This window comes from Pedobacter ghigonis (genome assembly GCF_903166585.1).
In the GTDB taxonomy this organism is placed as follows: domain Bacteria; phylum Bacteroidota; class Bacteroidia; order Sphingobacteriales; family Sphingobacteriaceae; genus Pedobacter; species Pedobacter ghigonis.
Genome location: NZ_CAESCM010000019.1, coordinates 56,630 through 103,612, shown reverse-complemented (window position 1 = coordinate 103,612; position 46,983 = coordinate 56,630). Strand labels below are relative to the sequence as shown.

The window sequence follows — 46,983 nt, the reverse complement described above, 5'->3', positions numbered from 1 at the left end:
ATAAAACAGCAAAAAGACGAATCTCAATGGAACTAGATGACATGGTTACCATTCAGATAGTTATCGCCTGTGGGGGTAATCCAGATCTGGTCTTTAGAGGGCCGTAAGGTTTCGAACACTCCTAATTTGCAATCCAGACCTGGCCTATAATTTTTAACCCACTTAAATAAATTAAGAAATGTTTATTAAACAATCGGGATTACAAATCCGGACTAACCGTAAGCTAGCAGTTAAACTAAAAATTAAAACTGCTTAGGTTTTTTATTTTGGCTGGCCAGTTCAACCAGTTCTGCAATTCTTTTTTGCCTGGTTTCGGGTCGTTTGGCAAAAGTAATCCATTGTAGCATGGCCTTACGTACCGATTTACTTAAGCCCATAAAAAACGTTTTTGAGCCTGCTGTATCTTCCAGCGCTGTTGCTAAATCGGCAGGTATAACGAGTTCTTCCACTTCATCTAAAATGGTCCATGAGCCGTTTTCTTTTGCACGATTGATACATTCGAGCCCGGCCTGCGTCATTAAGCCTGCAGCAGCTAACTGCTCAACCTTGGCCTTGTTAATTTTCGACCAACCACTATTTGGTTTTCGCCTGCTAAAAAATTGCGTAAAACTTTCTTCGTCAATTGTTTTTCTAATGCTGTCAATCCAGCCAAAGCAAAGCGCTTCTTCTACAGCATCACTCCAGGATAGGGTTGGTTTGTTGGCTTTGGTCTTATAGCAAACCAGCCAAACCGATTGTTTGGTGTCATGGTTTTTCAACAGCCATTCGCGCCAGGCTGCGCGGCCCGTAGGACAAAAAGTTTCAGTTGTTTTCTCAGCCATAGGAGTTTAAGCATTGGGTTTTAGGGTGCAAAAATTAAAGGTGCTCCAATTCAAATTGAAGGTTCTTTTTGGCCTGGTGTTCAAATTTATGGTAGAAATAATCTGTTTTGTAGATTCGTTCCATCATCAGGAAGTGCTGTAAAACTTTTTCGCGTCCAGATTTATAAATCAGGTCTGGGTAGACGGCGTATTCTTTTCTTATATTTTGATAATAAATTGTGTAATCTTCCAAAGCCTGGCCTAAAATAGAGAGATCTGCATCAGTAAAATAATTTGTATCACTATCATGGTCACTGAGATGGTTTTTTGTTGCTAATATTTGGCTCTTACAGATTATAATGAACTGATCAGGGACTGAAAGCTGTTTCATCCTTATCTCAGCAAGTTCTGCACTTTTTTCTTCGTTATCGCCTTTTTGCGCATCATAAATAATGTCGTGATAATACAGGGTAAATAAGATGGGGTCCCAATTCGCGATTTTATCTTTTATTTCAAGAAGTTGTTTTAATAAGCTTTGAAGGTGAGTGAGGGTATGGTAATGTCTTTGCTTAGCTGTATATTTCTGCTCAATCTCCGCCCATAACTCAGTTATTAAGCGATCATCGTTGGTATACTTGCTTATCAGGTCGATAAAAGTTGTTTTAAGCATAACTTTTTATTACACAATATAACAGTACATTTTTAGTCGCCGAAATTGTAGGCAAGAATTAAATTAAAACTTCCGGAAGAAGGATTACAACAAATCTTTAATGATTTTTTCGATCGATAAGCCTTCAGCTTCTGCGCGATAATTACGTACGATGCGGTGGCGAAGAATGGGTTCGGCAACAGCTTTAACGTCTTCAATGTCGGGCGAGTATTTACCTGTTACTGCGGCATGGCATTTGGCACCTAATACCAGAAACTGCGAAGCCCGTGGGCCAGCACCCCAGCTGATGTATTTATTTACTGCTTCGGTTGCAAATTCGGTATTCGGACGTGTTTTAGCTGCCAGTTTAACAGCATATTCTAAAACATTATCAGTAACCGGAATATCGCGGATTAATTTTTGGAAATACTGGATATCATCGGCATGGATGATTTTTTGCAACTGTACGGTTTTGTTGCTGGTGGTATTTTTTACAATGTTTAACTCATCTGCAAAAGCAGGATAGTTTAACTGGATATTGAACATGAAACGGTCTAACTGCGCTTCGGGAAGGGGATAAGTTCCTTCCTGTTCAATGGGGTTTTGCGTAGCCAAAACGAAAAACGGTTTGGGTAAGCTATGGGTTTGGCCTGCTGCGGTAACCGATTTTTCCTGCATCGCTTCTAATAGAGCGGCCTGCGTTTTTGGCGGTGTACGGTTAATTTCATCGGCCAGGATAATATTAGAAAAGACAGGCCCTTTTATAAATTTAAAGTGCCTGTCTTCGCCTAAAATCTCTGCGCCAATAATGTCGCTTGGCATTAAATCGGGGGTAAACTGGATGCGGTTAAAACCGAGGTCTAATACCGACGCTACAGTTTGAACGAGTAAAGTTTTGGCTAATCCGGGTACACCAACCAACAGGCAGTGCCCGTTGCTAAAAATGGCGATTAAAACAGATTTTATGATGTCATCCTGTCCAACAACTACTTTGCTTATTTCGGCTTTAATGTTATTGAAAGATTGATGAAGCGCATCAACAGCTTCTACTTCGTTCTTGTACTGCATTGGTGTTATTTTGCGGCTGTGGTTTTAGTCCAGATTTTTAATTCATCGCAGGTATTGAATTCGTCGTCTATTTTAATGTAAGTACTTTCGCGACGTTTCTCAAACCATTCGCTTAAAGTACGATTAATTTTATCACTTTGTGCAGCATCTCTGATTTTCGAGAAATCCTGTACCATGTTGGCTTTGTGTGGTGGTATTTTAGCTTTCAGGTATAAGATACGGTAACCTTGTTTTCCATCAGGTGCAGTAAACAAATCAGGCTTAGAAATACCGCCAACTTTCATTGAATCGATTACTAAAAATACCGCCGGATCTAATTTATCAACCGGAATTAAGGTGCTTCTTGCCTGAACATTTTCTGCATTAAGCATCATACCACCATTATATTTGGTTTCTTTGTTATCTGAGTAAAGGTTTGCAGCAGCGGCAAAACTTAGTTTTTTGCCAATGATGTTGTTGTAGATACTATCGGCATGTAATTTTAAACGGGTTAAACTTTCTGGTGTGGTTTTAGGCATAATTAAGATGTGCCTAACGTGTACCTGCTCACCTCTGCGTTCTAATACCTGTAAAAAGTGGAAACCATATTCAGTTTCGAATACAGGTGAAATTTCGCCAGCTTTTAGTTTAAACGCCCAGGCGGTAAACTCTTTTACCATGGTGTTTCTGTCGATAAAGCCATAATCACCACCATCAGAGGCCGAACCCGGATCTTCTGAATAGGTTTTAGCCAATACGCCCATATCCTCGCCACTCTTAACCCTTAACCTTAACGCTTCAATTTTATCACGGAACTTTTGTTTTTCGGCGCGGGTTAACTGTGGGTTTAACACCACCTCACCAACTTCAACTTCAGTGTTAAATTCAGGAATGCTATCGCCCAGCGATTTGAAGTATTTTTCAACCTCCATTGGGGTAACGTTAATGTTCTCGGTAATTTTTTGTTGCATTTTTTGTGCAATCAGCTCGTCTTTCACCGACGGACGGATCTCATCTTTGTACTGAAGTACCGATTTGTTCAAAAACTGCTCTAAACGCTCTTGTCCCCCGGCACGTTGCATGCTGTAACGCATACGCTTGTTTACCTCATCATCAACAGCACCATCTTCAACCATTACCGAATCGATTTCGGCTTGTTGTTTCAGTAGCTTTTGGGTTAGGGTTTGTTGCAAAATTTTACATTTAATGGCTTCATTGGGAGGATTTCCCTGGTAAAGGTATTGGGTGTATTGTTGATTTAAATCTGATAGCAGGATAATATTACCTCCTACAACAGCAGCAACTTTATCTACCGTGTGCTTTTGTGCATAACTGTTTAGAAACAGGCCCATTAAAGCGGTTGCTACTAAAAAAACTTTTTTCATTCTATTGTTTATATTTTGCAAATTTAATACTTATTGGTTACTAAAAAAACGGCTTTATTATAGCTTGGCCAGCTTTTTTAGCTCACTTTCGTTAATTTTAGTCTGGTATTTTTGTTTAAGGCCATTCAGCCATTTTTCTTCCAGACTTTGCTGGTAGTCGGCAATTACATCGCCTCTAACCTCGCTCAGTGGTTTATTGTAATTTTGTTTGTTTTTACTGTAAAACTCGTTTATTGCCTGCTCATCTTCCTGTGCCTTGTTCCAGATTTTTTGCTCAGAAACATTAAACATCAAAACACCTTCGCGGTATTCGTTCAATAAAAAATCATGGTCCTTGCTGCTGGTACCCGGTTTTTTATGGGTAGTTAGGGCTTCTTCATAATTTTTGATCTCTTCCTGGTAGCCAGGGGTTTTATCCAGCCCCATTTCGCGGGCATCTAAAACCTTCAGTTTAAAATTTATATAAAGGTTTAAATAGGCCTGTAAAGTATCGTACGAAATACTGATATTTCCGTTGTGGCTTTTTTTGTATGCCCAGGTAAACTCTTTGGTACTTATTGGTTTGCCGTTAACTACAGCCACGTTTTGTGCAAACGAAATGCTATAAATAAAGCTAAAAACAAATAGGCAAAAAGCTTTTCTCACGTAGAGCAGTCTATAAATTTTAAGGGATAAAAGTAACAATTAGCGTCGCTATTATAAGATATTTAACTAATTTTAACAGAAATTATTATCCGGCAAAAATACGAATGGAAAACCAGCTTACCAACAATGCGAATGCTTTACGCTTATTTTTTACCGATGAGGTTTTTCTGGTAAAAGATGAAAGTGTGGAAATTCAGCGTTTACGTAATACTGAGCCAGTTTTTGTGGCGGAAAAGGTCGTAGCTGAAGCAGAAAAAGAATCTGTTATAAAGACAGAAGTAACGCAAATTCCGGGTATTAAAGCGCCTGAAATGCCAAAAGTTTATCCTCAGGCTCCTGAAATTACGCATGTTGCGGCTGAGCCAGCACCCGAAAAAACCTTTAAGTTTTTAGGTGGAAATAAAAAATCGGTACTGATTCTGGTTAATGATGAAAGTAATGATGTGAGCACCGAACAGGGCCGCGAATTACTCCGCAAAATTGTTAAAGCTGTAGATCTGGGTACACCCGATTTTGCCATCCTGAATTATTCCAAATACCAGGGCACGGGCTTTGCCGAACTCTACCAGTTTTTTAAGCCGGTTACGATGCTTTCGTTTGGGGTAGAAATTGCGCATTTGAAATTAGATCTGGTTTGGCAGAACGAGATTATTACCCATGGTACAACCCGTATTATTTTTGCTCCTAACCTGCATCATTTAGATAGCGATTTAACCGCAAAGAAATTGCTTTGGGGCAACCTGCAGAAAATTAAATAGAGGCTTAGTATTGTTGAATCACGTAATTTCGGAATCAAGCATTTAGTATCAGGTACTTATAGTGTTTAGTGCCAGATATCGAGATGTGAGATTTTAAATTTAGCAACGGATCTTTAAGCCTTACACCCTTAACCTTTTACCTCCTTTAAAATGAAAAAACTTGTTTTCGCAACGAACAATCAACATAAAACCGAAGAAATCCGCCTTGCCCTGGCAGGCAGGTACGAGGTGCTAAACCTGGAAGATATTGGCTGCTTAACCGACATTCCGGAAACTGCCGATACTTTTGAAGGTAATGCCACTTTAAAAAGCAGTTATGTGGTTGAACATTTTAACCTGGATTGTTTTGCTGATGACAGCGGTCTGGAAGTAGAAGCACTTAACAACGAGCCCGGCGTGTATTCTGCCAGGTATTCAGGGAGCCGTGATAGTTTAGAAAATATACAGCTTGTTTTAAAGAAACTTGAGGGAAAGGAAAATAGAAATGCCAGGTTTAAAACGGTCATTTCCTTAATGCAGGGTGGAAAGAACCATATTTTTGAAGGCATAATTGAAGGCACCATCAGAACGGAATTATCAGGTTCGAAAGGCTTTGGTTACGATCCTATATTTCAGCCGAATGGTTATGACATTACTTTTGCTGAAATGGATATGGCCGAAAAGAATAAAATTAGCCACAGGGCCATTGCACTGAAAAAGATGATGGCTTTTTTGAAAGGGGAGTTATAGGTTCTTGCTAGTTTTAATAAAGGAAGCGTCATTTCGAGCGCAGTATAACGTAGTCGAGAAATCTATTTACGCATATTTATTATAGATTTCTCCATTCCGCTACGCTTCAGTCGAAATGACGGTTACACTTTTAGAAGTTACTTGCAGCCTTTTTTACCTGCGTGGTATCTTTTTTTACCTGGGTCGAGTCCTTTTTAGGTAAAATAGGCTTAATTCCAAAATTAGCTGTATCTGCAGGTTTAGTTGCCTGTAGTTTTTTGTCCAGGTTTAGGCTATCTTTTACAACTGTTGTTTTTGGTTGCGCTACAATTGGCGTTTTTGTGGTTTTACCTGCAACAGTTACGCCTTTGGTATTTACAGGTGCTTTACCCGGAGGAGTTTTGCCTGTTGCTTTCGGTTTAATTTTAGCTTTTGGTTTCCCTGCCGAACCTACGGCATCTTTTTTCGATTTAGGTCTTTCGGTTGGCTTCCATGAAAAGCCTTTTAAAACATGGTCTTTTGCAATCTCATTTTCGGGGTTTAATGCGCCCTCAACACCTTTAATGTAAACAATGTCTTCGATGGCGTTTTCTTTACTTTTAAAAATGAATTTGATCCGGCTACTCAGGGTCTGGTTCATTTCTTTGTAAACCTTCGTGCTATCGTCTTGTGTATAATAAATGCTTTCGGCATTACCATCCACGTAAAGGGTTTTAAGTTTGCCATCATGAAAGAAGCCGGTCATCAGTCTGCCTTTTATCTGGTTAAACCTTAGCGAATCTTTAGGTGTATTTACCAGAAAAGCATTTCTGAAAGCTTTTAAGTTGTTTAACTTTTTATTCTTAAACTGTACATAAATCGTATCGCCCACCTGCTGCGAACCTTCTGACCAGATGATCGGGTTGCTGTAGCAACGCAGGGTAGAATCGGCACTGGTGTAAAAAAGACTGTCGGTTTTAGCCTGAATATTGGTTTTATAAACCTTTACGCCATGATAAGCTTTAATAATACGGGCTTGTACGGTATCGGCAGGGTTAAACTTAGCGGTATCGTTCTTCAAGGCACCAGGTTTTAAATTGCCTATGGCTTTGGTTAGACTATCTTTAACGCCAGGCTTTAGTGCTTTTTTACTCAGGCTGTCTATCTGGCCTTTGGTAGTATTTTTAACCAGCGCATCGGCCTTGGCTGTTATCTTTTTCTGAATGCTATCTGTTTTAATTGCAGGCAGTTTTTTGATTATCGAATCTGCCTTGGCCTTTAAAATATTGTTCTTTTTCAGGCTATCGGTTAGAAGGGTTGGTAAGGCTTTCCCTGCCGAATCGACTTTGGATTTTAAGCTATCAATGTTTTTATCTTTCAGCAGTTCTGTAGCATTAGTGGTATCTATGTCGCCTTTGCCTTTCTTTTTCTTGTCTGCTTTGTTATTCCTTAAATTACGTTTACTGCGGTCTTCTTTTTGTGCTGGTTCACTTTCGGGTTTATACTTGGCTTCGCCAGTACCTTTTTTTGCAGCCCCTTCTTCATCATCTTCTCCAACCTGGTTATCGGCTTTGATGGAAATTTTGGGGATTAATTTTAGCGTTTTTTGCAATACCATCTGTGTTTCGAGGGTATCGGCACCCATCCACAAACTATCGGGGCGCTTTTTATTTTTCACCATGATCGAATCTTCCGTCCCAATGCCCAGATAAGCGTTTCGGGTAACGAGGGTTCTTTGATCGACTTTGTAGTAGTAACCCAAATCGCCAAACATTTTCATTTTATCCTTGGTGTCAGAAAAAACAATGTTTTTAACGGCTTTACCAATTCCTTTTTTGCCGTAATAATACAAGCTGTCACCTTTTAAAGAACGGGTGCCCTGGGTGTAAAGGTTATTCTTTCCAAAAAAGGCATCTTCGGTCATGGTATTATAAGCGCCGTTTTCGGTATAAAGATTATCATCTTTTCCTTTAATGTTAGTTGGGCCATAAAAATAAGTCCACTTTGTTTTGGTATTGTAGCGTAGTGTATCTGACGTGATTTTAACCTGCGGAGTAGTAGCCACAACGTCATATCTAAAATAAGCATCGTTGCCTTCTTGGCTGTAACCTTCGCTAAAATAATAACCATTTTTGCTGGTTACGGTAACGTCCTTGTTTACGATTTTACCTCCACTAGTATAGGTTCCTATTTTGCTTTGCGTATTGTAATCTAAAATATTGGTGGTTAAGATCGAAGTAGGATCGATCATTTTTACATTTCCGGTTAAATGCGCATGTTTTTTATTTCCATCGTACTCCAGCTGATCGGAATAAATATCGGTAGGAAGCTGGTTGATGTGCACATTTTTGTATGCCTCAAAATAGTTACGCTCACTATAAAAAACAGCACTATCGCAGCTTAATGTAGCATTATCTTGCTGAAAAACAGGGTTGCGAAGATAAGTAACATTGTTTTTCCTGTCGCCGGTTACTTTTGTAAAGGAGACGATTTTAATTTTCGACGCAGGTTGCTGACCGAATAAAAATAACGGACTAATTAAAAGGAATAAAAAGACAAATAGTTTATGCACACTACAAAGTTAGTTTTTTGTTCCGAACGTTCGGAATACCAGTTAAAATTAAATATTTTTGGTGGATGTTACCCTTACAGCAATTTCGCGATTTTATTGAACAGCACCAGCTGTTTACCGGGGGTAACCGCATTCTTTTGGCGGTAAGCGGCGGTAAGGATTCTGTACTGATGTTACATTTGTTTAAGGCAATAGGCGTAGATATTGGTGTAGCACACTGTAACTTTAATTTAAGGGCCGATGAGGCGCAGCGCGATGAGCATTTTGTAGCGCTTCTGGCCGGTAATTTAGGGTTACCTTTCTATGTAACGCATTTTGAGACTAAAAAATATGCTGCCCAGCATAAAATTTCGACACAAATGGCTGCGCGCGACTTGCGTTATAACTGGTTTGAAGAAATAAGGAGCCAAGAAGGTTACGATTATGTTGCTTTAGCCCAGCACCAAAACGATGCAGTTGAAACGGTATTGATTAATCTGATACGCGGCACCGGAATTAGCGGCCTGCACGGTATTTTGCCTAAACGCGATAAACTAATCAGGCCATTATTGTTTTTAAACCGCCAGCAGGTTAATGAAATTGTAGAAAACAACAACATTGCCTTTGTTGAAGACAGTTCGAACCTAAGTACAAATTATACCCGTAATAAATTGCGGTTACAGGTGGTGCCGCATTTGCGGGAAATAAATCCACAACTGGAAAAAACCTTTGCCGAAAACATGGAGCGCTTTGCTGAAATTGAAGCTTTTTTAAACCTGGAGGTTCAGAAGTTGCGTGAAACGGTTTTAGAAAGGCGGGCTGATGGAATTTACATCGCTTTGAACGAGATTGCAAAGTTAAATCCACAGAAACTATTGTTGTACGAACTGTTAAAGCCTTTTGGTTTTGGCGAAAATGTAGTGCAGGAAATCCTAGATAGTCTGGAAGCATTAAGCGGAACACATTTTTTTAGCGCCAGCCACCAGGCCATTATCAACAGGAATGATCTGGTTATCGTAGAAAAAGACGTTAAGGTTTTAGCAAACCAGTTTATTCATCCCGATACTGCCAGCATTGAGTTTGCGAATAATGAAATTACCATGGCTTTTAGTGCTGAGGTGAAATTTGATGTGGATGCGAACAAGGCTTTTGTAAATGCCGATAAACTGATTTACCCTTTGGTATTGAGGAAGTGGCAGAATGGCGATAAATTTATCCCGTTGGGGATGCGCAACCCTAAAAAAGTTAGCGATTATTTTATTGATGAAAAGGTGCCCTTGCATTTAAAAAATACAACGCCGATATTGGTAAATGGAAACGGAGAAATTGTTTGGATTGTGGGTATGCGACAGGATAACCGATATAAATTAACCACCACAACCAAAAAAGTTGCTATATTCGAACTCAAAATAAAATAAGTGGAAAGCAAATACGCCTATATCGAAAAACAATACATTGGCCGTGATTATGTACGCATTTTCATCAGGCTTATTATGGCTGCTTTCTGTTTTGCTGCCTATGTTTACGAGCGCGACCGCGACAACACTCAAGATCTGTTTCTGGTAGTGGGTTTCGGGATTATTGGCGTTTCGATGCTTTTACTTTTTTTAATCCAGTACAAAATTATTGTCGACAATGGCAGCCTGATTTTAGACGGCCTGTGGACAACCAAACGCGTAAAAATCGATTTGAAAAGCATTGTAGATGTGCGTAAAGCTGTTTACAGCCGCTATTTTTTTAACAATCCGGTTTATAACCTGCATACCAAAGGTACCATTCGTTTTTACTCATCGGGTAAAGATGCAGTTGTATTAACAGATCGCGACGGGCTGGAATATTTTATTGGTACACAAAGGCCTAACGAACTTTTATTGGTGATAAAAGAGGAAATGCGTAACCTTAAGTAGCGCTGTTCTTCAGTCTGAAGTAGTTTTTTAATACAATTTTTGCTTTTTAGCCCTGATTGAAGCGGCAGCCCCTGAGGAACGAAGGGCTATAGCGTAAAGCAGGAACTACCTTTGAAAAAAGCTGCTGGTTCTGCGCTTCTAAATAAAAATACACGCTGTTATGTATTCAATTGCGAAAGAGAAAACAACACAGAAATGTCACTATTTTTATTGCAATAAACCGACACGCATTATAGCGTAAAATCGGCTACATTTGCGGTAACAACAATACATTTACGATGAAGATAGGAATTGTTTGCTACCCCACTTTTGGCGGTAGTGGAGTAGTTGCAACAGAACTTGGTAAAGCGCTTGCTAACGAGGGGCATCAGGTTCACTTTATTACTTATAGTCAGCCGGCCAGGCTCGATTTCTTTTCAGCTAATTTATTTTATCACGAGGTGTCGGTAAGGGATTACCCGCTTTTTGATTATGCCCCATACGAATCAGCACTCGCCAGTAAACTGGTAGATGTGGTGCGTTTCGAACAATTGGATGTATTACACGTTCACTATGCTATTCCGCACGCATCGGCAGCTTTTATGGCCAAACAGATTTTGGCTAGCTACGGCATCCAGATTCCGGTAGTAACCACTTTACATGGTACCGATATTACACTGGTAGGTAAGGATCCGACTTATAAGCCTGTGGTAACTTTTTCGATTAACCAAAGCGATGGTGTAACTACCGTTTCTGACGATTTGAGAAAAGATACTTACAATCATTTCGAGATTACGAAGGACATTAAGGTAATACCCAATTTTATCGATTTCAGCCGTTTTAGCTTGCAGGCCAAAGATCACTTCAAGAAAGCGATTGCTCCCAATAACGAACGTATTTTAATTCACACTTCCAATTTCCGTAAGGTGAAGCGTACGGGCGATGTAATTCGCATTTTTGAAAAAGTACAGGCTGTAATTCCATCCAAACTGTTAATGGTTGGCGATGGACCGGAGCGTGTTTACAATGAACAGCTTTGCAGATCATTGAATATTTGCGAAAATGTAAGGTTTTTAGGTAAGCAGGATGCAGTTGAGGAAATTTTATCAGTTTCAGATCTTTTCCTAATGCCTTCAGAATCGGAAAGTTTTGGTTTAGCGGCATTAGAGGCTATGGCCTGTAAAGTGCCGGTAATTACTACCAATGCCGGTGGTTTGCCAGAGTTAAATGTAGATGGCTTTTGTGGCTACATGAGCAATGTTGGCGATGTAGAAGACATGGCTGCCCATGCAATAGAAATTTTAAAGGATGATGAAACCCTTAAGCGTTTTAAAGAAAATGCGTTTACACGTGCACAGGATTTTGATCTTAAAAAAATTCTGCCATCATACATCAGTTTTTATAAAGAAGTAATTGAATCATCTTTGCAGGCCAAATATTAATTTATTTGAATTGCAGGAACTGTTAAAAGCCATCTGATTTATTTCAGGTGGCTTTTTATTTAAGAATGATGCCCTGTTTGAGGCTATTGACTTGAAAGCGGTTTTGCGGGTGTTGATGTTAAATTGCTGTTACCGGAATAAAAAGTTTAAACAGCTTGTGAAAGAAATACTTATCAAAACAAAACTTTCTCAAAATCAAATCATTATAAATCGTACCTTTGCGGCAAATGAAGAAAATAGTAGATTACAGAAAGCTGTTGAATGTAGATAAAACAGCTGAGCTTGCGGCGCTTAAGTCGGTTTACCGTACCATGATGAAAGAGTGTCACCCTGATAAATTTCAGGTGGAAGAAGAGAAATTGGCTGCGGAAGCAAGAAGTAAAGAGATTATCGAAGCTTATCATTTCTTAGTGAGTATTGCGCCTGAAACACGCGAACAAAATATCGAAACTTATACTGAGACGATTACCAACTCTAATATTTTAGATTTCGAATACAAACAATCGGTTTTAAATATCCAGTTTTTTGATGGCAGTGCTTACGAATATTTTGACGTTCCACGTGCGATTTACATTAAACTGGTAAACGCTGATTCGCCGGGTCGTTTTGCCCGTCGTCATATCTGTAATTCATATCCGTATCGTAACGTTGCTAAGGTGGCTGAGCCTGCTTAGTTTGAAGATATAAATTAGTGAAAGACTTGCCTTAGGCAGGTCTTTCTTGTTTTATTAAAGTTTGATCGTCCTGCTGATCCGATAGCTATCGGATTTATTTCAGCATCTCTTTTAGTAAAATTAAAAAACTAAATAGCCATATACTCCGGCCATTGCAACGCTTTAGGCAATGTCATATTGCTAAACTCCAGGTGTATTACCCTTCTTTTCTTGCTGTTGGTAGTTCTGCTTGAACTATGTAAAAGCAAAGGTTTCATGATCATAACGCCACCACATTTTACATTACAGCTTACTTCTGTTTCGGTAGCCCAGTCGATATTTTCGGGACGGTAAATCCCTTTACTGTGCGAATCCGGAATTACTTTTAATGCGCCGTTTTCTTCATTCGTATCATCCAGATGAATGCGGATTGTAAAATTATTTTCAAGGATGTTCAGTGGTGGTTGAACTGCGAATTGATTATGCTTATTGGTATAAGGCCCGAATCCGGCTATCTCAGCTTTTCGATCTACGGAGATCGTTAAATCCTGATGATAGGCAACAAACCAATTTGAGTTTTCAGGTTTGTCGAAATAGATTGATTTAGCCAAAAAATAGTCATTGCGGAAAAGCTGATGGATTACCTTCTTTAAGGTGGCGGTGAAAATTAAGTCCTTTACTTCCGGAATTTCCTTTAAAAACTGTCTGATAGCAAAAAGATCTTCCGATTTCCGGAAATTTGATCGATCGGCATTAGCCGCATCAATAGTTTTTGCAATTTTATCTGTTTCTTCAGCAGTGTAGATGCCGTTTATCACAGTAAAGCCCCTGCTGTTAATTTCTTCCTGATGTTTTTTCAACTCCTTAATTATTCAGCATGGGTTTAAAACGGTTGTCTTTATTGCGCAAATCCAATCCGCCTTCGTAAACCGATTTTAAGTTAATCAGATAGAAGCTCCAGCCATTGTGACAGCCCAGGCGAATGTTTCGTTTTGAAGCTTCATCAGTTGGGATGTTCTTTTGAGTAAGTTCTACAATGGTATATTCAAATTCTTCATGGAGCCTAATTTCAACCAGGCAATCTCCGGCAAAAGTAAACTGGAAATAATCTGTTCCATTGGCTTCGGTTATTGTGCCGCTTTCAGTATCATCGTACAAATACCAAATCCATTTATATTTATCGCCTTTAAGTGCGTTTTGTGTTTTGTTTAGTATCAGTTCGTTTTCATCAGAAAATTCGGCATCGACCAGGAACCATTTTTCAATCTCACTGGCTGTTGTCCATGCGTTATAGATATCTTTGAGTTTGGCTTTAATGGCCACTCTTAACGTGAATTTGGTCCAATCGAAATTTTCCATTGCTTTTTTATTTAATCGAATACTAAACAAACAGGTGCGCCAACATCGACTCTTTTACCGCTATCGGTTAATTTTCCTGTTTTTTTATCGCGTTTAAAAATAACTACGTTATTGGTGTATTGATGGCCAACCAGCAGGAAATTACCGCTCGGATCGATGCTAAAGTTTCTCGGCCCTTTACCTAAAGTGCTTATGGTTTCAATAAATTTTAACTTTCCGTTGGGTAAAACTGAAAAAGTAGAGATACTGTTGGCATCGCCCCGGTTGGTTTCATATAAAAACTTTCCATCAGCTGATACATGAATGTCGGCGGCATCAACACGGCCAGTGAAATCTTTTGGCGTTGTGCCGGTTTCGTCGATTTTGGTCAGTTTGCCATTGGCATAAGCAAAAGTAGTAATGCTGCCATTAAACTCGTGGGCTAAATATGCAAACTTTCCATTCGGACTAAAGGTGATGTGTCTTGGCCCGGTGCCGGCATTGGTTTTAAGTACCGATTTCTGGGTTAACGTTTTGGCTTTACCTGCAGCGTTGTAGCTGTATATGTAGGTTTGGTCTTCGCCCAGGTCGTTAACAATTAAATATTTGTGATCTGGTGTAAATAAGGTCATGTGTACGTGAGCACTTTCCTGTCGGCCTTTTTGGTCGATGCTTTTGCCGGTATGTTTAATTGCCTGTGTAGCCTCTGTTAAAGAGCCATCTGCATTGCGCGAAAATACGGCCAAACTACCGCCTGAATAATTGGCTACAATTACATTTTTGGTGTCGGCTGTAATATAGCAGGGGTCGGCACCGTGGCTATCTACTTTGTTAATAAATGTTAGTGCTCCGGTTGCCGCATCATATTTAAAGGCACTTACAGTACTGGTGTTTCCGGTTTCATTAACGGCATAAGCATATTTCCGGTCTGGTGAGATGGCCAGATAGCTTGGATTAGCTGTACCTTTGGTAACATGTTTTAGGCTTACATCAGCTGTTGAAGTATTAAAATTATATGCGTAAATGCCTTCGCTTTTGCCGGGCGCAGTATAGGTGCCTATAATAAGGTTATAATTATTTTTTTGCGCCAGCGCAGCTGTTGATAGTACCGACATTAACAATATAGAAAAATACTTCTTCATAAAAGATGGTCTTGTTTTTAACAAATATGGGAAAATTTTATAAATCGTCATCTTTTGTAATGCGTATGATTGAGGTTAGCATTTTTAATTGATGCGATACAATCGCCTTTCCCGCGCATCCTCGTTGCAAATGCAGACGATAGCTTTAGGCAACAAAAAAGGCAATCTTTCGATTGCCTTGAATATTATTTAATTAAGTGTTTTATCTGGATCAGTTCGTGATCTTCCAGGTAACGCCATCTGCCGCGTGGCAAATCTTTTTTGGTTAAATTACCATAAACTACGCGATCTAATTTTTCTACACTATAACCTAAATGTTCGAAAATACGACGCACAATACGGTTTTTGCCGCTGTGGATCTGAATACCTATTTCTTTTTTGGTGCCACCTGCAACATAAGAGATGTTATCAGGTTTAATCAAACCGTCTTCAAGCTCTAAACCGAAAGCAATTTTATTCAAATCACCTTGCGATAAAGCTTTGTTTAGTTCAACGTTGTAAATCTTGGTAATACCGTTTCTTGGATGCGATAATTTATCGGCAAGGTCACCATCATTGGTCATCAATAATAAACCTGTTGTATTGCGGTCTAAGCGGCCAACCGGGTAAATGCGCTCACGACTGGCTTTGTCTACCAATTGCATTACTGTACGGCGTTCCTGAGGATCGTCGGTAGTGGTAATATAATCTTTTGGTTTGTTTAACAGTACGTAAACTTTTTTCTCGCGTTTAAGCAGTTCGCCATTGTAACGTACCAAATCTTTTGCAGGGTCTACTTTGTGCCCCAATTCGGTAACTGCTTCACCGTTTACGGTAATAATGCCGGCAGCAATTAGCTCATCGGCCTTACGGCGCGAGCATATACCTGCATTTGAAATATATCTGTTTAGGCGAATTAAGCCTTTATCTTCGTTTGTTTTGCGGGCCGGAGCAATAACTGTTCTTTCCGGACGGTTAAACTCCGTATCCCTTGGCTGTGCCTCTTCGCGTTTTCTGAACGGACGGGTATCGCCATCTTTCGGTTCCCTTGGTTTTACATCTCTTGAGCTTCCTGCACTTGGTTTAAAACCATCTGATTTGCCTCTCGATTTGAAATCCTTGTAACCACCAGTTCTCGGTTTAAAATCTCTCGAATCTCCATCCTTAGATTTGAAATCGCGTTCTCCTGTTCTTGGCTTATAATCTCTTGCTCCACCTTCTCTTGGTTTAAAATCTCTGTCTCCTGTTCTCGGTTTGTAATCTCTTGAACCTCCATCTTTCGATTTAAAATCTCTGTCGCCGGTTCTTGGTTTATAATCTCTCGATCCTCCGCTTCTTGATTTGAAGCCACGATCTTCTGCACCTGAACCTGTATCTTTGGATTTAAACTCACGATCACCAAATTTGAAGCTCTGTGGTTCCGAATCTTTCGATTTAAAATCACGTCCGCCTGCTCTTGGTTTGAAATCTTTTTTGTCTCCGAAAGATTTAGATTTGAAATCTCTGTCTGAACTTCTGGGTTTGAAGCTGTCTTTTGAATCGGATGATTTTTTGAATTTGTTGTCTTTGTCGTCTGATCTTCTTCTGTCAGACCCGGCAGCATTGCTTTTGCCTTCTGTTCTCCGGCTGCCCGGTTTGGACTTGTCATCCCGACTGTTCCTGTTGTTTTTATTTATCATGATACGCTTTTAACCACATCAAAAATGCGGGCTGCAAATTTATAAAAAATAGCTGAACATAACAATTTTTGGAGCTGAAAAATCAGATAAAAAAATAGCCTCTAAAATAAGAAAAAAGGTCTGAAATTCAAAATCGAAAATCGCCGTTTAAAGCACTTTAAAGGCTGATTTTTACAGGTAATTCCGTAACTATTTGATAATGTGCTTATTATTTTTTACCTTTGCCAACGTTTTTATATAAGTTCACCAAAAAAAGGAGGAAAATGTTAAAGAAACACATCGTACCATTTGCGGTAGTGGCAACACTATTTATCTTGGCAAAAGTGTTCGCTTACCAAATGCCCTTAGCACAAAAAAGTCTTGTAAAAGAAGAAAAATTAAACACTACAACACCCAAATCTGATAGCCTGGAAGTTGAATATGAGGCAGGTCCTCTATCCTTAATGGCACAATTAAATTTCGCTCAGGAAACTTTGCCATTAGGCGATAAAAAGGTTGAGCGCAAAATGAAAAAAATCCTTGCAGCACACACTTATAGGAATACTCAAACCAACCGTTTGCACGCGAAGGCAGCAAAATGGTTTCCGGTAATTGAACCTATACTTGCAGCATACGGAATTCCGAACGATTTTAAGTATTTGGCCCTGGTCGAATCTGGAATGGCTGAAGGAGTTTCGCCGAAAGGTGCAGCCGGAATCTGGCAGTTTATGCCAGGCACTGCCCGTACTTACGGATTAAAAGTAAACGGTAGGGTTGATGAACGCTATAATTTGCGTAAATCCACTATCGCAGCCTGTAAATACATTAAAGAAATGTATCAGGGTTTAGAAAGCTGGACATTAGTTGCCGCAGCTTACAACATTGGCGACGGACGCCTGCGCAAGCAAATCGATAATCAAAATCAGGATAATTACTACAAAATGAAGTTGAACCGCGAAACCGGTGGCTATGTTTATAAAGTAATCTCTATGAAACAGATTATGGAACATCCGAAACGTTACGGTTACGCAAAACCGAGAGTATTATTGGCTTACAACGCAGAATAATATAATTAAGATAAAGACAAGCATTTGGTAAGGCGTCCCGGTTTTCGAATCGGGACGTTTTTTTTGTGGGTGATTACATAGATTCTTAGATTACACAGATGGTTTGTTCTTTCTGTATCATGCTAATCAATGAACAGTTTGCAGTACTAATGATCAAGTTGGGAGTTGAGTGTTCGGAGTTTAGAGTCAGTTAACCGATTCGAACAATTAACCAGTTAATCTTTGTGCAGTTATCAATGAACAAATGACTAATGAATCAATGAACCAAAAATTCCTTTTCTTTGTAGTATGTTCAAATTGCGTATCCAGAAAATTATTAACCAGCCGGGCGATAACATTACTTTTGAATTTGAGGTGTTAGGGGAGAGCTACCCTAAGTATCTGGCCGGGCAGTTTTTATCGTTGGTTTTTGAAGGAAAGCATAAGGAAATCAGGCGGTCGTATTCTTTTAACAGTTCGCCGGACGTGGATGAGCCACTTGCGGTTACGGTTAAACGTGTCGAAAATGGAGAGATTTCGCGTTTTCTGCACCATAAAACAGCTGAGGGTGATGTGCTTTTAGCGCAAGAACCACAAGGTTTATTCAGTTATCAACCGGTAGAAAATCTGGAACGCGATATTTTTCTTTTTGCCGCGGGTGTGGGTATTACGCCCTTGTTCTCGATTATGAAAACGGCGCTGGTTACCGAAAAAAACTCTAAAATTACTTTGGTATATAGCAACCGCTCAAAAGAAGAAACCTTATTTTACGATGAACTGAGCGATTGGCAGCAGAAATTTCCAGATCGTTTAAAAATTGTTTGGGTATTTAGCAACAGCAAAAACCTGCTCACTGCCCGGTTAAATAAGTTCTACATTGAAAAACTACTAAAGGAACATTTGTTGTTTGATCGGAACGATGCACTTTTCTACACCTGCGGACCAGTCATTTATATGGATTTGTGCCGTATTACCTTATTGGGCATGGGTTTCGATATCAAACAGATTAAACGCGAAACTTTTGTGCTTCCGGAAGATGAAGTGGATGAAGACGATAGTTCGGAAAAAGTGGTGGATAAGAATACCTATTCGGTAGTTTTAAACTTTAAAGGGGAAACCTATCATCTGGATGTACCCTGGCCAAAACGGATCCTAGATGTTGCCCTGGAGCATAAAATTAAACTGCCTTACAGCTGTCGCGGTGGGGTATGCAGCACTTGTGTGGCCAACTGCACCAAAGGTGGTGTGCGTATGGATTATAATGAGGTGCTTACCGACGATGAATTGGAAAGGGGCAGGGTGCTAGTATGCACCGGACACCCTATAGAGAATGGTACTACGATCGAGTGGTAGCCTATCCATGCGTTGAATGCTTATCCCTAGTTTACATTACTTAACTATAGCCTTTCTGTGTAACCTGTTCTTTTAAGATACCACTATAAGCTTTTCAGTTGAAGATTTTTATTTCTGATCTTTTCAGAGTTTAAATCAATTAACTCGGAAAGTTGTTTTTTTAATACTAGATTTTCAGTCCAGAAGGTGTCTTCTATTTTTGTTGTTCTCTCAAGTAGGTCGCCTGGGTATAGGTCGCCCTCAGTAAGAATATCTTTGCTTAAAAGTTCAATTGTGATAGGTATCAGGTATTTTAAGCCAATATTTTGTCCAATTAATGTTCTCAATTGCTCTGGCGTAAGTCTGTTGATGGGTATTTTTCTATACTCATGACATCTTTTAATTAAGTTAGTTGGGTATTCTTTCAGGTTTGACAATTTCGAATGCTCTAAATCTTCAAGAGACTTTTGCTCAAATTGTAATTCATTTTTGTTTTTCTTCATTTTTACAAAAAAAAGAGTCGGTTTTTTCTCTAAAAATACAAAACCATCGTCCATTCCGCAACGTTTATGATGTGGAAAAAAGATGGCAACTTATTTCAAAATATAGCTTTTACATTATGACATTTAATCCTTAATACAGATTGAATTAGACTTTCTTTTTGATAAAATTTTTAGCAATTTTGCCGATTGAAATCTGGCTTTTTCAGTTGCCCGACCTTATCCCCAACTTTAAATAAAATATGAGCAATAAATCTATCGACCTCGGTGAGCAAAAAGATGTAGAAGTATATGGTGCGAGGGTACATAATTTAAAGAATATAGATGTAAGTTTTCCGCGCAACCAGCTCGTTGTAATTACAGGCTTAAGTGGTAGCGGGAAATCATCCTTAGCTTTCGATACCATTTATGCTGAAGGCCAGCGCCGTTACATGGAAACATTTAGCGCCTACAGTCGTCAGTTTATGGGGGGGATGGAGCGCCCCGATGTGGATAAAGTTTCGGGATTGAGTCCGGTTATTGCCATTGAGCAGAAAACCACCAGTAAAAACCCACGATCTACAGTGGGCACCATTACCGAGATTTACGATTTTATGCGTTTGCTCTATGCCCGTGTGGCCGATGCTTACTCGTACAATACGGGAGAGAAAATGGAGCGCATGAGCGAAGATCAGATATTGCGGAACATTTTCCGCAAATTTGATGGTGTTGCCGTAAACATTTTAGCCCCAGTGGTTAAAGGTAGAAAAGGACATTACCGCGAACTTTTTGAGCAGATCCGTAAGCAAGGTTATGTAAAGGTGCGTGTGGATGGCGAAATAAAAGATATTACCGCCAAAATGCAGGTCGACAGGTACAAAATACACGATATTGAAGTAGTGATTGATCGCCTGATTATCGATACCAAAGATAAAAAGCGCTTGTTGGATTCGCTTCAAACTGCGATGAAAATGGGTAAGGGCGTAATCAAAATCAGCGATAAGGATAATCATGTAGCGCATTTCAGTAAGTTTTTGATGTGCCCTACAACAGGTATTTCTTACGATGAACCACAGCCAAACAGTTTCTCGTTCAACTCGCCTTATGGTGCCTGCGAGCGTTGCGATGGTTTGGGTTATATTTTTGTGGTTGATAAGGAATCGGTTATCCCGAATCCAAAACTGAGCATTTTAAACGGTGGTTTGGCCCCGCTTGGCGAGTACCGCGATATCTGGATGTTCCAGGTGTTAAAAGCGCTGGCCAAAAAATACAGTTTCTCGCTTTCTACACCAATCGAAAAACTGAGCGACGAGGTAATCAACATGATTTTGAATGGTTCACCCGATCTGATCAAAGTTGAAGTAGAATACAACAAATGGAATGTGCAGAACTATAATATCACTTTCGATGGTATTATTAAGATGCTGGAAGAGCAGAACGAAAAAAGGAGCGAGTCTGCATCCGATGATATGGACGAGTTTCGTAAACTAAAAACCTGTCCGGAATGTAACGGTGCCCGTTTAAAAAAGGAAAGCCTGCATTTTAAAGTAGATGGGAAGAATATTTTCGAGCTTTCTTCTATGGATATCAGCAACCTGCACCAATGGTTCGAAAAGGTTGACGAACGGCTTTCAGACCGCCAGAATATTATTGCAAAAGAGATATTAAAAGAAATTAAAGCCAGAATCGGGTTCTTGACCGATGTGGGTTTAACTTATTTAACTTTAGATAGAACCGCGCGTACCCTTTCGGGTGGTGAGGCACAACGGATCCGTTTGGCTACGCAGATTGGTTCGCAGTTGATGAATGTAATGTACATTCTGGATGAACCGAGCATTGGTTTACATCAGCGTGATAATGAGCGTTTAATTAATGCTCTTAAAAATCTCCGCGATTTAGGGAATACCGTTTTGGTGGTAGAGCACGATAAGGATATGATTATGGAGGCCGACTGGGTAATTGATGTTGGTCCGGGGGCAGGTATTCACGGCGGAACAGTGGTTGCTGAGGGTACTGCAAAAGAAATCCTGAAATCGAAAACCCTAACTTCTGCTTACTTAAATGGAACCAAGAAAATTGAAACACCTAAGGAGCGTAGAAAAGGTAACGGACATAAATTGTCGATTATTAAAGCTACCGGACATAACTTAAAATCAGTTTCGGTTGATTTTCCGCTAGGTAAATTTATTGCGGTAACGGGCGTATCCGGTTCTGGTAAATCGAGTTTAATTACCGAAACTTTGTACCCGATATTGAACCACCATTTCTTCAGGGCTAAAAAAACGCCGCTTCCTTACGAGAAAATTAGTGGTTTAAAAGAAATTGATAAGGTAATTGAGATTGATCAGGCACCGATTGGCAGAACACCGCGGTCTAACCCTTCAACTTATACCGGAGTGTTTTCAGATATCCGTAACCTCTTTGTACAACTGCCAGAGGCAAAGATCAGGGGCTATAAACCTGGCCGTTTTTCTTTCAATGTAAAAGGTGGCCGTTGCGAAACCTGTCAGGGAGCCGGATTAAAGGTAATTGAAATGAATTTCCTGCCTGATGTGCAGGTGCCTTGCGAAGAGTGTGGAGGTAAACGATATAACCGCGAAACTTTAGAGGTGCGTTTCAGGGGGAAATCGATCAGCGATGTGCTAGATATGAGTATTGAAGATGCCTGCGATTTCTTTGAAAATATTCCGATTATTTACAGAAAAATAAAAACCTTAAAGGATGTTGGTTTAGGTTACATTACTTTGGGCCAATCGTCAGTTACCCTTTCAGGTGGCGAGGCTCAGCGGGTTAAGCTGGCTACAGAACTATCTAAAAAAGATACCGGCAAAACATTCTATATTTTAGACGAACCTACTACCGGACTCCATTTTGAAGATATTCGCGTGCTTTTAGGCGTGCTGCAGGAGTTGGTTGATAAGGGAAATACCATTTTGGTGATCGAACACAATTTAGATGTGGTAAAAGTTGCCGATTGGGTAATTGATCTGGGTGAAGAAGGTGGGGCCGGAGGCGGAAGAATCCTGTTTGAAGGTACTCCTGAAGGTTTGATCCAGAATCCGATCAGCTTAACTGGTAAATTTTTGAAGAAGGAAATGGAATATAGTCCGGAGTCCGCAGTCGGAAGCTCGGAGGCTATTGCCAAAGCACCGAAGAAAAGTACAGCTAAAAAGAAAAAGTAATCAGAAGTTACAAGTGATTTGTGAGCCTGAGTCTATCGAAGGACATCACCCATCTTTCATATTACGGTTTCCATCATCCATTTAACATTACAAAAATGATTTTCACCGATACCCATACCCATTTATATTACGAGCAAGATGCCGAAAAACAGGCGCAGTTAATGGAGCGCTGCTTTGAAAACAATGTGAACCGTTTGTTTTTGCCAAACGTAGATGTAAAATCGATTGCGATGATTGATGATCTGGTAGCAAAATATCCGGAAAATTGTTTTGCTATGGCTGGCTTGCACCCTTGTGATGTAAAAGAAGATTACCTGAGTGTGCTTGATGAGATCTATGCAAGTATTGCCGGAAGGAAGATTTATGCCGTCGGCGAAATTGGAATCGATTTATATTGGGATAAAACGACTTTGGCGATTCAGCAGGATGCCTTTCATAAACAGATTGCCTGGGCTAAAGATTTGGGGTTGCCTATCGTAATCCATTGTCGTGAAGCCTTTGACGAGGTTTTTGAAGTTTTAGAAAGTGAAAAGGACGAAAAACTCCGTGGAATTTTCCATTGTTTTACCGGTAATTTGGCACAGGCAAAACAGGCCATCGATTTAAATTTCTATCTAGGTATTGGCGGCGTTATTACCTATAAAAAAGCAGGACTGGATGCTGTACTTGCTGATATTCCTTTGGCGAATGTGGTGCTGGAAACCGATTCGCCTTATCTGGCACCGGTGCCATTCCGCGGTAAACCCAACGAAAGCAGCTACCTGATTTATATTGCCCAGAAACTGGTAGATATTTATGGCGCATCTATTGAAGAGATTGCAGCTGTAACCACAGCGAATTCGAAAAAGATTTTTGGCGTTTAAAAAGTATTTCATCTACTGGTTGGTGTCCTCACCAACCAGCTTTAGTTCATCGCTATTGTTCAGCATCTCTTCATTTACTTGATATCCTCACCAACCAGCATACTACAATCCATTTTGCTGATTTGGTAAATAAAAACTAAATTTTTTATTTTATTGGCAACTAAAGCGTTTTAATGGATGTTTTTGTTGATAATTTCAAAATATCGACCTATCATTTGTAATTTTTTGCTTTCTTTGCGGTGAGCAACCTTCACCAACCAAATGACCAAAGTACTTATAATTTATACCGGTGGTACCATCGGTATGGTTAACGATCCTACCAACGGGATGTTAGTTCCCTTTAATTTCGAACAGATCAAAGAAAATGTTCCGGAATTAAACCGTTTAGATTATCATTTAGATGTACATTCCTTTAATCCGGTACTCGATTCATCGAACATGGATCCCGAAATCTGGAAGACTTTGGCCGACCTGATTTACAATAAATACGATCAGTACGATGGTTTTGTGATTTTGCATGGATCTGATACCATGGCTTTTACCGCTTCGGCATTGAGTTTTATGCTCGAAAATCTGGATAAACCAGTTGTTTTAACCGGTTCGCAATTGCCAATAGGCGAAATCAGGACAGATGCCAAAGAGAATTTAATTACTGCCCTCGAAATAGCCGCTACCAAAGAAGATGGCAGGGCATTGTTTCCAGAGGTTTGCATTTATTTTGATGCACAGTTGTTTAGGGGTAACCGTTCTATTAAATACAACAGCGAGAAATTTGAGGCTTTCCGCTCACCCAATTACCCCATTTTAGCCGAGGCTGGTGTTCACCTGCAGTTCTACAGAAATTATATCATTAAAGCCCCGCAAGGCAAATTAACCCTGCATACCAACTTCAATTCGAATATTGGTGTGCTGAAATTATATCCGGGCATTACCCCACAAGCCGTTCAGGCCATTACCGATTCGAAGGTAGATGCCATTATTTTAGAAACATTCGGTTCGGGCAATACCACCACCGCGCAATGGTTTTTAGATAGTTTGCGACAGGCCATTTTGAATGGAAAAATCATCATTGATATTTCGCAGTGTAAAAAAGGATCGGTACAATTGGGCCGATACGAAACCAGCAGGGAACTGCTAAAAATGGGGGTATTAAGTGGCTACGATTTAACCTTCGAGGCTACCGTAACCAAACTGATGTTTGTGATGGGGCTGGGTTTACCACTTGAAGAAAGCCGCAGGTTGATGGAAGAACCGCTGAGGGGAGAGTTGACTAAGGATTAGTGTAGCGGTTTGCTCTCCTAACTTTAACGTCATTTCGAGCGTAGTGAAGCGTAGTCGAGAAATCTATCTCGAGATAGATCTCTCCATTCCACTGCGTTACAGTCGAGATGACGATTTTTTTATTGGAGTTTGTCAATGATAACCTGTGAGGTCTAACACGCGCTAATAAGTAAAACTTCTGCAATTATGAGCAGTATCATTTCGGATATCCGGTTTTAGCCCTATTTTTGCTAGGAACAAATCGTCATGCTGAACTTCCGCTCGGCTGGTCGGATGGGTGTTTCAGCATCTTTCTGTAAGACCCTGAAATGAATTCAGAGTGACGTTACGAAGAATCATGAAAATAGAACAAATATATACAGGCTGCCTGGCAGAAGCTGCCTATTACATCGAAAGTAATGGCGAGGCTGCGATTATCGATCCTTTAAGAGAAGTTGCCACTTATTTAAAAAAGGCCGAAAAAGCCGGTGCGGTTATTAAATATATTTTCGAAACCCATTTTCATGCCGATTTCGTTTCGGGCCATGTAGATTTGGCAGAGAAATCGGGTGCAGAGATTATTTACGGTCCAACTGCAAAAACTGAATTTAAAGCACATATTGCTAAAGATGGAGAACAGTTTAAATTAGGTGACCTAACCATTACAGCTTTACACACACCCGGCCATACTTTAGAATCGACTACTTATTTGTTAACCGATGAGAACGGTAAAGATCACTGCATTTTTAGTGGCGATACTTTGTTTATTGGCGATGTTGGTCGCCCGGACCTGGCTCAAAAAGGCAACTTAACCATGGAAGATTTAGCTGGGATGCTCTACGACTCGCTAAACGAAAAAATTAAGCCCCTGGCCGATGATGTAATTGTTTACCCGGCACATGGTGCTGGATCGGCCTGTGGCAAAAGCATGAGTAAAGAAACTTTTGATACATTGGGCCACCAGAAACAGGTAAACTATGCATTGAAAGCTGAAACGAAAGAACAGTTTATTGCTGAGGTTACCGATGGTATTTTGCCTCCGCCACAATATTTTGCCAAAAACGCAGCTATTAATAAAGGTGGGGTAGAAAGCATTGATGAAGTTTACGAAAAAGGTTTAAATGCTTTAACTCCTCAGCAATTTGAAGATATGGCCAACCAAACCGGAGCCATTATGCTCGACACCCGCGATCCACAGGTTTTTGCAAAAGGTTTTATCCCAAATTCAATTAATATTGGGTTGAACGGGCAGTTTGCACCATGGGTTGGCGCATTAATTACCGATTTGCAGCAACCTATTTTATTGATTACCGAGCAAGGTAAAGCGGAAGAAACCATTACACGCTTAACCCGCGTAGGTTACGATAGTACCGTTGGTTATCTGGATGGTGGCTTTGAAAACTGGATTGCTGCCGATAAAGAAATAGATACCATCGAATCGATCTCAGCCGATACTTTTGAACAGGTTGCTACTGATACAGATATTACTGCACTCGATGTGCGCAAGCCCGGCGAATATGAATCGGAGCACCTGGAGTTTACGCTTAGCCGCCCCTTAGATTTTATAGACGACTGGATGGGCGAAATTGACCCGAAAGCAACTTACTATATTCATTGTGCCGGCGGTTACCGTTCTATGATTGCCGCATCGATCCTGAAATCGCGCGGCGTAGAGCAGGTAATTGATATTGCCGGTGGTTATGGAGCCATTAAAAATACAGGTTTAAAAAGAACCGATTTTGCCTGTCCAAGTAAAGCCATGAAAACATCTTAGCTCTGTCACAAAAAAAAAGATCGTCATTTCGAGCGGAGCGCAGCATAGCCGAGAAATCTACATCAATAGATCTCTATCGCCTGCAAAGGACTGGCATTGCGCGGTGTTTCACCAGATAGCTATCGGACAGAGATGGCAATAAATTTAAAATATTAGATGTCAGATAATCAAAACCATTACGACCTTTTAATTATAGGTGCCGGCCCCATTGGTATGGCTTGTGCCATTGAAGCCCAAAAAGCCAATCTTAGCTACATTATTGTAGAAAAAGGAGCATTGGTAAACAGTTTGTTCAATTACCCGGTTTTTATGACTTTCTTTTCCACCTCGCAAAGGCTGGAAATTGGAGGCGTACCATTTGTAACCATCAATCCGAAGCCAAACCGCAACGAAGCGGTGGAATATTATCGCCGTGTGGCAGAGAAATTCGACCTTAAAATTAATTTGTTCGAAAGGGTAGAGCAGGTTGACAAAAAAGAAGATGGTCTTTTTGAAATTAATACTTCGAAAACCACCTATACTGCTAAAAATGTAGTTGTAGCTACAGGTTTTTACGATGTGCCCTTATTGATGAACGTAGAGGGAGAAGATTTGCCTAAAGTTACCCACTACTATAAAGATCCGCATTTGTATGCTTTTCAAAATGTAGTGGTTGTAGGTGCCAACAATTCGGGAGTTGATGCTGCTTTAGAAACTTACCGCAAAGGTGCAAATGTAACCATGGTGGTGCGGAGTGGCGATTTGGGTCCGCATGTAAAATACTGGGTTAGGCCTGATATTCAGAACCGGATTAAAGAGGGAGAAGTTACAGCACTTTACAATTCTGAACTGGTAGCCATCAGGGAAAATGAGGTAGATATTAAAACACCTGAAGGAATAAAAACGATTGCCAACGATTTTGTAATTGCCATGACCGGATATCAGCCTGATTTTTCGATGTTGCGAAAATTCGGCATTGATTTACCCGAAAGCCTTTGCCCGTTTTATAACGAAGAAACGATGGAAACCAATGTAAAGGGATTGTACCTGGCAGGCGTGGTTTGCGGTGGTTTAGATACCCACAAGCTATTTATCGAAAACTCGCGGGTACATGCCGAAATGATTGTTAAAAATATTACAGAATAAACTTCCTAAAAAGTTAGAAGGAGGGGATTCAGGAAGAATTATCGTCATTGCGAGGAGGTACGACGAAGCAATCTATACTGCTATTGTTTTACTGCTAATGCTACACCTTAACAGAAAAGATTGCTTCACGCCAGGCAATTCCCGGCGCTTCCGTTCGCAATGACGAACCACCCACTTAGCTGCTCCTACTGGTTGGTGTCCTCACCAACCAGCATGTAGACTTATTCTCTGCTAGTTGGTGTCCTTACCAACAGTATATAAACCCTTAATTTTTCTTAGGGTACAACAAACCAAAGCCCTTATACAAGCCGTTGTGCAAAATGGTTAAATGATTTTCGTTGGGTAGCGGTGCAAAGTTTACCCTAAGGTTCTGGTAAGGCTTTAAAACTTCTGAAAGCTTTTTAGCATCTTCTTCCATTACTTTTCCTTCAGTACCTACAGTTATAAAAACATTGGCCTTAGCTTTCGAAAGGTTTTCGGCATACTTGGGGATATCCTTTAAAAGCGATTCATTATTCCACCATAAACTCGGACTAATAATCAGGTAATTGGTGAAAAGTGAAGGTTTCTTTAGCAGTATTTCTGTTGCTAATAAAGCACCCAGCGATTGCCCTATTATTGTTTTTTCGCCATTGCTTTTGTATTTCTGCTGAATGTAGGGCTGCAGTTCTTTTTCGATAAAAGCAATGAAACCGGCTGATTTGCCTGTAGTTGGAAAGTCTTTTAAATCAGCTTCAATGCTGGTTGGAAAGGTAAAATCCCTTTTCCGGTCTACATTGGCAATACCCACCACAATTGATTTGGGCATGGCTTCAATCATGGTTAAGAACTGCACCAATCCTGTAACATGAATGAAATCCTCGTTAGCAGAGCCATCTAAAAGGTAAATTACCGGATAGCTTTTGGCCGAGTCGGGCGAGTAACCTTCGGGTAAGTAAATGTTTAAGGCTCTGGTTTCGGCAAGTTGTTTCGATTTAATTTTTTCGGTTTTGCCTAACACAAATGGCTGTTCTTGCGAAAAGGAGAGGTTGATACTGATGATGCAGGTAAATACCAGACTAAAAAGGAGTTTCATGGGATTGAAATTTTGCTGCAACGGTAAGCAATAAATTTAATAATTACCAGAATCAAAATTAACCGTTGGCTAACTCCTTAAATGCGAGGAAAATAATTGCGGTTTATTTGTTGCTGTTTTTCGTATACCGGTATGTTGCCAATAATAAAGCGGTAATTACCAGAACCTGTAACAATAATAACCCGTTGAAGGGTGTTAAGAAATCTGTTGCGAACGCTTTGATCGGGTTAATTGTATCAGCTTTAATTTTTACGGATAAGGGCGGATAAACTGTCCACCCACTTTGCCAGGGATTAAAAAAAGATACCATGGGACTCGCTCTCATCAGGAGTATGCTGACAGCAAGACCCAAAACCAAAAAGATAAAGTAAGGAAGTTTTCGACGGAAACCCTGCCTTTTTTCTTTAATAAAATATAGGATAAACGAAAAGAGGATAAAACACCAAATTAAGATGTGTTGATCTTTGATCACAAAATAAGTATCGTGGAGATTAATGTCGATATCCTTTTCGAATACAGCTTTTCCAAAAAAGGCCAAACCGGCAAGTATAGCCAAAATTACACAGCCTAAGAGCCAGAAGCATTCAATTAAGGCGTTTTTTGTTTTGAGCATTTTTAGATGAATTTCAATAAAATAGTAGAGCTTGTAAAACCAATACCTTTATATAATTAAGATTTAGCGAGTAAATGCTGAATAAATTTAAAGTATTGATGTAATGCTCCTACAAAGCCGCACTTTATGATTAATTATCATTTATCCCCCAAACAATCGCATAATTTTATCCCACCATGAATTATTAACAGGCATATCGACTTCTTTTTTTAGGATATCTTCAGTTTCCGTTGCCTGTTCCTTTTCATCCTTCTCATTATTTGTATCGACAGTAGAAGGGAAAGGTCGATCATTAAAAGATTGAAATCTATATAAGGCTTCTGTCATTTCATCATCCTCCAGGTTTACCAATTTAATAAATTCATCTTTGTCTATCAGATCTAGAAAAACGTATGACTTAGCATATAATATGTGTTCTTTTAATACGTTCTTTAAATCTTCAAGCGTTTCATTAGAATCATTATCTATAGAGCCTAAAATTTTTATTCGATTACTTAAAGGTTGCATCAGTAAATATAATATTCCCCTTTCTTTTCAAGTATAAGTTCATTATGTGTCATTTGAACCCTGTAAAGAGGGTTGTTCTGAAAAGCTGTTGCGATTCCCAAACCAAAATAGATTAATTCTTCATCGTTAATTTGTCCCCAGATCCCTCCTTTCTTTGTGAAGAATTCCCGAGTGAAGGGTTCGAAATGCCAAGTCTGATAATTGTCGTTAATTATTTTAAGTAGTTTAAAATGAGATGTATGATCATAGTCTTCCTCCGCAATAAGATCACCATTGGCGTAAATCTTTCCTTCTGAGTCACATTTTCCACCAAAACAATCAACCTCAATCAATGCGATTTTTTTTTTGTTGATAAAGTCTGGAAATATTTTTTACAATTTGCTCTGTGGATTCCTTCTTGTCACTTTTGTCGGAATTTTTTAAGTTATATTGAGCCACAACGCCTTTAAACGGATGATTAAATTTCCTGATTTGAAAATCTTCAAGCATTTCAATAAAATTGATTTTTAACTTTTCAAACTCATCATCATTATCTAATGAAGTAATAAGGCTTAGTGTATTGTAACTCATGAATTTTATATTTGGGAAAAATAGATTAATGATTTTTTATCTAGAAGTATCCGGAACCGGGAAACTCTTTTTTATGTCTAGAATGTTTTCTACAAAACTATCAATAGCGGTTTCTACACCTGGTAAATCTTTAGAGGTAATGTAACAACCCAAAACGTGGTTGCCGGCATTTGGAATAGCTATTTTGCGTTTCTGGTTTTCGGGTGTTCCCAGCTGACCGAACATTTTGAGCATGGCATCTACACGCACCACGGGATCTTGCTCCAGTTCGTTTTTATAATAGTACAACATTAAAACAGGTTGCTTTACCTGTGCGAAAACTTTTTTGGTCATGGTGCTTTCTACAAACTCCTGCAACTCTACCAGCGATTCGATGCGGTAATTGGTGTACCAGTATTTTTTATACTCGAGCGTGCGGCCATCCACCTTGCGTTCGTCGCTGCGCAATACCCTGCGTGCAATTTGTAGTCCCCATGGGTCGTTAAGCATCCAGGCATTTTTATCATTAATGGCTACATTGGGCGAAAGTAAAATGAGGCTGTTAATTTCGGGGTAGGTAGCAGCTAATTTCAGGGCCACGGTACCGCCTGTTGAAGTGCCAACCAAAATAACCTTTTTGCCTAGTTTTTTGCCAATCGCATAGGCCTGTTTGCTGGTTTCCCATAATCTGTCGGCTGTAAAATATTGCATGGGTGCCAGGGTATCGATCCCATGATCGGCCAGGCGCGCCAGGTATAAATTGGCATGCAGCTTTTTAGCCAGGTTGATGTGCACAGGATCGCCTTCTGTTTTTGAAGCCGAAAAGCCATGGAGGTATACAATGGCATAATCGGTTTGCTGATGACTGCTATCGGCCCAGATAATTTCGGCGGCGTTGCCTGGTTTTATTTTGTGCTGGGCCTCGATGCCGGCCACATAATTATCCAGATCTTCGAGATCGGGTACCAGTGTAAGCTGTTGGTTGTAAACAGGTTTTTTGGGCTTTGGACCTAATAAATAGCCCGCCACGAGCAGTACCGAAATACCCAATACGATTTTGTAGCGCTTTTTCATCTATTTAGATTGAATGGTTTAAATGTAAACTTTTGAAATAAATAAAGCTAATTTTTTAGCGAATTGCTTTGGGCGGTTGAGGGGACATTTACCTGTACCTGCCATTGATTTTAAACCTGATAGCGCCAAATAGCCCACAGCCCGAAGCATGAGGGCGAGGACTATGGGCAATAGCAGGGCTGAAGTACTAAATAATTGCTGGCATTGCTTTACTAAACCTGTACAATGCTTTGCATTAGATTATCTTTTTATGGGAAATTAGCTTAAGTTTGCAATCAAAATTTTTCGACTTAATGCCGGGAATCGAACAGATAAAAACACCTATTGCTGCTGATATTAAAGCGTTTGAAAAAACCTTTAAAGAATCTATGCATAGCGACGCACCGTTGCTGGATAGGATTACCCATTACATTGTAAAGCAAAAAGGGAAACAAATGCGGCCTATGTTCGTGTTTTTTGCTGCTAAACTGTGCGGTGGAATTACAGAATCTACACACCGTGGGGCTGCCCTGGTTGAACTTTTACATACGGCAACGCTGGTGCACGATGATGTGGTGGATAATGCCTACGAGCGCCGTGGCTTTTTCTCGATAAATGCTTTATGGAAAAATAAAATTGCCGTTCTGGTGGGCGATTATTTGCTGGCCAAAGGGCTTTTGCTTTCGGTAAACAATAACGAGCACCGTTTGTTACAAATAGTATCGGAAGCGGTAAAACAAATGAGCGAGGGTGAGTTGCTGCAGGTAGAAAAGGTACGGCGGATGGACATTTCGGAGGATTTATACTTTGATGTAATCCGCCAGAAAACGGCCTCTTTAATTGCTTCTTGTTGTGCTGCGGGTGCTGCATCGGCTGGGGCTGACGATGAAACAATTGAAAAAATGCGCCTGTTTGGCGAAAAAGTAGGGATCGCATTTCAGATTAAAGACGATACTTTCGATTTTGGTACCGATGATGTGGGGAAACCACTGGGCATTGATATTAAAGAGAAAAAAGTAACCTTACCTTTAATTTATGCGCTAAACAAAGCCGAGAAAACTGAGCGTAAACGAATGATTAACCTTGTTAAAAACCACCAGGATGATCCGGTTAAAATTCAGCAAATTATTGATTTTGTAAATGCCCATGAGGGGGTTTATTATGCTAACCAAAAAATGATCGAATACCAGAACGAGGCTTTTGCCATTTTGCACGGCTTTGATGCCGGCGAAGCCAGAACAGGTTTAGAACAGCTTGTACTTTATACCACAGAACGTAAAAAATAATGACTAACGAACTACTTTTCAGCTTAGGTTTCCTTTTGTTTATTGTACTGATACTTGCTTTGGATTTAGGCCTTTTTAGCCGGAAAGAGCATGTTGTTAGCTTAAAACAAGCTGGCATAATGAGTTTGGTTATGGTTGCCCTGGCTTTAGGGTTTTATTTTTTGTTGTTAACAGAAGGCCATCAGCTGCATGGAATTAAGGATTTTAACCACCTGAAAGATATTGTAATCAGACATCAGCACCATATTAAACTAATCCCCGATGATTTTGATGGCAGCTTAGCCATTTACAGGCAAAACCTGGGACTGGAGTTTTTAACTGGTTATGTGATAGAGTATGCCCTTTCAGTTGATAATATTTTTGTAATTGTACTCATTTTCTCGGCCTTTGCGGTTGAAGAGAAATATTACCACCGCGTATTGTTCTGGGGTATTTTGGGGGCAATTATTATGCGTTTCATCTTCATCTTTGTTGGTGCAGCACTGATTGCCAAATTTGCCTGGATTCTATACCTCTTTGGTGCATTCCTGGTTTTTACAGGTGTAAAAATGTTTTTCAGCAACGATGACGATGACAAAATAGATCCTGAAAACCACCCTGTAGTTAAATGGGCTTCGAAAATATTTTCAATACACCCTAAATATGAGGGTAAAAAATTCTTTGTAAAAATTAATCACAAAACCCTGGTAACACCTTTGTTTCTGGTGTTGTTGATTGTTGAGTTTACCGATTTGTTATTCGCTGTCGATTCAATTCCGGCTATTTTTGCGGTAACCAAAGATCCGTACATTGTATTTTTCTCGAACATTTTCGCCATTATGGGCTTACGGTCTATGTTTTTCTTATTGGTGAACATTATCCATAAATTCCATTATTTGAAAACAGGTTTAGCGGTATTACTGGCCTTTATCGGTGTGAAAATGCTTGGCCATACTTATCTGGAGAAATGGGGTTTTACCACTGAGCACTCGCTGATTATAATCCTGGCGATACTGGTTATTAGTATTGTGGCATCGCTCGCTTTCCCGAAGAAAAAGGTTCATGCGAAACCTTAATTAGTTTTACTGGCTAAGATTTTCTGTTACTCTCCTTCTTAACCATATAAGGCATATAAGCTTCAATGACCTTATATGCCTTATATGGTTAGTTTTATTGGAAAACATAAAGCAAAATAACCGTTACAGCATCGATCCTGTGGTGCAAATTTGTATTTTCACCCAATTATCAACTTATTATGAAATACTTTTTCTCGGCTGCACTCATCTGTACGGCATTATTAGCCAATGCACAAGATCAATTTGGCGATGTGTTTTCGAAAATCAATGCCGATGTGCAACAAAATGCTAAAGCTTACCAGAATTTAAAATACGAAACCGAAACCATTGGTCACCGCTTAACCGGTTCGACAAATGGGGCAAAGGCAGAGCAATATGCTTTCGATTTACTGAAATCGTATGGCTGCGAGGTAAAGTTTCAGCCTTTTGAAGTTGAAAGCTGGAGCAGAAAGACCATTAGTGTAGAAATAGGTGCTGATAAAAACAGCCTGACTAAAATAAAAGCGGTAACACTGGCACACTCGCCGGTAAGCGCAAATGTGAGTGGCGATATTGTTGATGCTGGAAATGGGCTGGAGGCCGATTATCAGGCTAATCCAGCTAAATTTAAAGGAAAGATTGCACTGATTTATTTAGGTGTTTTACCGGGTTCGCCTGCTGGAACGAAATCACTGCACCGCTCAGAGAAAACAGCCATTGCCACCAAATACGGAGCCATTGGGGTTATTATCATCAATACGGTAAAAGATGGCGTGCTTTTAACAGGTACGGCTTCGGTTACAGGCAAATTAATTGCCATCCCTGCGGTTTGTATTGGTTTGGAAGATGGTATGGCTTTAAAAGAAAAGCTGAAAACACAAGCACAGGTTGCCCATATCGCCATGACAAATTTTTCGGGTGTAATTAAGGCGCGCAATGTAATTGCCACCTTTAAAGGAACCGAATTGCCAAAAGATAAAATTGTGGTTGGCGGACATTTAGATAGCTGGGATTTAGCTACTGGTGCCATCGATAACGGAATAGGTTCTTTTGCTATTATAGATATGGCACGCACCTTTAAAAAACTGAATTTGAAAACGAAACGAACTGTAGAGTTTGTGTTGTTTATGGGGGAGGAGCAAGGTTTATTGGGCTCAAAGGCTTATGTAGAGCAGGCCAAAAAGAACGGAACTTTAGCCCAGGTTAAATTTATGCTCAACTACGATATGACCAACGATCCTAAAGGCTTTTCGACTTCGAGAGCGGAGATGAAAGACTTATTTACGGCCTGGGGTGCAGAGATTGTAAAAATAGATACGGGTTTTAAAAATCTGTTTAATGCAGGAGCCGGTTTACATAGCGATCACCAACCGTTTATGCTGGAGGGCATACCTACGGGCGGAGGCTTTGGGGGAAAACTGCCTAATAACTCAGGCCCTTTTTACCACTCTGATGGAGATTCGTTTAAACTGGTTGATGAGCAGGAATTGAAAAATACCGTGCGCTACAGTGCCATGCTTACCTATGCCTTAGCTAATACCCCTAAAATACCAGTTGGCGTTCAGGGTGATGCAGAATTGCGTACATTTTTAGAATCGCAGAATTTAAAGGAGCCTTTAACTATAGCAGGCGAGTGGAGGTGGAATTAAGGACCAGCGAGAGATATTTTAACCATTAAAGCAGCCAGCAAAAAATACGGTAAGCTAAATACTCTTTTTCTAAAGTGCTATGCTTATTTATTGGCGAAATATCTGCGAGTCTTAATTTTTTTTCGTCTTTCCCTTTAAAATTTTCTTCGGGAAAGCCACTTATTCTACTGCTGTTAATTTTTGTGTCTAAAGGTGTAAGGATAAAGGTTAGGCTGTCTTGTTTGTTAATTCTGATCAACCTGATTGCATTGTTATTCAGCTGTTGTATTTTAACATGCTCATCTGTTGAAAGTGGGATTCCATTTTGGTAATAAATGCCAATGCTCTCGGTTGTGGTGTAGCTGGTCGGGTTTATCACGTTAATGGTATAAGCGGTATCCGGAAGCTGAGTTTTAAATTTCTTTTTTGCTGCTATTATTCTTTCCTCATTGATTGGAATCTGTTTCAGGAAATAATCTGATAATTTAATTTTTTTGTAATCGAGGGCAGTTTTGACCATTCTAGCGATTACATCCAAAGGTTTATTACCAGGATCTGCTATAAATAGAAAATAGCTTAAGAATGTTATGGTAACAACTCCACAAATCTGAAAGTATTTTGTTTTTTTCTTTTTTCGTTGTAATAAGTAGTGTATGCCCGCTAATGAGAGGGAAGCAGCGGCTATTATTGGAATGGTTAATATAGCCCCAAGACTAGCACCGCCACCAGCCATTGGAAAGCTGCTAAGCAAGAAATAGTTTAAAATAAGTGCAACCAGAGGATAAAGTAGCGGTTTCATTCGGGGTTTTTACCCGCTAATATAGCTTTCTAATTGCGAAATGGTTTGTTTTTGATCCTCAATAATAAACTTCACCACATCGCCGATTGAAACCATGCCTTTAACTTCGCCATCAACAACTATGGGTAAATGGCGGATATGCTTATCGGTCATCAGTTCCATGCAAAAATCGATGCTGTCGTTTAAGGTAATGGTAATAGGCGTAGCCGTCATGGCTTCATTAATCAGCGTATCTTTTGATGATTTACCCTGTAAAATAATCTTGCGGGCATAATCGCGTTCAGTAAAAATACCACGGAGCCTTTGGTCTTCCATCACCAGTACAGCGCTGATGTTTTTTTCGGTCATCACCTTTAAGGCATCCAGAACAGAAATATTTTCGGGCACCGAGATAATGCGCACCTGTTTGGTATCGAGTAAGTGTTTTACGGTTTTCATAACACTAGGATTTGGTTATCTGAATTTAAGCAATAATTGCTTGAAAATCAAAGTTTTGTTTTTATGTTTCCACTTTGTTTGCAAAAATGTATTTATGGTTTACATCCACTTACCATTTGAGCAAAGATGTAAAGTGTTATTAAGCCTTTACCGAAGTTTAGTTTGTACATAATGGAGCAAAAAAATGAATAGAGCTCATTTCTATTGCTTATCTTTCGGCTATCAATAAAATTTGTGCAAAACACTCTGATATGTGCAATATTTTAGCATTGATATTTTAAAAATTACCCAAAATCAATTAAGAAATCATGGCAGAAGTAAAATTAAACCTTCAGGAAGATGGACCAAGCTCATTCGATATTTTCGACGAAAATGGCAAAGCAGGAGAAATGGTATTTGATATTCAGGGCAACGACCTCACGGTTTACCATACTGAGGTTGAACCAGACAGAGAAGGCAAGGGCTATGCCAAGTTATTGCTGGATGCAATGGTGAGCTACGTGAGGGAAAATCATTTGATGGTAATTCCATTGTGCCCCTATGTGCATTTACAATTCAGAAGACACGAAGAATTGTATAAAGACATTTGGAATAAGAAACACGAGGATTAATGCTGTAAACCAATTGCGCTGTTTTTCAGTCAGATTTGCCCGCGGCAGTTCATCTGACTGAAAATTCCTCAAAAGTTTAAATCAACCTGCCGGTTGAAATTCGCCCTGGATGTTTTTGACTAAATCTATCCAATACCTTTAAAACCAAAACTTACAACTTAACTATTTATAAATTACCTTATCCGAAAATGAAACTTGTATCCATTCAGAAAAACGTTTTAGTTGCCTTATTAATCTTGATTTCGCCGCTGGTGAAAGCACAATTTAAAAATGCTGAAGCCGCAAAACAGCTTAACCAGCTTCAGCAGAAATTTGTCGATCTGCGTTTTGGTATGTTTATCCACTATAACATTCCCACTTATGCCAATGCCGACTGGCCCGATCCTGATGCCTCACCAAAATTATTTAATCCTAAAAAACTCGATGCCAACCAATGGGCTAAAGCAGCTAAATCGGCCAATATGAGCTATGGTTGTTTAACGACCAAGCACCACAGCGGTTTCTGTATCTGGGATACCAAAAGCACCGATTACAATGTAATGAATAGTCCTTATGGCAAAGATGTAGTAAAGCAGTTTGCCGATGCTTTTCGTGCCAATGGCCTGAAAGTAATGCTATATTACTCTATTCTTGATACGCACCATAAGTTGAGACCAAATCAGATTACACCAAAGCATATCGACATGATTAAGCAGCAGATTACCGAATTGTTGACCAAATATGGTAAAATTGAGGCTTTAATTATCGACGGTTGGGATGCGCCCTGGTCGCGGATTTCTTATGATGATGTCCCTTTTGAAGATATTTATACCTTGATTAAAACCTTGCAGCCCGATTGTCTGGTGATGGATTTGAATGGTGCCAAATACCCTGCAGAAGGTTTGTACTACACTGATATTAAAACTTACGAAATGGGTGCCGGCCAGCGCATGCATAAAGAAAACAAAGTAATGCCTGCTTTGGCTTGTTTGCCAATTAATACCTCGTGGTTTTGGAAAACCGACTTTCCTACAGTACCGGTACGTAAGCCTAACGAAATTGTAGAAAGGCTGATTAAACCTTTAAACGAAGCCAGCTGTAACTTTATTCTCAATGTTGCGCCAAACCGCGATGGATTAATTGATAATAATGCAATTGAATCGCTGAAAGAAGTAGGTAAATTGTGGAAGAATGAAGGTGCCACTGCTACATTGCCACCACTCGATTTACCCATTATTTCGAGCAATATCGCCATCAACCAGGCGGCAAACGCGACCTGGAGCGATGATATGAATATTATGGATTTTGCCAATGATGACAGTTATCGTTCTTCGTGGACCTCGAACAGCTCGGTTGCCAAACCCTGGTTCGAAATCGACCTTAAAAATGAGCAGGCTGTAAATATGATTGTTATTGCCGAACAAAAAGCCAACATTGATGAGTATGTGCTCGAATATTGGAATGGTGTGGAGTGGAAAAAAATTACAGATGGCAAAAATGCTGACCGGATCAAAATCCATCGTTTCGACCGTGTTTGGACCAGTAAGGTGCGCATCCGTATCGAACACTCAAAAGAAACTGCATCAATTGCCGAATTTCAGGTCTTTAACGAAAGAAGATAAATACATTTAAATAAATTTCTTTGCGACTGGTATTTATATCGGTCCAAAGAAATTTTTGTTGCCGATTTGTGCAGCCCTTTTAAAATGAGAAAGCCCCATATTACTATGAGGCTGAAATTATTTTGCAGTATACAACATCCATCGTATAAAGCTTAAACCAAACAAACTAAATAATAGACAAACGGGCTAAAATTTTGTTTTAATTTTTTTAAATTATTTTATAAAACGGTTTGTTTTTTATTTAATATATTGGTTACTAGTCTTTTATTTTTAAAAATTTGCGGTGAAGCCATCCAATAATTCCATCGTTTTTAGTGCCTCTTCTCCACTGCAGGGATTTTTGCTTTTATCCAGGAAATAAGCCACAACCTTTTCTATCATCGGTTGCTCTACATGGGCAAGTGGTAAAAAATCAAACTGTTCTTCTACACCATTACGGGTAAGTTTAACCTGGTGGCCAAACATCGGGAAGCTGATTTTTCCTTTCGAGCCATAAATATCGCAAATATCCATTTGCTGGCCTTCGGCAACGGTAAAACACCAGGTACCGTTAAATACCACACCATTTTCGAATAAAATGCGTCCGGTTACCAAATCATCAACAGGTTGTTGTTTCGATTGGTTAAGCGCAATTCCGCTAGAAGTATTAATTTCTCCAAAAAAGTAGAGCATCAAATCGAGCTGATGTGGTGCGAGGTCGTGAAAAAGACCACCGCCACCAATATTCGGATCCATGCGCCAGTTGTAAGCTGTTTTGGCAATTACTTGGCTTTTTTGCGGCTGCAGCATGCGCAAATCAACAAAGCGGATATCGCCGATTACTTGTTTATCGATCAATGATTTTACTTTCAAAAACAAGGGCTGCTCGCGACGGTAATGCGCTACACTGAGTTTCACACCATAATTATTTGCTGCATTTACCATGCGTTGCGCAGCGGCAGCATTTAAGGCCATGGGTTTTTCTACATATACCGGTTTGCCCGCGGCAAGTGCTTCGATGGTGTAAGCCTCGTGCTGCAGGGGCGGGGTAGCAATATAAATGGCATTTACTTCAGGGTCGTTAATCAGCTCAGTAGCATCGCTATACCATTTCGGTACATCATGGCGCCGGGCATAATCTGCAGCTTTAACTGCATCCCTACGCATTACGGCCACTAATGATGAGTTGGGCACTTTGTTAAACGCCGGTCCACTTTTAACCTCGGTTACATCACCACAGCCAATAATCCCCCATTTAATTTCATTCATAAAGCAAAGCAAATTGTTTTGGCTGGTAAGTTAGCAATAGGTGGCGATTTTTAAAACCAGCATCGGATTTATTTGAAGAAAAGTAATCGTTCTGTATAATTAGGTTAACTACAAGTTGTAAAGTGATAAGGGTTTAGTATTCACATCAAAATTACGTACTTTTGTACGCTGTTAATCAGAATAGGTTTGCCAATGGTTTGCTTTATATTTTGATTTCCGGTTAAAAAATTGATTATCAATTAATTAAAAAGAAAATTATGTCATCAGTAGAGACAACTTACATCCCTTACAAAGTTAAGGACATTTCACTGGCAGAATGGGGCCGTAAAGAAATCGAATTAGCCGAAGCAGAAATGCCAGGTTTAATGAGTTTACGTAAAGAATTCGGTCCAACACAACCGTTAAAAGGTGCGCGTATTGCAGGTTGTCTGCACATGACCATCCAAACGGCTGTATTAATCGAAACATTAGTGGCTTTAGGTGCTGAAGTTACCTGGTCATCATGCAATATTTTTTCTACACAAGATCATGCTGCTGCGGCAATCGCTGCTGCTGGTATCCAGGTTTATGCGTGGAAAGGTTTAAACGAGCAGGAATTTGACTGGTGTATTGAACAAACTTTACACTTCGGTCCGGAGCAACAACCATTAAACATGATTTTGGATGATGGTGGCGATTTAACCAACATGGTTTTTGATAAATATCCTGAGCTGATTGCAGCGATCAAAGGTTTATCGGAAGAAACCACTACCGGTGTTCACCGCTTGTACGAAAGAATGAAAAACGGAACTTTGCATTTACCTGCAATTAACGTTAACGATTCTGTAACTAAATCTAAGTTCGATAACAAATACGGTTGCCGCGAATCATTGGTTGATGCAATCCGTCGCGCAACTGATGTAATGATGGCTGGTAAAGTAGCTGTAGTTTGCGGTTATGGCGATGTGGGTAAAGGTTCAGCAGAATCATTAAGCTCACAAGGTGTACGTGTAATCGTTACGGAAATCGATCCAATTTGTGCTTTACAAGCTGCAATGGAAGGTTACGAAGTTAAAAAATTCGCTACAGCTGTTAAAGAAGCAGATATTATTGTAACTACTACAGGTAACCGTGATATCGTTCGTGGCGAGCATTTCTTAACCATGAAAGATAAAGCTATTGTTTGTAACATCGGTCACTTCGATAACGAAATCGATGTTGCCTGGTTAAACAGCAACTATGGTTCAACTAAAGTAGAAATTAAACCTCAGGTAGATAAATATACTATCGAAGGTAAAGATATCATTCTATTGGCTGAAGGCCGTTTAGTTAACTTAGGTTGTGCAACTGGTCACCCAAGTTTTGTAATGAGTAACTCGTTTACCAACCAAACTTTAGCACAGTTAGAGCTTTGGACTAACACAGATAAATACGAAAACAAAGTGTATGTTTTGCCTAAGTATTTAGATGAGAAAGTTGCCCGTTTACACTTAGAAAAAATTGGTGTAGAGTTAGATGTATTAGATCAACACCAGGCTGATTATATCGGTGTGCCTGTTGAAGGTCCGTTTAAATCAGACGAATATCGTTACTAATCAGTTTACAGTTTTGAGTTATCAGTTAACTTGAAACTAATCATACTTAAGGGATGTGCACATTGCATATCCCTTTTTTTGTTCCCCTCTACTTAGAGGGGTGTCCGAAGGACGGGGTGTGTTTACTTGTTTTAGGTATTTTCATTCTCTTCAGGGAATCTTCTTGCTCGGCAGTTTTATTACACCAAACAGCATTTCTTTGCCTGTTAAAATCCTACATTTGATAAAAAATAAGTCATGAAAAATTTAATCATAGCCTTGTGTTTAAGTGTATTTGCTATTTCAGTAAATGCCCAAACCACTCCCCAAAAAGCAGATGCTGCAAAAGTTATCACCAAACAAACTGTAGATATTGCCTGTGGCGAATGCCAGTTCAAAATGAAAGGTAAGGATTGCGAGCTCGCCGTGAAAATAGATGGCAAGCCCTATTTTGTAGATGGTAAAAACATCGACGATTTTGGTGATGCGCACGGCGAACATGGTTTTTGCAATGCGGTAAGCAAAGCAGAAGTAACCGGCGAAATTGTGAATAACCGCTTTAAGGCAAAAGAAATAAAGTTATTGCCGGTTAAGAAGTAGCTTTTACCGCAAAGCACGCAAAGTTTTTCGCAAAGTGGCGCGAAGTATGGTTTACAAATAATCTGTACGCTTTATGTTTCAGTCTCTGTGAGCTTTGCGTATTTCTTAGCGTTCTCTGCGGTTAGAATACGATTATTCAAACTCCTTTTCCAATCCCTGTCTTAAATCAAATAGCAGCCATTGCTTGCGGTTTACATCGGCCTGTCTGTTTTTAAGCAGTTCTATAAAATCTTTCACGCCGATTTCTTCGTTTCCGTTGCCGTGGATCAATACAATACTTCCGGCATTGGCTTGCTGCCCTTTGGCTAACCAGGCATCACTTCCAATGGGTATTAAACCATAAGCTTCAATTTGATCAACGATTGTCTTATCTGAAACCAAACCCGGGAAACGAAAAAATACCGATGGCGTTAAGCCGTTTTTGAGCATCAGTTTCTCGTTTTCCAAAACTTCTACATCGAGGTTTGTTCCTGCGGCAAGCAAAAAATTTTCGGCGAGGGGCAATTTGTTTACCTCGTGGTTATAAGAATGGTTAACCCAGGTAATGTTCAGCTCTTTTTGCGCTTCGAGGCTTTTTAGCCAGTTTAAATCATCTTCATGTTTTAACATCCATTTTCCAGAAACCGAAATGGCAAGCGGGGCGGGTTGCTCAATTTTTTTAAATTCATCAAAAACCGACTGAAAAATAATGCGGTCTAAGGCCTTGTGCGAAGGACAGAGGTCGATAGTTAAAGTAATACCTTTCTCATTTGGGAAAGCATGGTCGATACCTGCATTTTGCAGTTGGATATCTTTAGCGGCGGCGGCTTCTAACGCTTTTACATAGGCTGTATTTTTGAAAATAGCTAATACATTTGGCCATTTCAGGCTGCTGGTGGTGTAGTTAATGGCTAAATCAACCTTGGTATCTAATGTTTGTGGATTAACCAATAACAGATACTTTAAGCCTTCAGCAGTGAAGCTCCTGGTAGCAAGCCATTGGTTGGTTGCACCTTTTGCCAAAGCATAATTTACCTTGTACTTGCTTACCGATTCAAATTTTTGGGCATAAACACAGGTGCCCAACAGTAAGAATAGAAAAAGCGCTTTAAATTTTAGCATGATTAAAAGAGGCTTAAATAAATTGGGTATTAGCTATCTTTTTCTCTTTCTTTTTTTCTTTTAAACTTTCTTTGTAGTCTTTTTTAAGCTCCTTTAAATCTGCTTTCATTTCTTTTCTGGCTTGTCTTTTTTCGGCAGCAGAGTCGTAATCGCCATTTTTAAAATCGTCGATAATTTCCTTTTTTTCCAATTCGTAATCCAGTTCGTCGGCATGATCGGCCATACCTTTGGCAATTAGGTTGGCTATACCACGCTGATCGGTTGTATTGCCTGATTTGCTCATCGCTTCTGCCGATTTTAACTGTTTCATCATGGTTTTAACCAGGCTTTTGGGCAATGATTTTTTGAGCTCGTTTTCTACCTTTTTCCAATCCTGACTGCCCATTTTCTTAGCCGTATCAATAGGCGTAAGAACTATTTGGGAAAGTATTTTCGTCTGTTTAACTGATTTTTGTTCGTGGGCGAAGAGCTTACCAGCAGTTAATACCAGTAAGAAGAGGATAATTTTTTTCATAAGGGCGAGGTTAAATCTGATTTGAAACTAATCAATTTTCGTTAGAATGTAAAACTACACGGGCTTTTGCTGTAATCATTAAAACCTTATTTAAAATCTTTCTAATTTAGCTCAAATCTGTTATCTTTACCACAACAGTAATGAACAAAGAAAAAGTAAAATTATGGTTCAAAAGGGTAGGCCTGGTTGGCTTCCTGTTCTTTCTGATTAAAGGATTGATCTGGCTTGTTGTGTTTTACTTTATCGGTAAAAATGTAACCTGAGGTTCATTAGCCATTGGTTCATTGGGCTGTGCGGGTTGCATACCAGGTCATCATCCTGAACTTGTTTCAGGATCTCTTCAATACATCAAAAGCTTTATTAATTCTATCATTAAGAAGTTAAGACAGTTAAGTGAAATTTGGTCTGTTGTACACTTTCTTAATGACCTTAATCTCTTAATGGTGAAATATTCAGACGTTATCTAAACGTAAACAGCATATTAGCCAGAAAATTCCATATAAAAACAATTACAATGGCGAAAAACTTGGCTACATAAAAGTTAGTGCCGTTTTTGCGTTGGTGGAAAAGATAAATGATAATGGTATTGAGGCCTAAGCCAATTAAACTCACCACTAAAAATTTACTGAATTCGGTTCCCCAGTGGGTATTGGTGCTTTCGAATGTCCACACGCGGTTAATGAGGTAGTTATTGGTTACTGCCAGGGTAAAACCAATGGCGTTAGCCACGTACTTGTTTACCTTTATTTTTTCCTTGAAAAGCCATGTAGCACCGAAATCGATCGCCATTCCGAGTAGTCCGGTTAACCCAAATTTTATAATGCGGAAGAATAAATCCATTTTAATGCAATTTAACCAGGTAAAAATGTTCTAATAACTGAGGGCGCGTTTTGGCATTGATAAATTTTGGAGTAAGCTTGGTAATGTGATAGTATTCGAACGATTTTAGTACTGTTGCGCCATAATCTTTTTTCAATTTAGGCAGTTCCGATTCAGGAGCGTAAATCACCAGATTTTCATCGCCTCTAAATTTATCCAGCTCTTCGTAGTTCCAAAAGTATTTCGGTTCTCCTGGTGCATAAAAATCAAAAGAATAAGCATCCGGGTACATTAAAACTGAGGCTTTCGCCTTCGGATGATTTTCTTTTAACCAGTTGCCGGCTTCCATGCCCGACTCGTATTTCAACACCGATGGATAGAAAAATATAGAAAGAAACAACATCAGGCTTGCTGAAATAAAGGTACTTCTGGCCAAAATGGTTTCGGTTTTAATCCCTTTAAATACCATGAACGAGGCAATAAGTAGCACGACTAAGATGGCAATAGCCAGGTAATTGTTTTTAAAGCCAAAGGCAACCGCCACGAAGCTAAGGATTAAAGTAATCAGCACAGCCAAAACATTTTGAATGGTAAAAAAAACTTTCAAGCTTTTGCTTTCCAGTTTTTGAAGGTATAAAGCTGTAATGATGGCAAATTGTGGCAAAATAATTAAAATGTAGTGTGGCAGCTGAAATTTCGATAAAGAGAAAAGCAGGAAAGTGATTGCGGCACTCGTCCAGATCATGATACTTTCTGCCGGTAAGTTGCTACGATTTTTCTTTTTAAACAGACCAACAACGGCACTGTAGAATAATATCGACCAGGGTAGAAATGCCCAAATTGTGGTATGCAAAAAGAAAGAAATATCGCCTTTGCCTTTAATGGGGCCATTGTTAAAAAAGCGCCCGAACTGACTATCCCAAAAGAAAAACTTTAAGCCCGATATACCGGTTTTTCCAAACACCAGTTTCTCGGGATGTAAATCAAACTGAACGTATAGGGTGTAAAGCTCAGGAATAATAAAGATGAAAATCAGTACAATGGCCAGCCACCATTTTAATTTTAGTAGTTGTTTAAACTGTTTGGTTAGGAGCCAATAAATAATAAAGCCGCCAAAAACCGGAATCAAAACAAATATGCCTTTAATCATAATGGCACAGGCTGCGAAGAATGAGCCCAACACAATATGCCAGAAAGAACTTTGATGCGCTTTATAGTAGTGATAAATGGCCGCCAGGGTAAAGGTGGTGATGTAAACCTCGGCGCGTACATCGAAGGTTGAAATGAGTATATGTAGCGAACTAAGTAAAATCAGCGCACTGATTAATCCGGTTTTTTCGCTATAAATGCTTTTAGCCAGTTTGTACAGATACCATGCGCCCAGCAGGCCTGCCAGAAAAGATGGAAGTTTATAGGCAAAGGCATTAATACCAAAGATTTTAAATGAGGCTGCAGCCAGCCAGAAGGTTAAATGCGGTTTATCGAGCCAATCTAACCCACGCACATAAATGTTAATCCAGTCGTTTCTAAGTACCATGTTTTTGGCAATAGAAGCGTAAAGTGCTGAATCGGGTTCCATTATACCGCCGAACAGGGCAAAAGTGCTCACCAGTACAATTAGTGCAATCAGGAGCTTATATAATGTTGTATCCTTTATATTCATTTACGAGAAGCAAATATGAGCAAAAAAAAGTCAAATTTTTTCAAGGTTTAAGATTAACAAAGGCAAAGCCCTATCTTTGCTTCATGACAAAGTTATCGGTTAACATCAATAAAATTGCCACACTACGCAACAGCCGTGGCGGTAATAATCCTGATCTGGTTAAGGTTGCATTAGACTGCGAGCGTTTCGGAGCGCAGGGAATTACAGTTCACCCGCGACCTGATGAAAGACATATCCGCTACCAGGATGTTTACGATTTGAAAGCTGCTATTGCAACCGAATTTAATATTGAAGGAAATTGCAGGGAAGATAAATTTGTAGATCTGGTTTTAGCCAATAAACCTGCGCAGGTTACTTTAGTACCCGATGCCGAAGGACAGATTACTTCTAACCACGGTTGGGATACCATTAAAAATAAAGATTACCTCAAAGAGATGGTAGCTGTATTCCAAAATGCAGGTATAAGGGTTTCTATTTTTGTAGATCCTGTTGTAGAAATGGTTGAAGGTGCAGTAGAAACCGGAACAGACCGCATTGAACTGTATACCGAAGCTTATGCACACAACTATTTTGCCGATCGCGAAAAGGCGGTTATTAACTATATTGCAGC

General features: G+C 39.7%; 45 protein-coding genes (1 of these 45 running past the window's edge). 22 read left to right on the top strand and 23 right to left on the bottom strand.

Going from position 1 to position 46,983, the window contains the following annotated elements; translation table 11 throughout:
* Positions 1-242 precede the first annotated feature (242 nt).
* From HWV58_RS21915 to HWV58_RS21895, 5 genes are all read right to left on the bottom strand, one after another.
* Positions 243-821: a YdeI/OmpD-associated family protein gene (locus HWV58_RS21915; protein ID WP_175636142.1), complete on the bottom strand. Its 579-nt coding sequence runs from the start codon at positions 819-821 to the stop codon at positions 243-245.
* A gap of 34 nt (positions 822-855) precedes the next feature.
* A complete protein-coding gene (locus tag HWV58_RS21910; protein WP_175636141.1) occupies positions 856-1,470 on the bottom strand; it encodes an HD domain-containing protein in 615 nt (204 codons plus the stop codon).
* Between the two features lie 84 nt (positions 1,471-1,554).
* Entirely contained in the window at positions 1,555-2,517 is a 963-nt protein-coding gene (locus HWV58_RS21905; RefSeq protein WP_124561571.1) for an AAA family ATPase, read from the bottom strand.
* A gap of 5 nt (positions 2,518-2,522) precedes the next feature.
* The gene (locus tag HWV58_RS21900) at positions 2,523-3,881 is read right to left on the bottom strand and encodes a peptidylprolyl isomerase (protein WP_175636140.1); all 1,359 of its coding nucleotides are present in this window, start codon (positions 3,879-3,881) and stop codon (positions 2,523-2,525) included.
* 57 nt (positions 3,882-3,938) lie between these two features.
* Positions 3,939-4,463, bottom strand: coding sequence for a hypothetical protein (locus HWV58_RS21895; protein WP_235972792.1), 525 nt, complete (start codon positions 4,461-4,463; stop codon positions 3,939-3,941).
* A 167-nt stretch (positions 4,464-4,630) separates the two neighbouring features.
* Here HWV58_RS21895 and HWV58_RS21890 point away from each other — a divergent pair, with 167 nt between their 5' ends.
* Both HWV58_RS21890 and HWV58_RS21885 read left to right on the top strand, forming a co-directional pair.
* Positions 4,631-5,284 carry a hypothetical protein gene (locus HWV58_RS21890; protein ID WP_175636139.1) on the top strand — a complete coding sequence of 218 codons (654 nt, stop codon included), beginning with the start codon at positions 4,631-4,633 and terminating at the stop codon, positions 5,282-5,284.
* 150 nt (positions 5,285-5,434) lie between these two features.
* The gene (locus HWV58_RS21885; RefSeq protein WP_175636138.1) at positions 5,435-6,013 is read left to right on the top strand and encodes a non-canonical purine NTP diphosphatase; all 579 of its coding nucleotides are present in this window, start codon (positions 5,435-5,437) and stop codon (positions 6,011-6,013) included.
* A gap of 130 nt (positions 6,014-6,143) precedes the next feature.
* Here the strand turns inward: HWV58_RS21885 and HWV58_RS21880 are convergent, their stop codons facing one another.
* A complete protein-coding gene (locus HWV58_RS21880; protein ID WP_175636137.1) occupies positions 6,144-8,543 on the bottom strand; it encodes an OstA-like protein in 2,400 nt (799 codons plus the stop codon).
* 65 nt (positions 8,544-8,608) lie between these two features.
* Here HWV58_RS21880 and tilS point away from each other — a divergent pair, with 65 nt between their 5' ends.
* The 4 genes from tilS to HWV58_RS21860 all read left to right on the top strand — a co-directional run bounded on the left by tilS (position 8,609) and on the right by HWV58_RS21860 (position 12,524).
* Entirely contained in the window at positions 8,609-9,940 is a 1,332-nt protein-coding gene (gene tilS / locus HWV58_RS21875) for a tRNA lysidine(34) synthetase TilS (RefSeq protein ID WP_175636136.1), read from the top strand.
* Positions 9,941-10,429 carry a hypothetical protein gene (locus HWV58_RS21870; RefSeq protein ID WP_175636135.1) on the top strand — a complete coding sequence of 163 codons (489 nt, stop codon included), beginning with the start codon at positions 9,941-9,943 and terminating at the stop codon, positions 10,427-10,429. It abuts the gene before it with no gap.
* Between the two features lie 278 nt (positions 10,430-10,707).
* A complete protein-coding gene (gene bshA / locus HWV58_RS21865; RefSeq protein ID WP_175636134.1) occupies positions 10,708-11,850 on the top strand; it encodes an N-acetyl-alpha-D-glucosaminyl L-malate synthase BshA in 1,143 nt (380 codons plus the stop codon).
* Positions 11,851-12,077: 227 nt separating this feature from the next.
* Entirely contained in the window at positions 12,078-12,524 is a 447-nt protein-coding gene (locus tag HWV58_RS21860; protein ID WP_124561579.1) for a KTSC domain-containing protein, read from the top strand.
* 128 nt (positions 12,525-12,652) lie between these two features.
* Here the strand turns inward: HWV58_RS21860 and HWV58_RS21855 are convergent, their stop codons facing one another.
* From HWV58_RS21855 to HWV58_RS21840, 4 genes are all read right to left on the bottom strand, one after another.
* On the bottom strand, positions 12,653-13,363 hold the full coding sequence (locus HWV58_RS21855) for a phytanoyl-CoA dioxygenase family protein (protein WP_235972791.1): 711 nt from the start codon (positions 13,361-13,363) through the stop codon (positions 12,653-12,655).
* A 4-nt stretch (positions 13,364-13,367) separates the two neighbouring features.
* A complete protein-coding gene (locus tag HWV58_RS21850) occupies positions 13,368-13,862 on the bottom strand; it encodes an SRPBCC family protein (protein WP_175636133.1) in 495 nt (164 codons plus the stop codon).
* An 11-nt stretch (positions 13,863-13,873) separates the two neighbouring features.
* The gene (locus tag HWV58_RS21845) at positions 13,874-14,983 is read right to left on the bottom strand and encodes a lactonase family protein (RefSeq protein ID WP_175636132.1); all 1,110 of its coding nucleotides are present in this window, start codon (positions 14,981-14,983) and stop codon (positions 13,874-13,876) included.
* Between the two features lie 185 nt (positions 14,984-15,168).
* Entirely contained in the window at positions 15,169-16,641 is a 1,473-nt protein-coding gene (locus tag HWV58_RS21840) for a pseudouridine synthase (RefSeq protein ID WP_175636131.1), read from the bottom strand.
* A gap of 263 nt (positions 16,642-16,904) precedes the next feature.
* Between HWV58_RS21840 and HWV58_RS21835 the strand changes: the two genes are divergently transcribed.
* Positions 16,905-17,687 (top strand): lytic transglycosylase domain-containing protein, encoded by a 783-nt coding sequence (locus tag HWV58_RS21835; protein WP_175636130.1) that lies wholly within the window; start codon positions 16,905-16,907, stop codon positions 17,685-17,687.
* 288 nt (positions 17,688-17,975) lie between these two features.
* Positions 17,976-19,019 (top strand): ferredoxin--NADP reductase, encoded by a 1,044-nt coding sequence (locus tag HWV58_RS21830; protein ID WP_175636129.1) that lies wholly within the window; start codon positions 17,976-17,978, stop codon positions 19,017-19,019.
* A gap of 83 nt (positions 19,020-19,102) precedes the next feature.
* Here HWV58_RS21830 and HWV58_RS21825 read toward each other — a convergent pair whose 3' ends face one another.
* Positions 19,103-19,555 carry a contact-dependent growth inhibition system immunity protein gene (locus HWV58_RS21825; RefSeq protein ID WP_175636128.1) on the bottom strand — a complete coding sequence of 151 codons (453 nt, stop codon included), beginning with the start codon at positions 19,553-19,555 and terminating at the stop codon, positions 19,103-19,105.
* Positions 19,556-19,740: 185 nt separating this feature from the next.
* On the opposite strand from HWV58_RS21825, the gene uvrA reads away from it, so the two are divergent.
* The 5 genes from uvrA (at position 19,741) to HWV58_RS21800 (ending at position 27,681) form a co-directional block, all read left to right on the top strand.
* Positions 19,741-22,659: an excinuclease ABC subunit UvrA gene (gene uvrA, locus HWV58_RS21820; protein ID WP_175636127.1), complete on the top strand. Its 2,919-nt coding sequence runs from the start codon at positions 19,741-19,743 to the stop codon at positions 22,657-22,659.
* A gap of 95 nt (positions 22,660-22,754) precedes the next feature.
* The gene (locus HWV58_RS21815) at positions 22,755-23,522 is read left to right on the top strand and encodes a TatD family hydrolase (protein WP_175636126.1); all 768 of its coding nucleotides are present in this window, start codon (positions 22,755-22,757) and stop codon (positions 23,520-23,522) included.
* A gap of 261 nt (positions 23,523-23,783) precedes the next feature.
* Complete coding sequence (locus HWV58_RS21810) at positions 23,784-24,803, top strand: asparaginase (RefSeq protein ID WP_124561591.1); 1,020 nt, start codon at positions 23,784-23,786, stop codon at positions 24,801-24,803.
* Positions 24,804-25,140: 337 nt separating this feature from the next.
* Positions 25,141-26,556 carry an MBL fold metallo-hydrolase gene (locus tag HWV58_RS21805; RefSeq protein WP_175636125.1) on the top strand — a complete coding sequence of 472 codons (1,416 nt, stop codon included), beginning with the start codon at positions 25,141-25,143 and terminating at the stop codon, positions 26,554-26,556.
* 156 nt (positions 26,557-26,712) lie between these two features.
* Positions 26,713-27,681, top strand: coding sequence for a YpdA family putative bacillithiol disulfide reductase (locus HWV58_RS21800; RefSeq protein ID WP_175636124.1), 969 nt, complete (start codon positions 26,713-26,715; stop codon positions 27,679-27,681).
* 265 nt (positions 27,682-27,946) lie between these two features.
* Here the strand turns inward: HWV58_RS21800 and HWV58_RS21795 are convergent, their stop codons facing one another.
* The 5 genes from HWV58_RS21795 to HWV58_RS21775 all read right to left on the bottom strand — a co-directional run bounded on the left by HWV58_RS21795 (position 27,947) and on the right by HWV58_RS21775 (position 31,499).
* A complete protein-coding gene (locus tag HWV58_RS21795; RefSeq protein WP_175636123.1) occupies positions 27,947-28,756 on the bottom strand; it encodes an alpha/beta hydrolase in 810 nt (269 codons plus the stop codon).
* A 754-nt stretch (positions 28,757-29,510) separates the two neighbouring features.
* Positions 29,511-29,876 carry a hypothetical protein gene (locus HWV58_RS21790; protein ID WP_175636122.1) on the bottom strand — a complete coding sequence of 122 codons (366 nt, stop codon included), beginning with the start codon at positions 29,874-29,876 and terminating at the stop codon, positions 29,511-29,513.
* Complete coding sequence (locus HWV58_RS21785) at positions 29,876-30,208, bottom strand: hypothetical protein (protein ID WP_175636121.1); 333 nt, start codon at positions 30,206-30,208, stop codon at positions 29,876-29,878. Before HWV58_RS21785 ends, HWV58_RS21790 begins: the two co-directional genes overlap by 1 nt.
* Positions 30,201-30,446, bottom strand: a complete 246-nt coding sequence (locus HWV58_RS21780) for a hypothetical protein (protein ID WP_175636120.1) — start codon at positions 30,444-30,446, stop codon at positions 30,201-30,203. The genes HWV58_RS21785 and HWV58_RS21780 overlap by 8 nt, the downstream gene beginning before the upstream one ends.
* A 36-nt stretch (positions 30,447-30,482) precedes the next feature.
* Positions 30,483-31,499 (bottom strand): alpha/beta hydrolase, encoded by a 1,017-nt coding sequence (locus tag HWV58_RS21775; RefSeq protein ID WP_175636119.1) that lies wholly within the window; start codon positions 31,497-31,499, stop codon positions 30,483-30,485.
* A 293-nt stretch (positions 31,500-31,792) separates the two neighbouring features.
* On the opposite strand from HWV58_RS21775, the gene HWV58_RS21770 reads away from it, so the two are divergent.
* The 3 genes from HWV58_RS21770 to HWV58_RS21760 all read left to right on the top strand — a co-directional run bounded on the left by HWV58_RS21770 (position 31,793) and on the right by HWV58_RS21760 (position 35,447).
* Positions 31,793-32,764, top strand: coding sequence for a polyprenyl synthetase family protein (locus tag HWV58_RS21770; RefSeq protein ID WP_175636118.1), 972 nt, complete (start codon positions 31,793-31,795; stop codon positions 32,762-32,764).
* Positions 32,764-33,819 carry a TerC/Alx family metal homeostasis membrane protein gene (locus HWV58_RS21765; RefSeq protein WP_175636117.1) on the top strand — a complete coding sequence of 352 codons (1,056 nt, stop codon included), beginning with the start codon at positions 32,764-32,766 and terminating at the stop codon, positions 33,817-33,819. Before HWV58_RS21770 ends, HWV58_RS21765 begins: the two co-directional genes overlap by 1 nt.
* Positions 33,820-33,998: 179 nt before the next feature.
* Positions 33,999-35,447 (top strand): M28 family peptidase, encoded by a 1,449-nt coding sequence (locus HWV58_RS21760; protein ID WP_175636116.1) that lies wholly within the window; start codon positions 33,999-34,001, stop codon positions 35,445-35,447.
* Positions 35,448-35,472: 25 nt separating this feature from the next.
* On the opposite strand, the gene HWV58_RS21755 is transcribed toward HWV58_RS21760, so the two are convergent.
* Positions 35,473-36,225 carry a hypothetical protein gene (locus HWV58_RS21755; RefSeq protein ID WP_175636115.1) on the bottom strand — a complete coding sequence of 251 codons (753 nt, stop codon included), beginning with the start codon at positions 36,223-36,225 and terminating at the stop codon, positions 35,473-35,475.
* 9 nt (positions 36,226-36,234) lie between these two features.
* Entirely contained in the window at positions 36,235-36,663 is a 429-nt protein-coding gene (locus HWV58_RS21750; RefSeq protein WP_175636114.1) for a CBS domain-containing protein, read from the bottom strand.
* Between the two features lie 308 nt (positions 36,664-36,971).
* Here HWV58_RS21750 and HWV58_RS21745 point away from each other — a divergent pair, with 308 nt between their 5' ends.
* Both HWV58_RS21745 and HWV58_RS21740 read left to right on the top strand, forming a co-directional pair.
* Positions 36,972-37,274 (top strand): GNAT family N-acetyltransferase, encoded by a 303-nt coding sequence (locus HWV58_RS21745; protein ID WP_175636113.1) that lies wholly within the window; start codon positions 36,972-36,974, stop codon positions 37,272-37,274.
* Between the two features lie 188 nt (positions 37,275-37,462).
* Entirely contained in the window at positions 37,463-38,875 is a 1,413-nt protein-coding gene (locus HWV58_RS21740; protein WP_175636112.1) for an alpha-L-fucosidase, read from the top strand.
* A gap of 270 nt (positions 38,876-39,145) precedes the next feature.
* Here the strand turns inward: HWV58_RS21740 and HWV58_RS21735 are convergent, their stop codons facing one another.
* Positions 39,146-40,123: a Gfo/Idh/MocA family protein gene (locus HWV58_RS21735; RefSeq protein WP_175636111.1), complete on the bottom strand. Its 978-nt coding sequence runs from the start codon at positions 40,121-40,123 to the stop codon at positions 39,146-39,148.
* Positions 40,124-40,380: 257 nt separating this feature from the next.
* Between HWV58_RS21735 and ahcY the strand changes: the two genes are divergently transcribed.
* Both ahcY and HWV58_RS21725 read left to right on the top strand, forming a co-directional pair.
* Complete coding sequence (gene ahcY, locus HWV58_RS21730; RefSeq protein WP_175636110.1) at positions 40,381-41,697, top strand: adenosylhomocysteinase; 1,317 nt, start codon at positions 40,381-40,383, stop codon at positions 41,695-41,697.
* 237 nt (positions 41,698-41,934) lie between these two features.
* Positions 41,935-42,276: a DUF6370 family protein gene (locus tag HWV58_RS21725; protein ID WP_175636109.1), complete on the top strand. Its 342-nt coding sequence runs from the start codon at positions 41,935-41,937 to the stop codon at positions 42,274-42,276.
* A 132-nt stretch (positions 42,277-42,408) separates the two neighbouring features.
* Here HWV58_RS21725 and HWV58_RS21720 read toward each other — a convergent pair whose 3' ends face one another.
* Together HWV58_RS21720 and HWV58_RS21715 are read right to left on the bottom strand one after the other, a co-directional pair.
* A complete protein-coding gene (locus HWV58_RS21720) occupies positions 42,409-43,377 on the bottom strand; it encodes a polysaccharide deacetylase family protein (protein WP_175636108.1) in 969 nt (322 codons plus the stop codon).
* 13 nt (positions 43,378-43,390) lie between these two features.
* Entirely contained in the window at positions 43,391-43,891 is a 501-nt protein-coding gene (locus HWV58_RS21715; RefSeq protein WP_175636107.1) for a hypothetical protein, read from the bottom strand.
* Positions 43,892-44,031: 140 nt separating this feature from the next.
* Between HWV58_RS21715 and HWV58_RS24535 the strand changes: the two genes are divergently transcribed.
* Positions 44,032-44,154 (top strand): hypothetical protein, encoded by a 123-nt coding sequence (locus HWV58_RS24535; protein ID WP_262890336.1) that lies wholly within the window; start codon positions 44,032-44,034, stop codon positions 44,152-44,154.
* 196 nt (positions 44,155-44,350) lie between these two features.
* Here the strand turns inward: HWV58_RS24535 and HWV58_RS21710 are convergent, their stop codons facing one another.
* Both HWV58_RS21710 and HWV58_RS21705 read right to left on the bottom strand, forming a co-directional pair.
* Positions 44,351-44,731, bottom strand: coding sequence for a GtrA family protein (locus tag HWV58_RS21710; RefSeq protein WP_175636106.1), 381 nt, complete (start codon positions 44,729-44,731; stop codon positions 44,351-44,353).
* Position 44,732: 1 nt separating this feature from the next.
* Positions 44,733-46,373: an ArnT family glycosyltransferase gene (locus tag HWV58_RS21705; protein WP_175636105.1), complete on the bottom strand. Its 1,641-nt coding sequence runs from the start codon at positions 46,371-46,373 to the stop codon at positions 44,733-44,735.
* Between the two features lie 83 nt (positions 46,374-46,456).
* Here HWV58_RS21705 and HWV58_RS21700 point away from each other — a divergent pair, with 83 nt between their 5' ends.
* A protein-coding gene (locus HWV58_RS21700) for a pyridoxine 5'-phosphate synthase (protein ID WP_175636104.1) crosses the window boundary here: on the top strand, positions 46,457-46,983 show its 5' portion. 190 nt of this gene lie beyond the right edge of the window; 527 of the gene's 717 nt are visible here — the first part of the coding sequence; its start codon is at positions 46,457-46,459; its stop codon lies beyond the right edge, outside the window.

Bases quoted from the DNA above. Each gene is read 5' to 3' on its own strand.
- HWV58_RS21915 (WP_175636142.1), bottom strand. From the start codon at position 821: ATGGCTGAGAAAACAACTGAAACTTTTTGTCCTACGGGCCGCGCAGCC.
- HWV58_RS21910 (WP_175636141.1), bottom strand. From the start codon at position 1,470: ATGCTTAAAACAACTTTTATCGACCTGATAAGCAAGTATACCAACGAT.
- HWV58_RS21905 (WP_124561571.1), bottom strand. From the start codon at position 2,517: ATGCAGTACAAGAACGAAGTAGAAGCTGTTGATGCGCTTCATCAATCT.
- HWV58_RS21900 (WP_175636140.1), bottom strand. From the start codon at position 3,881: ATGAAAAAAGTTTTTTTAGTAGCAACCGCTTTAATGGGCCTGTTTCTA.
- HWV58_RS21890 (WP_175636139.1), top strand. From the start codon at position 4,631: ATGGAAAACCAGCTTACCAACAATGCGAATGCTTTACGCTTATTTTTT.
- HWV58_RS21885 (WP_175636138.1), top strand. From the start codon at position 5,435: ATGAAAAAACTTGTTTTCGCAACGAACAATCAACATAAAACCGAAGAA.
- tilS (WP_175636136.1), top strand. From the start codon at position 8,609: ATGTTACCCTTACAGCAATTTCGCGATTTTATTGAACAGCACCAGCTG.
- bshA (WP_175636134.1), top strand. From the start codon at position 10,708: ATGAAGATAGGAATTGTTTGCTACCCCACTTTTGGCGGTAGTGGAGTA.
- HWV58_RS21860 (WP_124561579.1), top strand. From the start codon at position 12,078: ATGAAGAAAATAGTAGATTACAGAAAGCTGTTGAATGTAGATAAAACA.
- HWV58_RS21850 (WP_175636133.1), bottom strand. From the start codon at position 13,862: ATGGAAAATTTCGATTGGACCAAATTCACGTTAAGAGTGGCCATTAAA.
- HWV58_RS21845 (WP_175636132.1), bottom strand. From the start codon at position 14,983: ATGAAGAAGTATTTTTCTATATTGTTAATGTCGGTACTATCAACAGCT.
- HWV58_RS21840 (WP_175636131.1), bottom strand. From the start codon at position 16,641: ATGATAAATAAAAACAACAGGAACAGTCGGGATGACAAGTCCAAACCG.
- HWV58_RS21835 (WP_175636130.1), top strand. From the start codon at position 16,905: ATGTTAAAGAAACACATCGTACCATTTGCGGTAGTGGCAACACTATTT.
- HWV58_RS21830 (WP_175636129.1), top strand. From the start codon at position 17,976: ATGTTCAAATTGCGTATCCAGAAAATTATTAACCAGCCGGGCGATAAC.
- HWV58_RS21825 (WP_175636128.1), bottom strand. From the start codon at position 19,555: ATGGACGATGGTTTTGTATTTTTAGAGAAAAAACCGACTCTTTTTTTT.
- uvrA (WP_175636127.1), top strand. From the start codon at position 19,741: ATGAGCAATAAATCTATCGACCTCGGTGAGCAAAAAGATGTAGAAGTA.
- HWV58_RS21815 (WP_175636126.1), top strand. From the start codon at position 22,755: ATGATTTTCACCGATACCCATACCCATTTATATTACGAGCAAGATGCC.
- HWV58_RS21810 (WP_124561591.1), top strand. From the start codon at position 23,784: ATGACCAAAGTACTTATAATTTATACCGGTGGTACCATCGGTATGGTT.
- HWV58_RS21805 (WP_175636125.1), top strand. From the start codon at position 25,141: ATGAAAATAGAACAAATATATACAGGCTGCCTGGCAGAAGCTGCCTAT.
- HWV58_RS21800 (WP_175636124.1), top strand. From the start codon at position 26,713: ATGTCAGATAATCAAAACCATTACGACCTTTTAATTATAGGTGCCGGC.
- HWV58_RS21795 (WP_175636123.1), bottom strand. From the start codon at position 28,756: ATGAAACTCCTTTTTAGTCTGGTATTTACCTGCATCATCAGTATCAAC.
- HWV58_RS21790 (WP_175636122.1), bottom strand. From the start codon at position 29,876: ATGCAACCTTTAAGTAATCGAATAAAAATTTTAGGCTCTATAGATAAT.
- HWV58_RS21780 (WP_175636120.1), bottom strand. From the start codon at position 30,446: ATGAGTTACAATACACTAAGCCTTATTACTTCATTAGATAATGATGAT.
- HWV58_RS21775 (WP_175636119.1), bottom strand. From the start codon at position 31,499: ATGAAAAAGCGCTACAAAATCGTATTGGGTATTTCGGTACTGCTCGTG.
- HWV58_RS21770 (WP_175636118.1), top strand. From the start codon at position 31,793: ATGCCGGGAATCGAACAGATAAAAACACCTATTGCTGCTGATATTAAA.
- HWV58_RS21765 (WP_175636117.1), top strand. From the start codon at position 32,764: ATGACTAACGAACTACTTTTCAGCTTAGGTTTCCTTTTGTTTATTGTA.
- HWV58_RS21760 (WP_175636116.1), top strand. From the start codon at position 33,999: ATGAAATACTTTTTCTCGGCTGCACTCATCTGTACGGCATTATTAGCC.
- HWV58_RS21755 (WP_175636115.1), bottom strand. From the start codon at position 36,225: ATGAAACCGCTACTTTATCCTCTGGTTGCACTTATTTTAAACTATTTC.
- HWV58_RS21750 (WP_175636114.1), bottom strand. From the start codon at position 36,663: ATGAAAACCGTAAAACACTTACTCGATACCAAACAGGTGCGCATTATC.
- HWV58_RS21745 (WP_175636113.1), top strand. From the start codon at position 36,972: ATGGCAGAAGTAAAATTAAACCTTCAGGAAGATGGACCAAGCTCATTC.
- HWV58_RS21740 (WP_175636112.1), top strand. From the start codon at position 37,463: ATGAAACTTGTATCCATTCAGAAAAACGTTTTAGTTGCCTTATTAATC.
- HWV58_RS21735 (WP_175636111.1), bottom strand. From the start codon at position 40,123: ATGAATGAAATTAAATGGGGGATTATTGGCTGTGGTGATGTAACCGAG.
- ahcY (WP_175636110.1), top strand. From the start codon at position 40,381: ATGTCATCAGTAGAGACAACTTACATCCCTTACAAAGTTAAGGACATT.
- HWV58_RS21725 (WP_175636109.1), top strand. From the start codon at position 41,935: ATGAAAAATTTAATCATAGCCTTGTGTTTAAGTGTATTTGCTATTTCA.
- HWV58_RS21720 (WP_175636108.1), bottom strand. From the start codon at position 43,377: ATGCTAAAATTTAAAGCGCTTTTTCTATTCTTACTGTTGGGCACCTGT.
- HWV58_RS21715 (WP_175636107.1), bottom strand. From the start codon at position 43,891: ATGAAAAAAATTATCCTCTTCTTACTGGTATTAACTGCTGGTAAGCTC.
- HWV58_RS24535 (WP_262890336.1), top strand. From the start codon at position 44,032: ATGAACAAAGAAAAAGTAAAATTATGGTTCAAAAGGGTAGGCCTGGTT.
- HWV58_RS21710 (WP_175636106.1), bottom strand. From the start codon at position 44,731: ATGGATTTATTCTTCCGCATTATAAAATTTGGGTTAACCGGACTACTC.
- HWV58_RS21705 (WP_175636105.1), bottom strand. From the start codon at position 46,373: ATGAATATAAAGGATACAACATTATATAAGCTCCTGATTGCACTAATT.